General features: G+C 55.1%; 57 protein-coding genes and 1 pseudogene (1 of these 58 running past the window's edge). 33 read left to right on the top strand and 25 right to left on the bottom strand.

Annotation, left to right across the window (positions count from 1 at the left end; translation table 11 throughout):
* The 9 genes from C4520_16825 to C4520_16785 form a co-directional block, all read right to left on the bottom strand.
* Positions 1–529 carry the 5' portion of an orotate phosphoribosyltransferase gene (locus tag C4520_16825; protein ID RJP17426.1) on the bottom strand. It extends 77 nt beyond the left edge of the window, so only the first 529 of its 606 coding nucleotides appear in the window; it begins with the start codon at positions 527–529; its stop codon lies off the left edge, out of view.
* Complete coding sequence (locus C4520_16820) at positions 526–1257, bottom strand: orotidine-5'-phosphate decarboxylase (protein RJP17425.1); 732 nt, start codon at positions 1255–1257, stop codon at positions 526–528. Before C4520_16820 ends, C4520_16825 begins: the two co-directional genes overlap by 4 nt.
* On the bottom strand, positions 1217–2176 hold the full coding sequence (locus C4520_16815; GenBank protein RJP17424.1) for a dihydroorotate dehydrogenase: 960 nt from the start codon (positions 2174–2176) through the stop codon (positions 1217–1219). Before C4520_16815 ends, C4520_16820 begins: the two co-directional genes overlap by 41 nt.
* The gene (locus C4520_16810) at positions 2169–3560 is read right to left on the bottom strand and encodes a dihydroorotate dehydrogenase electron transfer subunit (GenBank protein ID RJP17423.1); all 1392 of its coding nucleotides are present in this window, start codon (positions 3558–3560) and stop codon (positions 2169–2171) included. Before C4520_16810 ends, C4520_16815 begins: the two co-directional genes overlap by 8 nt.
* A 20-nt stretch (positions 3561–3580) precedes the next feature.
* On the bottom strand, positions 3581–4666 hold the full coding sequence (gene disA / locus C4520_16805) for a DNA integrity scanning protein DisA (protein ID RJP17422.1): 1086 nt from the start codon (positions 4664–4666) through the stop codon (positions 3581–3583).
* A gap of 39 nt (positions 4667–4705) precedes the next feature.
* Positions 4706–5953, bottom strand: coding sequence for a diaminopimelate decarboxylase (gene lysA, locus C4520_16800; GenBank protein ID RJP17457.1), 1248 nt, complete (start codon positions 5951–5953; stop codon positions 4706–4708).
* A gap of 283 nt (positions 5954–6236) precedes the next feature.
* A complete protein-coding gene (locus C4520_16795) occupies positions 6237–7757 on the bottom strand; it encodes a tetratricopeptide repeat protein (GenBank protein ID RJP17421.1) in 1521 nt (506 codons plus the stop codon).
* Positions 7758–7952: 195 nt separating this feature from the next.
* On the bottom strand, positions 7953–8648 hold the full coding sequence (locus tag C4520_16790; protein RJP17420.1) for a cytochrome c: 696 nt from the start codon (positions 8646–8648) through the stop codon (positions 7953–7955).
* Positions 8649–8692: 44 nt separating this feature from the next.
* Positions 8693–10564, bottom strand: coding sequence for a hypothetical protein (locus C4520_16785; protein RJP17419.1), 1872 nt, complete (start codon positions 10562–10564; stop codon positions 8693–8695).
* 237 nt (positions 10565–10801) lie between these two features.
* Between C4520_16785 and C4520_16780 the strand changes: the two genes are divergently transcribed.
* The 3 genes from C4520_16780 (at position 10802) to C4520_16770 (ending at position 14273) form a co-directional block, all read left to right on the top strand.
* The gene (locus C4520_16780; protein ID RJP17418.1) at positions 10802–12457 is read left to right on the top strand and encodes a D-aminoacylase; all 1656 of its coding nucleotides are present in this window, start codon (positions 10802–10804) and stop codon (positions 12455–12457) included.
* 84 nt (positions 12458–12541) lie between these two features.
* Positions 12542–13015 carry a flavin reductase gene (locus C4520_16775; protein ID RJP17417.1) on the top strand — a complete coding sequence of 158 codons (474 nt, stop codon included), beginning with the start codon at positions 12542–12544 and terminating at the stop codon, positions 13013–13015.
* A 61-nt stretch (positions 13016–13076) separates the two neighbouring features.
* Complete coding sequence (locus C4520_16770) at positions 13077–14273, top strand: M20 family peptidase (GenBank protein ID RJP17416.1); 1197 nt, start codon at positions 13077–13079, stop codon at positions 14271–14273.
* Between the two features lie 5 nt (positions 14274–14278).
* Here the strand turns inward: C4520_16770 and C4520_16765 are convergent, their stop codons facing one another.
* Genes C4520_16765 through C4520_16700 form a run of 14 tightly spaced genes read right to left on the bottom strand, consistent with a single transcriptional unit; the run spans position 14279 to position 28964 of the window.
* The gene (locus tag C4520_16765) at positions 14279–15736 is read right to left on the bottom strand and encodes an NADH-quinone oxidoreductase subunit N (protein ID RJP17415.1); all 1458 of its coding nucleotides are present in this window, start codon (positions 15734–15736) and stop codon (positions 14279–14281) included.
* The gene (locus tag C4520_16760; GenBank protein RJP17414.1) at positions 15733–17301 is read right to left on the bottom strand and encodes an NADH-quinone oxidoreductase subunit M; all 1569 of its coding nucleotides are present in this window, start codon (positions 17299–17301) and stop codon (positions 15733–15735) included. The genes C4520_16765 and C4520_16760 overlap by 4 nt, the downstream gene beginning before the upstream one ends.
* Positions 17298–19187: an NADH-quinone oxidoreductase subunit L gene (locus C4520_16755; protein ID RJP17413.1), complete on the bottom strand. Its 1890-nt coding sequence runs from the start codon at positions 19185–19187 to the stop codon at positions 17298–17300. Before C4520_16755 ends, C4520_16760 begins: the two co-directional genes overlap by 4 nt.
* A gap of 1 nt (position 19188) precedes the next feature.
* The gene (gene nuoK, locus C4520_16750; GenBank protein ID RJP17412.1) at positions 19189–19497 is read right to left on the bottom strand and encodes an NADH-quinone oxidoreductase subunit NuoK; all 309 of its coding nucleotides are present in this window, start codon (positions 19495–19497) and stop codon (positions 19189–19191) included.
* Positions 19498–20010 carry an NADH-quinone oxidoreductase subunit J gene (locus C4520_16745; GenBank protein ID RJP17411.1) on the bottom strand — a complete coding sequence of 171 codons (513 nt, stop codon included), beginning with the start codon at positions 20008–20010 and terminating at the stop codon, positions 19498–19500.
* 14 nt (positions 20011–20024) lie between these two features.
* Positions 20025–20540 (bottom strand): NADH-quinone oxidoreductase subunit NuoI, encoded by a 516-nt coding sequence (nuoI, locus tag C4520_16740; protein RJP17410.1) that lies wholly within the window; start codon positions 20538–20540, stop codon positions 20025–20027.
* 8 nt (positions 20541–20548) lie between these two features.
* Complete coding sequence (gene nuoH, locus C4520_16735; protein RJP17409.1) at positions 20549–21502, bottom strand: NADH-quinone oxidoreductase subunit NuoH; 954 nt, start codon at positions 21500–21502, stop codon at positions 20549–20551.
* A complete protein-coding gene (gene nuoG / locus C4520_16730) occupies positions 21486–24221 on the bottom strand; it encodes an NADH-quinone oxidoreductase subunit NuoG (GenBank protein ID RJP17408.1) in 2736 nt (911 codons plus the stop codon). The genes nuoH and nuoG overlap by 17 nt, the downstream gene beginning before the upstream one ends.
* Positions 24222–25496, bottom strand: a complete 1275-nt coding sequence (gene nuoF, locus C4520_16725; GenBank protein RJP17407.1) for an NADH oxidoreductase (quinone) subunit F — start codon at positions 25494–25496, stop codon at positions 24222–24224.
* On the bottom strand, positions 25496–25960 hold the full coding sequence (gene nuoE, locus C4520_16720; GenBank protein RJP17406.1) for an NADH-quinone oxidoreductase subunit NuoE: 465 nt from the start codon (positions 25958–25960) through the stop codon (positions 25496–25498). The genes nuoF and nuoE overlap by 1 nt, the downstream gene beginning before the upstream one ends.
* A gap of 16 nt (positions 25961–25976) precedes the next feature.
* A complete protein-coding gene (locus tag C4520_16715) occupies positions 25977–27722 on the bottom strand; it encodes an NADH-quinone oxidoreductase subunit C/D (GenBank protein RJP17405.1) in 1746 nt (581 codons plus the stop codon).
* Between the two features lie 19 nt (positions 27723–27741).
* The gene (locus tag C4520_16710; GenBank protein RJP17404.1) at positions 27742–28356 is read right to left on the bottom strand and encodes an NADH-quinone oxidoreductase subunit B; all 615 of its coding nucleotides are present in this window, start codon (positions 28354–28356) and stop codon (positions 27742–27744) included.
* Positions 28316–28771 carry an NADH:ubiquinone oxidoreductase subunit A gene (locus tag C4520_16705; protein RJP17403.1) on the bottom strand — a complete coding sequence of 152 codons (456 nt, stop codon included), beginning with the start codon at positions 28769–28771 and terminating at the stop codon, positions 28316–28318. Before C4520_16705 ends, C4520_16710 begins: the two co-directional genes overlap by 41 nt.
* Position 28772: 1 nt before the next feature.
* Complete coding sequence (locus C4520_16700) at positions 28773–28964, bottom strand: hypothetical protein (protein RJP17402.1); 192 nt, start codon at positions 28962–28964, stop codon at positions 28773–28775.
* Positions 28965–29239: 275 nt separating this feature from the next.
* Between C4520_16700 and C4520_16695 the strand changes: the two genes are divergently transcribed.
* From C4520_16695 to C4520_16580, 24 genes and pseudogenes are all read left to right on the top strand, one after another.
* Positions 29240–30748, top strand: coding sequence for a hypothetical protein (locus tag C4520_16695; GenBank protein RJP17401.1), 1509 nt, complete (start codon positions 29240–29242; stop codon positions 30746–30748).
* Between the two features lies 1 nt (position 30749).
* Entirely contained in the window at positions 30750–31973 is a 1224-nt protein-coding gene (locus C4520_16690; GenBank protein RJP17400.1) for a hypothetical protein, read from the top strand.
* A gap of 58 nt (positions 31974–32031) precedes the next feature.
* Entirely contained in the window at positions 32032–33336 is a 1305-nt protein-coding gene (locus tag C4520_16685) for an MFS transporter (protein ID RJP17399.1), read from the top strand.
* The gene (locus C4520_16680; GenBank protein ID RJP17398.1) at positions 33333–34238 is read left to right on the top strand and encodes an amidohydrolase; all 906 of its coding nucleotides are present in this window, start codon (positions 33333–33335) and stop codon (positions 34236–34238) included. The genes C4520_16685 and C4520_16680 overlap by 4 nt, the downstream gene beginning before the upstream one ends.
* A 651-nt stretch (positions 34239–34889) precedes the next feature.
* Positions 34890–36986, top strand: a complete 2097-nt coding sequence (locus C4520_16675; protein ID RJP17397.1) for a hypothetical protein — start codon at positions 34890–34892, stop codon at positions 36984–36986.
* Positions 36987–37221: 235 nt separating this feature from the next.
* Positions 37222–38583 carry a hypothetical protein gene (locus tag C4520_16670; GenBank protein ID RJP17396.1) on the top strand — a complete coding sequence of 454 codons (1362 nt, stop codon included), beginning with the start codon at positions 37222–37224 and terminating at the stop codon, positions 38581–38583.
* On the top strand, positions 38567–38716 hold the full coding sequence (locus tag C4520_16665; GenBank protein RJP17395.1) for a DUF2283 domain-containing protein: 150 nt from the start codon (positions 38567–38569) through the stop codon (positions 38714–38716). Before C4520_16670 ends, C4520_16665 begins: the two co-directional genes overlap by 17 nt.
* Before the next feature lie 6 nt (positions 38717–38722).
* Positions 38723–38962, top strand: a complete 240-nt coding sequence (locus C4520_16660; protein RJP17394.1) for an FAD-dependent oxidoreductase — start codon at positions 38723–38725, stop codon at positions 38960–38962.
* Positions 38963–39270: 308 nt separating this feature from the next.
* A complete protein-coding gene (locus C4520_16655; GenBank protein RJP17393.1) occupies positions 39271–39909 on the top strand; it encodes a TetR/AcrR family transcriptional regulator in 639 nt (212 codons plus the stop codon).
* Positions 39910–39973: 64 nt separating this feature from the next.
* Complete coding sequence (locus tag C4520_16650) at positions 39974–41293, top strand: FAD-dependent oxidoreductase (GenBank protein RJP17392.1); 1320 nt, start codon at positions 39974–39976, stop codon at positions 41291–41293.
* 631 nt (positions 41294–41924) lie between these two features.
* Positions 41925–42131 carry a hypothetical protein gene (locus C4520_16645; protein ID RJP17391.1) on the top strand — a complete coding sequence of 69 codons (207 nt, stop codon included), beginning with the start codon at positions 41925–41927 and terminating at the stop codon, positions 42129–42131.
* 455 nt (positions 42132–42586) lie between these two features.
* Positions 42587–43438 (top strand): 4Fe-4S dicluster domain-containing protein, encoded by an 852-nt coding sequence (locus C4520_16640; GenBank protein ID RJP17390.1) that lies wholly within the window; start codon positions 42587–42589, stop codon positions 43436–43438.
* Entirely contained in the window at positions 43438–43665 is a 228-nt protein-coding gene (locus C4520_16635; protein ID RJP17389.1) for a hypothetical protein, read from the top strand. Before C4520_16640 ends, C4520_16635 begins: the two co-directional genes overlap by 1 nt.
* Before the next feature lie 18 nt (positions 43666–43683).
* Positions 43684–43779: pseudogene (locus tag C4520_16630) on the top strand (toxin).
* Positions 43776–44054 (top strand): antitoxin, encoded by a 279-nt coding sequence (locus C4520_16625; protein RJP17388.1) that lies wholly within the window; start codon positions 43776–43778, stop codon positions 44052–44054. Before C4520_16630 ends, C4520_16625 begins: the two are co-directional and overlap by 4 nt.
* 202 nt (positions 44055–44256) lie before the next feature.
* Positions 44257–44586 (top strand): transcriptional regulator, encoded by a 330-nt coding sequence (locus C4520_16620; protein ID RJP17456.1) that lies wholly within the window; start codon positions 44257–44259, stop codon positions 44584–44586.
* Between the two features lie 54 nt (positions 44587–44640).
* Entirely contained in the window at positions 44641–45810 is a 1170-nt protein-coding gene (locus C4520_16615) for a permease (GenBank protein RJP17387.1), read from the top strand.
* Positions 45811–45826: 16 nt separating this feature from the next.
* Entirely contained in the window at positions 45827–46060 is a 234-nt protein-coding gene (locus C4520_16610) for a thioredoxin family protein (GenBank protein RJP17386.1), read from the top strand.
* Positions 46061–46072: 12 nt separating this feature from the next.
* A complete protein-coding gene (locus C4520_16605) occupies positions 46073–46351 on the top strand; it encodes a ferredoxin family protein (protein RJP17385.1) in 279 nt (92 codons plus the stop codon).
* Between the two features lie 94 nt (positions 46352–46445).
* On the top strand, positions 46446–47156 hold the full coding sequence (locus C4520_16600) for a Fe-S cluster protein (GenBank protein ID RJP17384.1): 711 nt from the start codon (positions 46446–46448) through the stop codon (positions 47154–47156).
* 161 nt (positions 47157–47317) lie between these two features.
* The gene (locus C4520_16595) at positions 47318–47680 is read left to right on the top strand and encodes a thioredoxin family protein (protein ID RJP17455.1); all 363 of its coding nucleotides are present in this window, start codon (positions 47318–47320) and stop codon (positions 47678–47680) included.
* Positions 47680–48132 carry a hypothetical protein gene (locus C4520_16590; GenBank protein ID RJP17383.1) on the top strand — a complete coding sequence of 151 codons (453 nt, stop codon included), beginning with the start codon at positions 47680–47682 and terminating at the stop codon, positions 48130–48132. Before C4520_16595 ends, C4520_16590 begins: the two co-directional genes overlap by 1 nt.
* Before the next feature lie 83 nt (positions 48133–48215).
* Positions 48216–48740 (top strand): hypothetical protein, encoded by a 525-nt coding sequence (locus C4520_16585; protein RJP17382.1) that lies wholly within the window; start codon positions 48216–48218, stop codon positions 48738–48740.
* Positions 48737–49432, top strand: a complete 696-nt coding sequence (locus tag C4520_16580; GenBank protein RJP17381.1) for a sulfite exporter TauE/SafE family protein — start codon at positions 48737–48739, stop codon at positions 49430–49432. The genes C4520_16585 and C4520_16580 overlap by 4 nt, the downstream gene beginning before the upstream one ends.
* Positions 49433–49938: 506 nt before the next feature.
* On the opposite strand, the gene C4520_16575 is transcribed toward C4520_16580, so the two are convergent.
* Positions 49939–50355, bottom strand: a complete 417-nt coding sequence (locus tag C4520_16575; protein RJP17454.1) for an ArsR family transcriptional regulator — start codon at positions 50353–50355, stop codon at positions 49939–49941.
* A gap of 152 nt (positions 50356–50507) precedes the next feature.
* Here C4520_16575 and C4520_16570 point away from each other — a divergent pair, with 152 nt between their 5' ends.
* The 6 genes from C4520_16570 to C4520_16545 are packed head-to-tail and all read left to right on the top strand — an operon-like array spanning position 50508 to position 55815.
* Positions 50508–50960: an ArsR family transcriptional regulator gene (locus tag C4520_16570; GenBank protein ID RJP17380.1), complete on the top strand. Its 453-nt coding sequence runs from the start codon at positions 50508–50510 to the stop codon at positions 50958–50960.
* Entirely contained in the window at positions 50917–52158 is a 1242-nt protein-coding gene (locus C4520_16565; GenBank protein RJP17379.1) for an efflux RND transporter periplasmic adaptor subunit, read from the top strand. The genes C4520_16570 and C4520_16565 overlap by 44 nt, the downstream gene beginning before the upstream one ends.
* 3 nt (positions 52159–52161) lie before the next feature.
* Positions 52162–53358 (top strand): ABC transporter permease, encoded by a 1197-nt coding sequence (locus C4520_16560; GenBank protein ID RJP17378.1) that lies wholly within the window; start codon positions 52162–52164, stop codon positions 53356–53358.
* A gap of 2 nt (positions 53359–53360) precedes the next feature.
* Positions 53361–54089 carry an ABC transporter ATP-binding protein gene (locus C4520_16555; protein RJP17377.1) on the top strand — a complete coding sequence of 243 codons (729 nt, stop codon included), beginning with the start codon at positions 53361–53363 and terminating at the stop codon, positions 54087–54089.
* A gap of 8 nt (positions 54090–54097) precedes the next feature.
* On the top strand, positions 54098–55081 hold the full coding sequence (locus C4520_16550) for an ATP-binding cassette domain-containing protein (protein ID RJP17376.1): 984 nt from the start codon (positions 54098–54100) through the stop codon (positions 55079–55081).
* Positions 55078–55815, top strand: coding sequence for an ABC transporter permease (locus tag C4520_16545; GenBank protein RJP17375.1), 738 nt, complete (start codon positions 55078–55080; stop codon positions 55813–55815). The genes C4520_16550 and C4520_16545 overlap by 4 nt, the downstream gene beginning before the upstream one ends.
* Before the next feature lie 169 nt (positions 55816–55984).
* Here C4520_16545 and C4520_16540 read toward each other — a convergent pair whose 3' ends face one another.
* Entirely contained in the window at positions 55985–57142 is a 1158-nt protein-coding gene (locus C4520_16540) for a cytochrome-c peroxidase (protein ID RJP17374.1), read from the bottom strand.
* Between the last annotated feature and the right edge of the window lie 529 nt (positions 57143–57671).

The following is a 57671-nucleotide window of genomic DNA, read 5'->3' as shown; positions in this document are numbered from 1 at the left end:
AGACTTCAAGCTTCGCGAGCGGCTTGAACGGCACCCCGAATTTTATGCCGCCGCCGCTCCTGTCGATAATGGCGCCGACTCCGACGATGACCGCGCCGGCTTTTTCGAGGGCGGACATAACCTCGCGCACTGATCCACCGGTCGTCGTAACGTCCTCGACTACAAGCGCACGCTCATTACCAGCTATGGCAAATCCCCGCCTCAGTTTCATCGATCCGGCCTCGCGCTCGCAGAACATCACGCGCGCTCCCAACTCGCGGCCAACCTCGTGAGCAATGACGATTCCGCCAACAGCGGGCCCGACAACACAGTCGATTTCATCTCCCTGAAACTTTGCCGCGATAGCGGCCCCCAGTTCTCCGGCTGTTTCCGGATACTGCAACACGAGCGCGCACTGCAGGTATCGATCGCTGTGAAGGCCTGAAGTCAACTGAAAATGTCCGGAGAGCAATGCCCCTCTTTTCTCGAACATCTCGAGCACCTGGACCGAAGTGAGTTTCCTATCTGCGCCTGTGGATTTCCGATTCATGCTTTTTCCGCCAATTCGGCAACTATTTTTTCTATTGCTTCAAATGGATCGTCCGCTCTGGTTATGGGACGTCCGACTACTATCCTGGAAGCTCCCAGTGCGACTGCTTCAGAGGGCGTCGTTATTCGGCGCTGATCGTCAGTCGGAGCCCACGCAGGCCGAATGCCGGGTGTGACGACTTCGAGTTCGCTTCCGCAGGCGCTCCTGATGTCGGCCGCTTCCTGCGCCGAGGCCACAACTCCGCCGAGTCCGGCCTCCCGCGCCTGCCGCGCCTTCTCAACAACAAACTCGCGCAGATTATCCGTGGAAATGCCGATTTCCTCCTGCAGAGTGCGAATATCCAGGCTCGTCAGCACGGTCACCGCCAGCACGACGGGAGGTTCCGTCCCCAGCGCCTCCGACGCTTCAAGCGCCGAGGCCGCGGCCGCTCTCATCATGGCGACGCCGCCCAGCGAATGCACGTTGAACATATCTGCGCCAATCTCCACCGCCCGTGCGGAAGCGGCAGCAACCGTAGCCGGAATGTCATGGAATTTCAAATCCAGAAAGACCTTCTTTCCCAACGATTTGATATCCTTCACGATAGCGGGACCGCTCGCTGAAAAGAGCTCCAGCCCGATCTTGTAAAAGAGCACAGCATCTCCCATCTCCTCGACAAAGGTTAGAGCCTGCTCGGCGCGCGCGAAATCAAGCGCAACAATTAGTTTTTCTCTGGGGTCCAGGTTCATCAGATATGATGCTCCCGATGAGCTGATAGACATCGCTCATCTCGTTCTCGATCAGGTACCGCTCGATTCCTTCAATTATTTCAATGGTGATCTTCGGGTTGATAAAATTGGCCGTTCCTACAGCGATCGCGGTTGCGCCCGCTATGAGAAACTCAACCGCGTCCTGCCAGCAGGAAATTCCACCGATACCCACCACCGGAATTTTCACGGTATGGGCTACTTCCCAAACCATCCGCAGCGCAACGGGTTTTATGGCCGGCCCGGAAAGACCGCCCGTAATATTTGCAAGCACGGGCCTGCGGGTGGCGATATCGATGGCCATGCCGGTTATGGTATTGATAAGGGAAACCGCGTCGGCGCCCCCGCGCTCAACCGCCAATGCAATTGCGGTTATATCGGTAACATTGGGAGTCAGTTTGACGATAAGCGGCTTATCCGGCGCCGCGTTCTTTACCGCCTGCGTGATCTCCGCGCAGAGGTTCGGATTCTGGCCGAATGAGATGCCGCCCTGTTTGATGTTCGGGCAGGAAACGTTTAGCTCGATGCCGGCGATTCCCTCCTCGGAATTCAATCGCTTCGCGACCGCAACATAATCATCAATCTCGCGGCCCACGACGTTCGCGATGACTGCGGTTTTTAATTTCCGAATGCGCGGAAGCTTATCGGTAAGAAAGGCATCCAGCCCCACGTTCTGCAACCCGATTGCGTTCAACATGCCCGCGCGCGTTTCAACGATGCGGGGCGGCCGGTTTCCCGCCCAGGGACGACTCGAGACGCCCTTGGTGACAAAGGCGCCGAGGCGCGACAGGTCTATGAAGCGCGAGAACTCGAGCCCATACCCGAACGTGCCCGAGGCGGTCATTACCGGGTTCTTCATGTCGATGCCGCCGACATTTACTCGAAGACTTGGTTTATGCATGCCACATCACTTTTCTAACATCAAAAGCCGGCCCTTCAACGCAGATGCGCGTGAAATGGGCTTTCTGGCCCGGCTCCTTCACCGCGCACACACATGAGATGCAGGCGCCGATACCGCAGGCCATTCGTTCTTCCAGCAAGACTTCGCACGGCAGGTGAAAACGATTGGCGATCCCGTTCAGTGCCGATAAGAGCGGGCGCGGACCGCACGCGAACATTTTCATCGAGGCAAGCCGCCCCTGATTTTGTTCGAGATACTCCAACAACGGCTTCGTGACCAGCCCATGGATGCCGGCGCTGCCGTCGTCGGTGCAGACGGCCGGACAGAGCCCCATTCGCTCGAATCGCTCTATGGTATCACCATTCTCTCCTTCAAGACAAAAAGGAATTCTATCTTTCGAGACAGCGCCCAGAAAAAGCTTGACTTCGCAGCCTCTCCGGCTGAGCTCTTCCGCAAGAAATATGAGTGGCGGCGCTCCAATGCCGCCGCCGACCAGGAGAGCGATTTCAGGAATGGGACCAACGGCAAATCCTTTCCCGAGCGGCCCGACAATATCTATCTTGTCACCGGCGGCATACCGGCTCAATGCTCCGGTACCGGGTCCGCCGGGAATCCGTCTATAAATTATCTCGAATTCCGCCCCAAGCCACGTCACCAGATCAAGCCACGCCTCATTCGCGTCAGCCGGACCTGCTTTATAGGAGGCAATGCTGAAAGGGCGCCGCAGGAACGGACGCCGCTCGAGCAGTTCGATCCCGCGCAGGCGGGGCAGTGTCTTTTCAGAATACTCGAACGAGCGGTACTTCGGATCAGAGACATGCGGGACAGGATCGCACATCACTTGCAGGAACTGGCCGGGCAAAGGCCTCTGCGCATAAGGCGCTTTCACCTTCAGCGAGAAGTGATCGCGAATGAATTCAGCCGAGTCGACGACGGTGCCGTTGAATTGGGAAGGCGGCTGCAGCGGCGCCGCCGCAGGCAGGCATTCCATCAGCGCCAGTATTCTCGCATGATCTTCTCCCGCTGATTCCTCATCGAGGAAGCGAAGAAACGGGAGCGGTTCGATAAAACCGATGCTGCCCGCCTTATCGGAGTATACGATCGTGTCTTTCAGAAAAGGAACGCCTTCAGCCAAACGACGCACGGCAGACGGCTCCGGCAGAATATAAAATTTCCAGATTGCACTCCCCCGCTCCGCCCATGAGAGGTCAGGCTCCGGCAAAGGGCTTCTCTTGCGAGCGACTGCAGCACGTTTGGCCGGCGCCCCCTTGAGGCGCAGACCGGCCTCCGCATCCATATAATGTTTTCGGGCGTAATCGGCGAGAAAGTCGGCAAGCTCTGAGCGGATTCTTCCGCGGGCGGAATTCGGCTTTTTTTTTGTCACTTCGATGGAACCGCCTTCTCTTAGTGGAGGTCGAAGATGAGTTGGTTGCGGAGCAGCTTCAGGCCTTCCTTCAATTTCTCGGCCCGGACGTCGCCCATTCCCTCGACGACGGTCAGCTTCTCACGGGGCGCCTGCACAATTGCTCTGAGATTGCTGAACGTATTCACCAGGTTTTCGATAACCGGCCGCGGAAGCCGGTGGGTTTTCATCAATATGCGATAGCCGCGCGGGATCAGGTACTCATCAACCGCACTGATGTTGAGGCCGAACCCGAGCGCATTCGAGATGTTCCCCAGGTTGAGAAGTTCCATCGACGAGAACTTGCTCAACCGGTTAAGCACTTCCTTCTCGCTGCGAATCTCCTTGTCGCGGAAGTAATCGCGAATCACCATCAGCCCCTCATTCGCGCTCTCTTCGAGCTCCCGCAACTGCATTTCGAGGAGGCGTCCCTCGACACCGAGTTCGACGATATAGTACTTGACCTCTTTTACAATCCTCAGCACCATCTCGGTATGCTGGATCGTGCGTGCAACGTCGTAAATGGTCACCAGGTCTTCCAACTCGCGCACGCTCAGCTCGACCAGCAGGCGGTCGAGCGTCGCCTTGTATTTCTCGAGGGTCTGAAGCGCCTGGCTCGCCTTGTTCAGCAGAGTCGCAATGTTATCCATCACGTGCTTGATCTCGCCGACGTACAACGTGACTGTCGAACGCCGCTGCGAGATCGCTATCACTATCTCCCCCGTTTGACAGGCGAAGCGTTGGGCGGCCCGATGGCGCGTGCCGGTCTCTTCCGAATAGATGGTCTCATCGGGAACAAGAAAAGTGTTGGCGGAAATGATTTTGGTGACATCCTTGTCCACGAAGATTGCGCCGTCCATTTTCGCCAGTTCATAGAGGAGTGTCGGCTGGAAAGGACTGTTGATTTTCACTCCACCCTCGGCCAAGGCGCGAGCCTTCGGGCTGCTGCTGATGACGATTAATCCGCCGGTACTGCCCTGGATGATATAGGAAAGCCCCTCACGAAGCATTGTTCCCGGCGCCACCTTTCGAAGGGCTTCAAGAAATTTCCTGTCTTCGTATAAACTCGCCTTGTCTGTTGGGGTCATATGTTTTGGCTGATCTTTCACTTTCCTTCCGGCCTTGTGTTAGCAGCTTTCCAGGGCGATCATCTCCTCAAATGTCTGGCGGCGGCGAATCACCTTCATCTGCGCGCCGTCAACAAGCACTTCCGCAATGAGCGGACGCGAATTATAATTGGAAGACATCGCCGACCCGTACGCGCCTGCGCTCATGATCGCCAGTGCGTCACCCGGCTTGACCTCGGGCATGCTTCTGCCGCGGGCGAAGAAATCCGCCGATTCACAAATCCCGCCGACCACATCGGCTACTATCATCGCGCGCTCCTCTCCCGCTTCGTGGATCGGAAGAATGCGATGGTACGCACCGTACACGCTGGGTCTGATCAGGTCGTTCATGGCGGCATCAACAACAATGAATATCTTGTTCGGCGTTACTTTCACATGCAACACCTTCGTGACCAAAATTCCGGCATTGCCCACAAGCACGCGGCCCGGCTCAACTATCAAGGTGCAGCCCGACTCCGCAATCAACGGATGGATGGCCTCCGCATATTCCTCCAAGGAAGGCGGCTGCTCTCCATCATATGTGATCCCGATACCGCCGCCCATATCAATGTATCGCAGCTTGACCCCTTCATTTTTCAATTGGGCCACCAGCGCCACAACTCGCTCCAGGCTCTCGACAAACGGCGACAGTTGAATGATCTGAGACCCAATGTGCTTGTGGATGCCAACGACGTCCACGTTCCGCAATAAAAGAACCTTCCGGTAATATTCGAGCGCCTGTTCTATCGGGATGCCGAACTTGTTCTCGCGTAACCCGGTGGAAATATACGGATGCGTTCGAGGATCGATGTCGGGGTTGACCCGCAGGGCGATCTTTGCCCGACGGCCCATCTCTCCCGCGATGCCATCGAGCAAATACAGTTCACTTTCTGAATCGACGTTGAACATCAAAATGTCATGCTCAAGGGCAGACCTTATTTCCTCAGCCGTCTTCCCGTTCCCGTTGAAAACTATTTTCGACGCCGGAATTCCACCTCGAAGCGCACGGAAAAGCTCGCCGCCTGACACCACGTCGGCGCCGGCGCCTTCGCCGGCCAACAGGGAACAAATCGCCATCGATGAATTGGCTTTCATCGCGTAACAAATCACATGTTCGATGCGGGCGAGAGATTGGTCCAGATGCCGATAATGGCGCAACAGTGTGTTTTTGCTGTAAAGATAAAACGGGCTTCCAACGCGATCGAGGATTGAGGGGATCGGCAGGTCTTCGCAGTGCAGAATTCCATCTTTGTACGCGAACAGGTTCATCGGAGCCACCGCGTTGCAATTCAAAATCAGACAAGGAGATAGGTTTTCCAACCGCCACTCGGCTGCCGTGCCATCTTCATCCTAACTCCTTTGGCGATTTATACTAACACACATTTACGGACGGTGTCAATGATAAATTTGTTCTATGCAGGAAAAACCTTCCCTTTCCACTCGCCCAAAGGAGAATCGATCCCCGCATGGAAAGCGTAAGCCATTAGTTCTAAAAAGGTTAAATCTGCTGAATGGAAACAGAAAAGCCTGGCAGGTTACTGATCTGAAGCGCCTATTCGAGATCGCTCGAAGCTCGCGGCGGCGGCGGAATGGCCGAATGCTGCCGCCGAAGCGCCTGCAGTTCTTCCCTTATTTTCGGGTCGTCTCCCATGAGGTCAAGTGCAATCGAATAATGAACCGCCGCCTCCGTTACCCGCCCAAGTTGTGAATAGCAGCGTGCGAGATTCACGTGAGTCTGGGGCAAATCATCCCGCAATGCCAGAGCCTTCTGAAGGGCTTCCACCGATTCCTCGGCTTGCCCCAGCTTCATGTACTCAAGCGCCAGGTTATTCCAGGCGACGTAACTTGTAGGTGATAATTGTGCGGTTTTCGACCATAACAATACGGGGTGTCTCCAATCAATATTCCGCCTGATCGCCAAGGTCATCAGCAGGAACAGCAGCACGACGACAGCCGAAACCGAAAGGCGCCTGTAGCGCAAAGGAATTCCGGCGGCCGCCTGCACCGCCGTCGCCGCGACAATACAGAATCCAATAGACGGGCCATAGAGGAACCTGTCAGCCACAATCGCGTTAACGGGAATGATATTTGAAACGGGCGCCATCGCCGCAGCAAACCAGTAAATCCCGAAAGAAACCAGCGGGACTCGCCTATACAGGAAGTAAGCCATAAGGATAACCGCCGTCACCAGGAAGAGGCTGAAGAGGATGCCGGCGTCAAAGAAGGTCTGGGGCGGTTCGAAATGACGCGAAAGCGACAACTCCACCGGGACAAAGAGCAGCCTCATGTAAACCGCCGCCGCGCGCAGCATGGCGAGAAAAGTCGTGTAGCTGCTTCCTCCATGATACTCCACCTGCCCAACCCTTCCCAGCACCTCCGCCCGCAATATCAGGTACGCCGCCGCAACTGCGACAAACGGCAGATACAACTTCAGACGCCTTTTCAGTTCGCGCCTGCCGTGCACGTACAGATCGTGGCCCAGCAAGAGTGCCGGCAGCGGCAGCGCCATTTCCTTTCCCAAGAGAGCGAGCAAGTATGCGCCGACCGCGCCGGCCAGCAACAGCCATCTTCCTGGCCCCTTCGCCTCATCGATGCCTGCATACATCAGGTACGAGAGCAAAAAGAAAAACAAAAAAAGCACATTTCCGCGTCCCGAAATCCAGGTTACCGCCTCCGTATGCACCGGATGCACTGCAAACACCAAGGCGCCCAGAACTGAAGGCAGTTCCGCGAGACCGATCCGCCGCAGCACCAGGAACAACAGGAAGGCGTTCAAAATATGAAACAAAACGTTCACCGCACGGAAGCCCGCCGGCTCCAGCCCGTGGGCGGCATAATTCAAGGCAAAACTGAAGGATGCAAGCGGTCGAAAGACATGGTAACTGACCGGCTGAGAAAAAGCCTCGGGCGAGAACAAGAACTTCGATAACGGTGTGAGCGTGCGGATCGCGTGATTGTTGCAGATGAAAGCATAATCGTCGTAGACAAAATCAGCCGTCAAAGAATTCATGTAAACCAGAGAGACTGCTCCGGCGAGCAGGCAGAAGATAAGGGTCCAGTGAATTTTATGCATGAAAATGTTTACGGAAGGTGCGTGTGGGAAGCGGTTTCATTCTGTGGCTATTTTATCAAAGCCGTGAAACCACCGTCAAGAAAGGAGGGGACTCTCGATCAAGCTTCTTTTGTTGTGACGTTTCGCATCCCCTCTTGAGGCCCTGCTCACTTCCAAAAAGTGTTTGAGCAGAGAATTCAACTCCGGCAAAAAATCTCAATGCTCATGGTCATCCGTCTCCTGCTCGTGCGAATGGTCCCGCTCGGGAACGGGTTCCTGTTGCGACGGCGCCGCGGGCTGTTGCTCGGAAGGCTGCTGCTCAGAAGGCTGCCGCCCGGGCTCTTCTTCATGCTCGTGCTCTCCGACCGGCAGGCCTATTTTCCACAAGCCCCTCTCCTTCAGCATCTCTTCATAGTTCCCCTTCTGATCGGGATCGCCCAGAACCCGCATATAATAGACGATCTTCCACTGGACATCATCATCTATCAGCTTCGCCCATCCCGGCATTCCGGTGTAGCGTATGCCGTTGTCGGTGATCCATTTCAACTGTTCGTCGGAATACGCCTGCACCACGTCATCCGTCAGGTCAGTCACTTGAGGATGGAATGACTCGGCTAACAAGGAATCCGCATCACCGCTCAGATCGTGGCAGACAGCACAGTGATGGTTAAAATGTTCGCCGCCCTCAAGAAGCGCTTCCCGGGTCTTTTCGGGTGGAGGCAGGACTTCCCGGGCTTCGGGTATAAACCAGAGCTTCACTTGATTGATAACGGCGGACTGGTAGGCCGGTGGTTCCTCTATTGCGCCGCCTCGAATCGAATCGATGCCAAAAATAATCACCACAATGACAACAATCAGAATCGCCGCCAAAAATCCCCATAAGAACCTCATACGCGCTCCCTCCCGAACCATTCCAACCCGGTTGCATAGAGTATTAACATCTTTTTACAGAATCGCTAGGTTTTGCGGTTCCGAAGGACCACAAAAAGGAATATAGACATGATCAAAAAGCCGATGACGCCCTCCAGTCTCACCAGCAAATCGCCTGGCTTCGTCGCTGCCTCCAGATCAGTCAGACCGGCCGAAAAGAATATGTACATACTCTTCGCCACGCACCCCGCGAACCGACAAATTGCCCATTCACCGTTTCCGCCCATACCGGCAGCCGCGGCTGAAGTCATTTCGCCTACAAGAAAAAATATGGCAGCGAAAATAAGAATAATGAACACGGCTGACAGCGCAATATTTCCGATTTTCCGGCCATACCCGCTGAGCCATGCGCCAAACACGAGTTCCAAATAGCGGCGAAGCGAAAATAGCAGGCGTGCTTTTCGACGGCATTCGTGCGCCGAGAATGCAAAATCGTTTGCAAGACGCTTGTTTGATTCTGTTCGGGCAGCCTGTTCCAGAATTTCCAGGGCGGCCGCCGCGCTCCGTTGCGCCCCGGGATCGCGAGCCTCGATTTCGTCGGCGCAGGTGTAGCGCTTTCTTAGGTAAAGGAAATATCGGATGGAAGGCCATGCGGCTCGGTCGGCCCGAAACTGCGACTGCATCTGAAAATCGCCGAACAGCGTGTGCCGCAGATCGACGCGTTCGAATGAGCAAGCCCCTGAAAAACGCGCCCGCTGAAAGCTGATCGGTCTGCCGGATTTGCCGGCAAAGCGTGCGTGCGAGAAATCCGCCTCCGCGAGAAACTTCGCGCCATCAAAACTCGCTCCGTAATCCAACCGGACTTTACTGAATGAGGCGGAATCGCAAAACTGGACATCGTCAAAGAGTGGAGGATACTCCATTGAAAATGTGGCGCCGTCAAACTCCGCCTTCCCATTGAATTCAGCCCCTGCAAATGTGGTGGACGCGCCGGAGAAGACGGTTTCACGGAAATCGGCAGATGCGAGATGAAACTGCATTTTTGAGAAATCGCTCTGCTCGGCTGAGAATAGAGCGGGATGAAAACTGATCTTTGAGCACGTGCATTTCGCATCGGAGAATGAGGCTGTCTCGCCGGCAAACTGAGTCCCGTGAAAAACGACTTCCTCTCCGCCAAAGTGCGCTCTGCTGAAACTGCACCCGCCGCCCGAGAAGCGGCACTCGGCGAAGACAGTCTTGTTCCCGAGAAAACAAGCCTTCTCAAATCGAGCGACTCCTCGCGAGAATCTTGTCTCCTGAAAATTGACCTCTCTCCCGGTAAATCGGGACTCGCTGAAATCGATGTCGCACAAAAATTGCAACCATTTGAAATTTGTCATTTCACCGTCGAAATAGCACCGCGAAAAGTCGGCGCGGCGTCCGGAAAAAATGCCTTCGGTGAAGTATGTCCCCATGCCCTCAAAACAAGCTCCGCTGAAATCGGCGGCCGCTTCAAAGCTGACTCCATTAAAGTTCGTCGTCTCGCTCCGGAAAGAAGCGCGGCTGAATTCGGCGGTCGAGCCGGAGAAAATGGCGTGCGAAAAAAAAAGCGTCCCGCATTCGAAGGTCGAATCGCTAAAATCGGCTCTTCCTCGAAACTCGGCCCCGCTGAAATCAACCGACGTCCCGCCGAATCGAGTTGATCGGAATGAGGCGTCTCCCAAAAATACGGCTTTCGAAAAGTCCGCGTCGGCGCCAAAATTTTGTCCTCTGAAATCTGACGCCCCTTCAGGAAACACAAAGCCGGAGAAATTATAATTGCCGCTGTTCAGCCGTGCATGAACCAGCGCCAAAAACTGAGCGACATCCTTCCTCGCGTCGGGATCGTGCAGTATGCATACGTCTTTCGGTTCTTCCCCTTGGGGGAGGCACGAAAGCGGTACGGCATTCCGGCAGTATCTGCATTTTTTTGAACTCATTGCAGGATGTCCTTACCCCCAGCGTGTCCTTTTTAGAAGAAATGTGAAACACCCGGAGTTTCCGCGGCCCGCGAGCAACGCCGAAAGAGCCGGCCGCCGGCAAATCCTCTCGACGAATCAGGGGTGAGATGTTATACTGAAGGCGCTTTGCCGGGAAGGTTAATCGTGGGCCTTGGGTGACGCCGGCGACAACTCGCGAAGCGATAACAACATCGTCAAGAACAAGAAGGTGACGCCATGACTTTCGATGTACTGATCAAGCACGGAAACGTTATCGATGGCAGTGGGAAGGCGGCATTTCGGGCGGACGTCGGGATTTCCGGCGACAGAATAGCGGACGTCGGCGATCTCGCAGGCGCTCAGGCCGATCGCGTAATCGATGCCTCCGGCATGGTGGTAACCCCGGGATTTATCGATATCCATTCCCATTTCGATTGGCCGATCCTCGACCCCGACCACAGCGACCTCCTCAGTCCGTTGCTCAAGCAGGGCGTCACCACGATGGTCACCGGCAATTGCGGTTTCTCGCCGGCGCCGCTGTCGAGCCGGTTCAAAGAGATCGCGATGAGGCGCGCCATCTCGCTACTGCTCGGAGACATGCCGGCCGGAAAAAACCTGGATGAAGTTTTCCCGTGGCACTCGATGGGGCAGTTTCTCGATCATATCGACAGGCAGGGCGTCTCCTTCAATGTAGCTGAACTTGTAGGACACGCAGCGCTTCATTTCGCGGTTAAAGGGGAGGATACGGCGCCGCCGAACAAGGAAGAACTCGAAAAAATGAAGCAACTGGTGCGCCGGAGCCTCGAGGAGGGAGCTTTCGGCATCTCGACAGGCCTTGGGTACTCGCCCGGCATCTTCAGTCCGCAGGAGGAAGTTATCGAGTTCGCAAAAATCGTGAAAGAATACAACGCGATGTTCCCGTCGCACCTGCAGGCCTACAGTTGGGTTTCGCCGGCATACGAAGAAATCGGAGGCGAGCCGCATAACCTGCGCTCGGTGAAAGATTTCATCAAGGTGGGCGAATTGACGGGCCAGCCGCTGCAGATTTCACACCTGATCTTTGTCGGGCAGAATACATGGCAATCGACGACCGATGCCGTCATCAACGAGATCGAAGCGGCCGTTAAGCGGGGAATCGACGTCGGCTTCGATGCCTACGCCTACACCGTCGGCATCTCCACCATCGCCGTCATTTTCCCGGCATGGGCGCTGCCCGATTTGGTGAATAATCTGAAGAACCCCCAGACAAGGGAGCGGATTCGCGCGGAAATGGACACGGCAAAGGTGCTGCTTCAATTCGACTACGACGACCTGGTGCTCATGTGGGGCGGTGTTCCGAGCCTGGAAAAATATGAAGGGAAAAATGTTCGCGAAATCGCCGAGATGCGAAATGAAGACCCATTCGATGCTTATTGCTATCTGGTCGTGGAAAGCAAGGTGCTGGCGCGCATTTTCCTCGCGCAGTACAGCGGAAACAAGCGTGATGAGGCCGTCCTGCGGCGTGTGCTGGCGCATCCGCTGAATTCGTTTGAGACTGATTGCATGATCACGCGCAAGGGGTGGCAATATCCGAACTCATGGGGAAATTATCCGCGCATCCTCGGACATTACGTGCGCGAATTGAAGCTGATGTCGCTCGAAGAGGCTGTTCGCAAAATGACCTCGCTGCCGGCTGCTCGGACCGGGTTGAAGGACCGCGGCCTGCTGAAGAAGGCTTATGCGGCTGACGTGGTCGCGTTCGATCCGAAGACTGTCATCGATCATGCGACCCTGAAGAATCCGACGGCAGAGTCGGAGGGAATCAAATACGTGCTGCTGAACGGGCACGTCGTGGTGGATAACGGCACATACAAATCGCGGCAACTCCATGGCAAAGTTTTGCGCAGAAGCTAAACCCTGAAATTGCCGCTCGCGTGAACATCTTCTATCTCACAACGCGGCATAGCCAAGCTTTTCCGGAAAGAAAAGAGGCTTCCCATGAAAGAACAGATTCACGAGGCGTTAGGACTATTCACCTACGGCATCTATATCCTCACGAGCCAAAAGGGAGACGAAAAACACGGCATGATCGTGTCGTGGGTGTCCCAAATTTCGCACGATCCGCCGCTCGTAATGGCCGCCATTCGCAAGAATCGTCGAATGCATCCCATTGTGGAAGAAGCCGGCTCTTTCGTTCTGCACGTGCTTGACAAGGACGCGAAACAGATTGTCAGCCGCTTCAAATATCCTTCACCGGCAGAGAGATTTGCCGGCGTCGAGTGCGCCACAGGAGCGACCGGCGCGCCGATAATAAAGAACGTACCGGCTTACGCGGAATGCCGCCTGCGGCAAACGTTTGATACCGGCGATCACACCCTATTTATCGGCGAGGTTGTCTCCGCCGGCGTGTCCGGTAAAGGCGCCCCCATGACCGGCTGGGATTATGGAAAGATTTATCAGGGCGATTCCTGAAATATGAACGCCCAATTCTCCCTTTCCCGAATGCTCCGATCAGTTAATCTTAAGGTGCTCCATGCGCACAAGTGAATTGGTTGAACAGGTTGAGAAAACGACTGAGGCAATGGCGGATGAAGTCGTTGATTTCTTGATTCAACTGGTGAAAGCGCAATCATTCAATCCGCCCGGCGATACCACACCGGCCGCAAACGTCGTCCGCGAAGCCGCGTCACAGATGAAGGGAGACCTCGAAATCCATGCCTTCGACGATCTGAAACCCAACATCGTGTTGCGGGTCGGGAGGCGCGGCGGCAAGTCGCTTTGCTTCAATTCTCACATGGACACTGTTCCGGTGGGCGACAGCAGTCGCTGGAAATTCGACCCGTTCGGCGGCGAGATCGCAGGCGGCAATGTCTATGGCCGCGGCAGTGCCGACGCCAAAGGATGCGCCGCCGCCATGCTGATGGCTGCGCTCGTTCTCGAAAGGATGAAACTTGATTTGAACGGAGAACTCGATATCGCGATAGTCAGCGATGAAGAGACCGGCGGAGCGCTCGGGACGCAGTACCTCCTGGAAAAGGAAATACTAAAGCCGGATTTTGCCGTCATTGGAGAGATAACTTCAAATCGGGTCGCGATTGCCGAGAAGGGGCTGCTGGTGTTTACCCTGAACACCCACGGGCGCACAGCGCATGCGAGCACGCCGTGGGAAGGCGTCAGCGCGATCCGTCAAATGCTCAAGCTGGCGCGCGAGATCGAGGAAGCCCTCGAGTCATCGTTCAAAAACAAGCGACATCCATTGACGCCGCCGCCATCGTTCAATTTCGGGATCATCGAGGGCGGCATCGCGATTAATGTCGTGCCTGATAATTGCAGGCTCACCCTCGACCGCCGCTGTATCCCGGGTGAATCGCTCGAGGAGGCCGAGCGGGAAATCGGCGGCATACTGCAACGACTCAAAGCACAAGACCCTTCCTTCGAAGCCGACTATACGATTCTGCATCGCGCAAATGCCTTCGAAACGCCCGCGGACAGCCCTCTCGTTAAATCCGCCGGATACGTCTGCAGTCTTCTCGACCTTAACCCTGAGCCGATCGGCTATCAACAGGTAAGTGACGGACGCTTCTTCGCCGACCGCGGAATTCTCACGATGCTGCTCGGGCCGGGAGTAGCCGAGCTCGCGCATACACCTGATGAGCATGTGCCGGTCAATGCGATTATTGAGGCAACGAAACTGTACGCGCTTCTTGCGATCGAGTTGCTCGGCTCTTGAGGAGATCATTCCAACTGCATCGCCAGAATCTGAATCAACCGGATTAGCGGCGAAGGGAAAATTCCGACTAGCACCAGAAGGAATGCAAGCGCTGCGAGCGCAAAACCGGCACAAATTGAAAACGAAGGAAGAACTTCGCGCGTCTCTTCCGGCAACAACACGTATTCTTCTCCCGGTCTCGAGTACAGATAAACAACCACTCGAAGATAATAAAACACGTTGATTGCACTGCTTATGATAAGCGCGATAATCAACAGCCAGAGCCGGGCGCCGACAGCGGCCGAAACCAAAAGGAACTTCCCGATAAATCCCGCAGTTATCGGAATCCCCGCCAGAGATAGGAGCGCTCCGGTCATCAGCGCCGACAGCCAAAAATGCTGATACGCGAGCCCGCGATATTCCGAAAGCTCATCATAATCCCTCTCTTTCGCGGAAAGCACGCTTATCACTCCAAACGCGCTTAAAGTGGCGATAAAATATACGATCAGATAAAAGCTGATCGCAAAAATCGCTGCGTTTCCGCTCGCCAGCAAGGCCACCAGCATGTACCCCATATGAGAAATCGATGAGTATGCCAGCAGCCGCTTGACGTTCCGCTGCAAGAGCGCCAGTATATTGCCCGCGAGCATTGAGGCGACTGCGATGATCGACAGCATCATGAAAAGAGAGTCGAACCGCTCGCTCCCCACTATGGAGAAGTACCGCAACAGCAGCGCCACAATGGAACCTTTCGAGGCAGTGGCAATGAATCCCGCAACCGGCGAAGGAGCACCCTGATACACATCCGGCGTCCACAAATGGAACGGCACGACCGCGAGTTTGAATCCAATGCCGATAAGCAACAGGACCGAGCCCGCCAGCAGCAACGCATCCAACCTTTCCGACATCGTTATTGCATCCGCAATGCCGCGAAAGCTCATCGTGCCGACATCCGCGTAGATCAACGCCATGCCGAACAACAGAAAAGCAACCGATGTTGACGCCAGAATCAGATATTTAATCGCGGCTTCAAAGTGCAGATTAATCGACCGCAGGTAGGCGATCAGAACATACAGCGCCACGCTCAGCAATTCCAGTCCGAGAAAAAGAGATGCAAAATGCGCGCTCGAGACAATAATTGAGGCACCCAGCGTCCCAATCAGCAGCAAAACATAAAACTCTTCTTTCTTTGTCTCTCGTCCCTCGATATATTCGTATGAAAGACCCGCCACTACCGCAGTCGTAAGAAGAAAGAGGCCCATATAGAAGAGCGCGAACCCGTCAACTGTCAGGAGGGGACAAACACGGGCAGATCCCCAAAATAATGATACCGGCAGCAGAGCGAAACACACGAGCAACGCTCCCAGCGTCAAGCCGAACGTCAACCGGTGAGAACGCCGGAACGGAATCACCAGCATGATCGTCGCCGCTGATACGCTCAACGCGATCAGTGGCAGCAGCGTTACAATGTCATTTATCGTCATTGAAAGGCCTTTGCCGGAGGCAACCTGTCTTCAGCAACGGGATCAGGGACTGCTGCGGCTGAATCTCTGTGAGAATCCCGCTGACTCTTTTTCGCCGTACCCGCACGAAGCGCTTCCAGTGCGGGCCCAGCCGCACGAAATACAGGCTGGGGAAACAACCCGATCCAAATGAGCCCGGCCATAAAAAGCCCAAAGACGGTCATCTCGCGAATACTGGTTCTCGGCAAATCCCACTGCCGGATAACCGATCCGTGAAACGCGCGCTGCACCAGCCATAAGGAGTACACAGCCGAGAAAACAAGACCCAACGCGGAAAGAATGGCAAGAGTGGGATTCACCTGGTATGTTCCCAACAGTACGAGGAATTCGCCCACGAAGTTGGCAAGTCCGGGCAAACCAAGCGATGCCAGCGCGAAAAACGTGCCTGCCCCCCCCATTTTCGGAAGGACATCCCACAGGCCGCCCATTACGCCGAGATCGCGCGTGTGTATCCGCTCCTGAAGCGCGCCAACCAGAATAAACAGTGCGCTCGTGCTCAAACCATGAGCGAGTATGACAATAACCACGCCCTGCAGGGCCAGCTCGTTCCAGGCAGCAATACCGAGCAGGATAAAGCCCATGTGGCTCACACTCGAAAAAGCGACATACCGCTTTAGATCGGTTTGTGCGAACGCGAGCGCCGCTCCATATAGAATCCCAACAACGGCGAGAACAAATGCGGCGGTCATGAATTCGGCTGCGATTCCGGGAAAGAATGGGACCAAAAAACGCAAGAATCCGTAAGCTCCCGTCTTTAACATCAGTCCGGAAAGAATAACGCTTCCCGCCGTCGGCGCTTCCGTATGAGCGTCCGGCAACCACACATGCAACGGAACAACAGGAAGCTTGACCGCGAAGGCGGCGAAAAAGCCAAGCATAAGCCAAACGGCATGCGGCTTCCTCTCGACTGCAACCTGCAGCAATTCTCTGTAATCGAAGCTGTAGACTCCTCCGCCTTCCGCATAAAGAAAATACAGCGCGAGAATCGATACCAGCATCAGGAGGCCGCTGGCCTGTGTGAAAATGAAAAACTTCAGCCCGGCCCGAACTCGATTTTCATGTCCCCACAGAATGATGAGGAAATACATCGGGACAAGCATCAATTCCCAGAAAAAATAAAAGAGGAATAAGTCCAGCGCGGTAAACACGCCGATAATGCCGGCGAGCGTGAGAAGCAAATTGAAATGGAAGAAGCCGACTCGATGTCGTATTTCGGTCCAGGAGGCCGCCACCGCCGCGCCACCCAGAAACAGCGTGAGCGTCACGAGAATCAGGCTCAGCCCATCCGCGGCGAGATGGAACGATGCGCCTATCTGCGGAATCCATCGCCAATTTATTTCCGCGAGCACAGTTGGATCGAGAGAAGGCGAAATGGGATGCCGAGCCCAAAGGAAAACCACGAGCGCAAAGTCGACTGCAAGCGCCGCGAGCGCAATCCACCGGCTCGCCTGCGAGCTCCATCGACTCACCAACCACGAGAGCGCGGCGCCGGCGAGTAACACTATCAACAGCCATGCCAGAATCATGAGAAGATTATCACCGCCAGAAAAACGATTGCGCCGATCACTATGCTCATCGCATACCAGCGCAGGTTTCCGTTCTGCGTGAGGGAGAGCAACCCGTGCACATTCTCCATAACGGCGGCAACTCCGTCATAGAAACGATCAATAACATCATTCCTGTTCCTGCGCGTCGCCCGGACATACGGCCGGATGAATACCCGCTCGTAAAGCCAATCGAAACCCCATCCGGAAAACCAGAACCGATGCACAAGCGAGCCCGCCCTTGTTGAAATGATGGCATTCACGTACTCACGCTTGGCCAGGAAGAACAGCCATGCCGCAAAAATCCCCAAGATGCCCGCCGCAACCGAAACTGCTCCGGTTATTGATTCCACTGAAACCGAGGGCTGACTCGCGGGCATTGGAGGAAATGAGGAAGCCAAAAAATTGGAAAGGATCGGCGATCCGAAAAAGGCATGGGGCCAATCGAGAACCGCGGTCAGGAAACAAAATGTTGCAAGCACAGCAAGCGGCATCCCCATATAGAAGCCGGCTCGCCTCGCCGGTTCCGCTTTGGTCTCCCGGAAGAAGACCAGGAATAGCATCCGAAAACTGTACAACGAAGTGATGAAGACTCCGAGCAGTGCGGCTCCCCAGAGGATCGGGCCTCCGTTGGGAAGGTTCCACACGCTATACATGATCAGATCCTTGCTCGCAAAACCGGCTGTCGGCGGAATTCCCGATGTCGTCAATGCGCCAATCAGAAAGGTCCAGAAGACGAGCGGAATCTTGTTTCGCAGCCCCCCCATCTTGAAGATGCTGGTCTCGTGATGGACCGCCAGAATGACGACGCCCGCGCACAAGAACAGGAGCGCCTTGAAGAAAGCATGCGTCAGAAAATGAAAGATGGCCGCCGCCCACGCCCCCGCTCCGAGCGCAAGGAACATGTAGCCCATCTGACTGATCGTGGAATACGCGAGCACCCGCTTAAGGTCTTCCTGCACCAGAGCGCTGCACCCTGCCATCAATACCGTCGCGATTGCAAGAATCAAGATGAGCTGCTGAATCGAAGGCGCCAGCACAAAGAGCCCGTTCATTCGCGCCACCAGGTATACGCCTGCGGCAACCATGGTGGCGGCATGAATCAATGCGCTGACGGGAGTCGGGCCCGCCATCGCGTCCGGCAGCCACACCTGCAGCGGAAGCTGAGCGGATTTGCCGATCGCTCCAATCAATAGGAGGAGCGCCGCCCACAGCGCGACCGCCGAATTTGGCGTCCACTGCAGCCCCGCGCGCTCCATCGCCTCCCGAATGTCCAGCGTTGCCAGACTCGTAAAAATGACAAACAGAGCGATGAGAAAAGCGACATCGCCGATTCGCGTAACGACAAAAGCCTTTATGGCCGCTTTTCCGTTTTCGGAATTTCTGTACCAGAACCCGATAAGCAGGTAACTGCACAGGCCGACGCCCTCCCAGCCGAGCAGCAGAAAGAGCAGGTTGTCCGCAAGTACCAGGATGAGCATCGAGGCAACGAACAGATTCATGTAAGCGAAAAAACGGCTGAACCCGTCATCATCATGCATGAAATCAGTCGAATAGAAATGGATGAAATAGCCGACAAACGTAACAACGAATATCATGACCAGAGAAAGCGCATCGAGATGCAGGCCGAAATCAGCCCGGAAATCGCCCACCAGCATCCACGTCCAGAGCGTTTGCGTGAACCGGAAATCCGGCGGGGGCGTGTTTATGAACTCCAATCCTATAAGTATTGTCAGTATCGCAGAAAGCCCCACCGAGCCTACGCCGATTATCGCCGTCATGCGCCGCGGCATCCGCGCGCCCGCTACCGCCAGCAGGAAAAAGGTCGCCAGCGGCAATGCCGGCACCAGCCACAGAACCTTTAGCATGTTATCCCTGCATCCTGGTCAGTTGATCGATATTAAGTGTCTTGAATTCATGAAACATAAGAAGCGCCAGCGCGAGCCCGACTGCAACTTCCGCCGCCGCCATGGTTAGTATGAAGAAAAACATTACCTGCCCGTCCGGCTGGTTCCAATGGTATCCCGCCACGATAAAGGCCAGGCCGGACGCGTTCAGCAATATCTCGATCGAGAGGAGAATGAACAGGATATTGCGCCGTATCAGGATGCCGACGAGACCGATGACGAATAAGACAGCGGCAAGAAGAAGGCCGGCTTCAAGCGGTATGGACACCATTTATTTCTTCGCCTCCCTTGGATTAATCGCATATGGCCCCAGGTGATATGCGCCAAGCAGTCCGGCCAGCAGGAGCAGCGACGCCATTTCGACTCCAAGCACGTACGGCCCGAACAGCGCGATGCCCACTCGTTTTGCGTCCACAATCTCGCGCACTCCAACGCCGGGACTATGTTGAAAGAAGGTGAAAACGAATTCTCCAATGAGGATGAGCGCCAGGAACACGGGAAACACCCATTGTCGCGGCTGAAACGACGGCTTTTCGTATTCCGTCATATGCGGCCCCAGGTTCAGAATCATGATGGCGAACACGAACAAAACCATGATTGCGCCCGCGTTGATGATGATCACCAGCATCGCCGCGAATGGGGCACCGAGGATATAAAAAATGAGAGAAGTCGCCAAAAGCGAAACGATGAAGAACAAGAGCGCATGCACCGCATTCAGACTGGTGATGACGAATAACGTCGATAAGATGCCCACCGCAGCCGTAACATAAAACGTCGTGTTCATTTCTCATCCTTCCTTCAGGGCATCAATTCGCGCACATCGACCGGCGGTTCTTCGCCTTCGGCTTCGCCTTTGTCTTTTCCGCCAATCGCCAGTCCCGCGACCCTGTAGAAATTGTAGCCGGGATATTTGCCTGTCCCGCTGATCAGCAGGTCTTCCTTCTCATAAACCAGGCTCTCCCTGCGATACTCGCTCATCTCAAAGTCAGGAGTCAATTGAATCGCATACGTGGGACATGCCTCCTCACAGAAACCGCAGAAGATACACCGCGAGAAATTGATTCGGAAAAACGAGGGGTAGCGCCTGCCGTGCTCGTCCTCGGCTGATTGAAGCGCGATACAATCCACCGGACACGCAACGGCGCATAAATAGCAGGCGACGCATCGTTCCTCTCCGTCCGGATCGCGCGACAAAATGATGCGCCCCCGCCACCGCGGCGGGATCGACGGCTTCTCCTCGGGATACAGGACCGTCTCGCGCTTGCGAAACATGTGCGAGAAAACGATCGCCATCGCCTTCAGCAAGCTGAACATTAATCCTCCTATCCGCGCGCCAGCAGGACCGCCCCCGTTATCACCAGGTTCAACAGCGCCAGCGGAAGCATCACCTTCCAGCCGATCGCCATGAGCTGGTCGTACCGGGGACGCGGCAGAGTACCTCTCAGCAGAATGAAAATACAGATGAAAAAGAACGTCTTGAGCGCGAACCAGACGATGCCCGGAAAGAGCGGCCCGAGCCATCCCCCGAAAAACAGGGTCGTCAGCAACGCCGATATCAAGGTAATCCCGATGTATTCCCCAACGAAGAACATCCCGAATTTCATTCCCGAATATTCGGCGTGATATCCCGCAATCAACTCGTTCTCCGCTTCCGGCAGATCAAAAGGCAGCCGCCGCGTCTCGGCAACTCCTGCTACAAAAAATACGATGAACCCCAACACTTGCGGAATGCAAAACCACACCTCCTCTTGAGCTTCGACTATGTCGGTTATATTGAATGAGCCCGCCAGCATCACCACGCCCATGAGCGAAAGCCCCATGAAGACTTCGTAACTCAGCATTTGCGCCGCCGCGCGAAGACCCCCAAGAAGAGCGTACTTATTATTCGAAGACCAGCCACCCAGCGACGGGCTGTATACCCCCATCGAAGACATCGCCAGAAAGAATAACAATCCGACTCCCATATCGACAACGGTTATTCCCGGCGAAACAACAATAATGGCAAAAGCCATCAGCGTGGTAATCACAATGATTGCCGGGGCAATAACGAAAACCGGTCTATCGGCGAATGGAGGAATCCAATCCTCCTTCATGAATATCTTGATTATGTCGGCTACCACCTGAAGCGAGCCGAACGCGCCGACACGGTTCGGGCCGTATCGGTCCTGCCATAAGGCCAGCAGCCGCCGCTCAAGCCAGATCAGACCTGAGGCGATCGTGAACGCCCCGAACAGGATGCCGAAGACAATGATGATCGATCTAGCCGTCTCCAACATTGGCCGAAACCTTTTTCATTTTTTTCAATTCATACCAAAACGGTGAACGATCCCATGGCACACCCGACAGACCTGCAGGCAATGCGGCAACCCCCGGCGGCAAAGAGGGATCGACTTTGAGGAACAGCCTGTGGCTCTTGCCCGATATCTCCAGCTCGAGCGCGTCGCCGTCAGTCAGCCGTTGGGCTTCCGCATCCGCTTGATTCAGCGCGACATAAGGCGCCGGCGAAAGCTGCGCTATTCCGGCGGCGCGGCTGCTCAGCTCTTCCGATCCGAAAACATGATACGCCGGCACAACCAACACTTCGCCAGAACGAACTTTGAGTGCGGCGGGAACTCGACCTGGAAGAGTGATTGACTTGTCTCTCGCCGGTTCAATAAGCCGTTTCCCCGGGTCTCCTCCCGCCAACTCCCCATTAACCTCGCTTTGAAATTTGGTGACCGACTGGATCGAATTCCAGTACGGCGCCCAGAAATGGGCGATCAAAGAGGAAGGCGGCTGACTCTGATATCCTTCCATCGTAAAAGCGAGAGGCGAATCGATATCTTCGGGCGGCTCCGCTTCATGCACGGCGATATGCGCATGCATTGCGGTGCGGCCGCTGTATCGATGCGGCTGGCGTGGAACCTTTTGGCCGGAAATACGGAAGTCCGCGGGCGGCGCAACTTCAGGAAGAAGACGGAATATCCGCACATGTGCTGCGATATCAGCGATCAGTTCGTCAAGCGTTTTCCACCCGGCGTGGTGATTGTTACCCGAGAAAGAAAGGAGATCGCTCAGCCATCTCCAGCTTTCTTGGACATCGGCCTCCGGCGCGAGCACTTTGAAAAAACGCTGCGCCCGCGCCTCATTGTTCATCAAAGTCCCATCGGATTCGGCAAATGTCGCAGCGGGCAAAACGATATCGGCTCTTTCCGTCGTAAAGGTGGCCAGCGAATCGAGAACGATAACTTTTCCGACTGCCGATAAGAACTTCTCCGCGCGCGCAAATCCCAGCTTGCTGTAAAGATCGTTCTCGAGAATAATGGCGGTATCCACCGCTCCCTTTTCCGCCGCCTCCATTACCTCATCCAACGGCTTTCCGCCCAGCATGGCCGCGCCCATGCTGTTGCACGACGAGGGCACAAGGAAAATGTTCGAGGATTTTCCCACAGAGTCGAGGGCGAACGCCACGCGTGCCGCCGCCTCGATCAATGAAGCATTCATGCAGCCGCTGCCGGAAACGACCAAAGGACGCTCCGCATTTCTCAACGCGACCGCCGCTCGTTTGGCAAGTCCGAGCGCATCGTCTGATAAATCGGGAACAGCGGGCGCCTGTGCATCCAGTTCATGGGCAACGGCAAATCCGAATCTGGCGATATCGTCCGGCGCCGCCCGGTATACAGCCGTTGCAATATCATCAAGCCTGGTTGCACGTGGCGCAGCCACAAAACACGGGCCATAGTCATCCTGAATCGCCTCGCGCATGGCCATATCATGCCAGTCATCAATCTTCATCTGCCGGGAGATCGCGAGCGGCTTCTTCATCACAGACTGGCGCAGCGCCAGCGCGGCAATGGGCGCGGTATTCGGCACATCCTCCCCCAGCACCAGCACGGCGTCGGCGCGCTCGACATCATGCAAAGAAGCGGAAGGCGCCGGACCTCTTCGCAGAACATCAACCATAAGTGAAACCGCGTCGAATTCGATTTGCGTCGTTCCCTGATAGAAATTCTCCGGACCCACCAGCGCGCGTAGCGCATAGTTGGCCTCCACCGACGCCCGCGGTGAACCGATTCCGATAATATGCGCCTCGCTCTTGATTATCGGCTCGAGCTCGCTCAGGATGTTTTCGCGCGCGATCGGTTCAAGATTCCCGTTCCTGCGAATGAGCGGCTGCTTTATGCGGGCCGAATGGTTCACGAATTCATAGCCGAAGCGGCCGCGATCGCACAGGAAATAACCATTCACTTCGCGGTTGTACCGGTTGCGGATGCGGCGAAGCATGCCATACCGCTCGCCGGGAATCGTGTTGCAGCCCAGACTGCAGTGAACGCAGACCGATGGCGCCGTCTGTAAATCCCATTTCCGCGCATAATGCTGCTTCAGCGTCTTGTCGGTAAATACGCCCGTCGGACATACCTCGACAAGGTTCCCGGCAAATTCGCTCTGCAGAAATCCGTCTTCATGCCGCCCGAAGTACACGTTGTCGTGCCAGCCGAAAACGTTCAAGTCGCGCCCGCCGGCATAGTCGCAATAGAACCGCACGCAGCGGTAGCACTGGATGCACCGGTTCATCTCGTGGTTGATGAACGGCCCAAGATACTGGTTCCGGTAAGTCCGTTTCTTGAAGCGGAATCTGCGGTAAACGTGGCCCGTCAGCAGCGTCATATCCTGCAGATGACATTCGCCGCCCTCATCGCAGACCGGACAATCGTGCGGGTGATTAACCATGAGCCACTCGATCACGCTCTTGCGAAATTTCACGGCGTCGGGATCGGAGATCGAGATGCGCGTGCCCTCGGTCGCAGGTGTCATGCAGGACATCACGATTTTCCCTTTGTGATCGTTCTCGTCCCGAAACTGCTTTACCGCGCACAGACGGCATGCGCCAATCGAATGCATCGCCGGATGCCAGCAGAAGTACGGCACATTAAATCCGAGCGACAGCGATGCCGCTAAAAGGTTCTGGCCGTCTTTCACCTCATAGGGCGCATTTTCAATGTAAATGACCGGCACTTATTTTCTCCACGGGCAACGACGCTCGCTGATATGTCTCTCGAAATCATCACGAAAATGTTTGATCGCGCTCTGAAGCGGCTCCATCGCTCCCGGCGCAAGCGCACAAAACGTGTTTCCGGGCGCCATGAGACGAGTCTGCTCCTCCAGCATTTCTATATCGCCCGGCTTGCCATTCCCATTCTCAATCGCAGCCATCGTCTTCTCGATCCACGGAAGCCCTTCCCGGCACGGCGTGCACCAGCCGCAGGATTCCCGGGCAAAGAATTCCATCAGGTTATGCACCATTCCAACCGGGCATGTCTTATCATCAAGAACCACGACTGTGCCGGTTCCAAGCCGGCTGCCAATCTGCTGGACGGAATCAAAATCCAGTTTCACCTGAAGATGCTCATGGGTGAGAAAGTCCGTCGATGCCCCGCCGGGAAGCAGGCCTTTCAGCCGATATCCCTCCTGCATTCCGCCCGCGTGCTCGACAAGAAGCTCTTCAAGAGAAATGCCCATCGGCAGCTCCCACAGGCCCGGCCGCCGCACCTTTCCGCTGACGCCGAACAGCTTCGTTCCCCCATCGCCGCTCAGGCTCAGACCCCTGTACCACTCGGGGCCGTTCATGATGATGTGGCGGATGTTCGCAACTGTTTCCACGTTGTTGACCACGGTCGGCCTGCCCCATAACCCGCACACTTGCGGGAACGGCGGTTTCGCGCGAGGGTGTGCGCGTCTGCCCTCCAGCGCATCAAGCAGCCCGAATTCCTCACCGCACATATAGCGGCCCGCGCTGACGTGCAGGTGCATCTCAAGATTCATTCCCGATTTGAGAATATTCTTTCCCAAATATCCTCGCTGATACGCCTCAGCAATCGCCTTCTCGATCCGCCGCGCCGCTCTTCTGTATTCCCATCGAAGAAAAATGTATGAGAATTCCGCTTCGATGGCATAGGCGCCGATTATCGCGCCTTCGATAATCTGATGGGGATCGTTCTCCAGCAGGTACCGGTCTTTGAAGGTGCCCGGTTCCATTTCGTCGGCATTCACCACATAATATTTCGGGCGGGGAGCATCGGGCCCCATCGGGACAAAGCTCCATTTCATCCCTGTTTGAAAACCGGCGCCTCCCCTTCCCCTCAAATTGGACTCTTTGACCAGACGCTGCACGTCCTGCGGCGGAATTTCCAGCGCTTTACGCAAAGCCATGTAACCACCGCTCTTCTCGTACTCCTGTATGCTCGGTGGTTCTTCTTCAATGCGAAAATTCTGAGTCAGCGGCTTATCCATTACTGATATCGCTCCAGAATCGCATCTATTTGGGCGGCGTCAAGCATTGTGTAAAGCTGCTCGTCAACTATCATAGCGGGCGCCTCATCGCATGCGCCTAAGCAGGCAATCGGCAAAAGCGTAAACCGGCCGTCGGAAGTCGTTTGCCCGAATGAGACCCCGAGCCGCTGGAACAAGTAGTCGCGAACGTCTTCATAACCCATGATCCAGCAGCTAACACTGTCGCAAATAAAGATGACGTGCCTGCCGACCGGTCGGCGAAAAATCAGGTTGTAGCACGTGGCCACGCTGTCCAGTTCGTCAGCGGTCATCCCGAGAAAAGCAGCAACTTCCTTCAGCGTCTCATCGGATATCCACCGCCGATTTTTCTGAACGATCTTTAACGCTTCGGGACCGACAGCCTTCCTGTATTTATACTTGGTTGCCTCTTCTTCTATCTCCGCCCGTTCTTCCTCTGACAACACGTTTCTTGCTCCGCTCCTATCGGTCGACATCCGACATGACAAAATCAATGCTTCCCAAGATCGTGATCAGGTCCGAAACCATCAACCCCCGCGCCAGCAACGGCACCGTCTGAATATGCGGGAACGAAGGCGTGCGAATTCGTAATCGATACGCCATCGTTCCCCCGTCGCTGATCAGGTAATAACCATTATTGCCTTTGGTTGCCTCGATCCCGAAAAAAGCCTCGCCCGGCGGGATCACCGGCCCCCAACTCACGTTCAGAAAATGGACGATCAGCGTTTCAATATCGCGCATCGTGCGCGGCTTCATGGGAGGCGTCGCGGCAGGGTGATCAGCCATCCACGGCCCCGACGGCATATTTTCGACGCATTGCCGAATGATGCGCAGGCTCTGCCGAATCTCCTCGACTCGGACCACAGCCCGGTCATAGCTGTCTCCGTTCCGCGCAGTCGGTATCTCGAAATCAAACTGCTCATAGCCTGAATACGGCGTCTTCTTGCGGAAATCCCAATTCAGACCGCAGGCGCGCAGATTCGGCCCCGTCACTCCCCAGTCAATCGCTTGCTCCAGCGTGTAAGTCCCGATCCCTTTCGTGCGCGCCTTGAAGATGCTGTTCTGCATCACCAGCCTGTCGTACTCCTTCATCCGCTTCGGCAGATAATCCAGGAAATCGCGCATGAGGTCATCCCAGCCGACCGGCAAATCCTGGGCCACGCCGCCGATGCGAAACCAGTTCGGATGCATGCGTCCGCCGCAGATCGCCTCGACAATCGTGAAGATTCGCTCGCGGTCCGTGAACATGTAGAACACCGGCGAGAGCGCGCCGACGTCCTGCGCGAACGTGCCGTACCATACCAGGTGGCTCGCGATCCGGAACAGTTCCGACATCATGACTCGGACAACTTTCGCGCGGTCGGGCGCCTCAATGCCCGCCAGAAGCTCGAGCGCCATCAGGTAAGCAAGATTGTTCATGACGCCGCCGAGATAATCGACGCGGTCGGTGTACGGGATATATGTATGCCACGACTGCCGCTCCCCCATCTTCTCGGCGGCGCGATGATGAAATCCGATGTCGGGCACCACGTCAACAATCTCCTCATCGTCAAGCTGGAGGACCAGTCGAAGCACTCCATGCGTTCCCGGATGCTGCGGACCCATGTTCAGAAAGATGAAGTCGGTATCCTCGCTCTGACGTTTCAATCCCCACTGTTCGGGCTGAAACCGGAGCAGGTTCTCGTCCTCCTCGTGTTTTTCCTCCGGCAGACGAAACGGTTCGGCTTCGGTCGCCCGCGCATAATGATCTTTCCTCAGCGGATGACCTTCCCACCACGGCGGCATCAGGATGCGCGCAAGATAGGGGTGTCCCTCCACCTTGATGCCGAACATGTCCCAGATTTCGCGCTCGTACCAGTTGGCCGACGGCCACAAATCGGTAATCGTGTGAATCGCGGTATGCTCGTCCTCAAGAGCGACCTTCAGGCGCACGTATTCGTTCCGGTCAAACGAATACAGGTGATAGACAACGGTAAAATCGCCGGCAGGTTCGCCATTCCTGTTTATACGGGTTCTTTCGTCGATTGCGGTCAGATCGTACAACATTTTGTACGGCTTGCTCGCATCCCACTTCAGGTACCGGAGAACATCGTGAACCAGATCGCGCGCAACCCAGGCGGTTGACACGCCGTCACGCGTTTGCTGAGGCCGGATCGATTCCGCTCCAAATCGCTCGCCGAGTTCCGCTACAATCGCATTGGAATGCATTCGATCTTCTTCCGCTGGTCTAGACGTGATCAGGTGTGCGCAGCTCCGTCGCCTTCTGTCTGTCGGATCGCTTGATGTCTCTCAGAGAGGGCATGGTTGCTCGATGTACCCCTTGCGGCCCAACCACCCAACTCAACGGGCGCTTTTCCGCGCCCACCGCATTCTGCAAGAGAAGAAGGCTTTCCATAAAGGCATCGGGACGCGGCGGGCATCCGACCACATAGACGTCGACGGGCAGAAACTTGTCTACTCCCTGAACGACGCTGTAGATGTCGTACATGCCGCCGGAATTGGCGCACGAACCCATCGAGATGACCCAGCGGGGCTGCATCATTTGCTCATATAAACGCTTGATCACCGGCGCCATCTTGATAAATACGGTCCCGGCTATCACCATCGTGTCGGCCTCGCGAGGTGTCCCCCTGATCACCTCCGACCCGAACCTCGCGATGTCGTACTTGCTTGTGATGCTGGTGGCCATCTCGACGTAGCAGCAGGAAAGTCCAAAGTTAAACGGCCAAATCGAGTTCTTCCGCCCCCATGAGATCAACTGCTGCAATCGGGCGAAAAGAAAATTCCCCTGTGCTGCCTGCTCAAAGGTCTGCCCGCTCTGTCGCTGATGGTCCACTTCCAAGTCCGCCTTTCTCCTCTCCGCGCGCCCGCCTCTGGCGCTCCAGCTTCTGATGCCACGTGGTCCCCCAATCAAGCGCCCCCTGCCGCCAGAGATATACCCATGCCGCTACCAGAACCGCTATAAAGAAAAGGACTTCAATATACGCCGTCCAACCGACTTCCCGAAACGCTATTGCCCAGGCGAAAATGAAAACCGATTCGACATCGAAAATAACAAAGAACAGAGCAACGAGATAGAACTTGATAGATAAGCGAGAGCGTGCGGTGCCCGTTCCGACAATTCCGGATTCAAATGGATCGGGTGTCGTCCGCTCGATATGCCGCTCGCCCAGAAAATGCGATATCCCGAGTATGGAAGCCACCAGCACAAAGACAAGCCCCAGATATGCCATAAACGGCCAGTAAACAGTGTCCATTCTACAATTCCCTGAATTCAGAAGGCTTGTTCTTCAAATAGCAAGAGCAGCGAGCCCCGGGACCGGCCACATGCTGTTCAGACATTCTGCCAGCGCCGTCTCTGGCATGAATCGCACAAGCCCCGGCCGCCGATTTCTTCTTTGTCAGTGTCGGAAAGATCAGACCTGTCGGATCGATCGACTGCTTTCTCATCTTTTCCAGGGCTCTTCTGACGAGTCGGGGAATTTTCACCCGGCCGGCATCTCTGATTCACCCGGAGGAGATAAAGAAGTGTTACAAAAATATATACTCTTGCATGCAAATTCGCAAGGCGCTGCACTAATCCGATCACTTACATGCACACCGATTCCCCTTGACCAACACGGGCCGGATTGATAGAATAGCGTCCGGCTCCCGGCGCGTGAACCCCTGTCCAGCAAAAGGATTCCTCTTTATCATGCACCCAAAAGCGGGAGCAGCTATTATATATGGATTCGAATAACACGATCGACCACCTCTTCAAACCGAAATCCATCGCCTTTATCGGCGCCTCCAGAAACCCCGGCAAATGGGGATGCCTCATCTTGATGAACCTTCTCCTCGGGGGATACAAGGGGCGCATCTATCCGATAAACCCGAGCGAAAGCGAAATACTCGGCCTGAAAGTCTATCCTTCGATAGCAGCCGTCCCCGAGCCGGTGGACCTGGTGTTCGTCGTTCTGCCGCCCCCCAAAGTACCGCCCGCTATCCACGAATGCAAGGGAAGGGCGAAAGTAGCTCTCGTGATTACAGCCGGGTTTGGTGAACTCGGAGCCGAAGAGAAAAAACTCGAGGATGCGCTCGTGCAGGCGGCGCGCGAAGCCGGCATCCGCGTCGTCGGCCCGAACTGCAACGGAGTTATGTGCTCGTCTCCCTCGAGCCTGTACGCGCTCATGCCGCCGTACTTTCCGAGCCCCAACAAGATCAGCCTCGCCTCGCAAAGCGGAAACATCGGCGGGATCACGCTCAGAATGTCGATGCTCCGCAATTGCGGCTTCGGCAAGTACGTCAGCAGCGGGAACGAGGCCGACCTGCATATGGAAGATTACTTCGAGTATTTCCTCCATGATCCCGACACCGAAGTAATCTTGTCGTATGTCGAGGGAGCGCGCGACGGCAAACGCCTCATGGAGGTCGCGAGAAAAGTCTCTACGGTAAAACCGATTGCCATGATCAAGGGCGGGCGCACCCCTGCGGGCAGCATCGCCGCCAGTTCGCACACCGGCTCGCTCGCCGGCTCCGATGCCGTCTTCTCCGCCATGTGCAAACAGGCGGGAATCCTGCTCGTAAGCGATATCGACGAATTGTTCGACATCGCGCTTGCACTCAGGCGCCAGCCCCTGCCGAAGGGAGATCGGGTTGCCATATTGACGACAGGCGGCGGGCTCGGAGTCCTCTGTTCCGACGTCTGCTACAATATGGGCTTGAACGTCTCCCGGCTTAGCCCGCAGACGATTGCCAAACTCGATGCGGTCCTGCCGCCATGGTGGAACCGGGGGAATCCGGTCGACCTCGTGGCCGGCCTCTCGCGCAGCAGCGTGCGCGGGTGCCTCGAAGCCCTCGCGAGCGCCGATGAGGTCGATTGCATCCTCATGCTCGGGATGGGATTCGGCACAACCCGTGCAAAACTTTTGGAGAAGACGGCTTTTTATAGTGATACCGCTCTCCGCGAAATGTGTAACAGGACCATTGAGGAGGACATCAATTCGGCCAAGGTCGTTGTCGAATGCATTGATAAATTCCAAAAACCGATCCTCGTTGTTTCGGAAGGAGCTATGTTCTCGGCGGAGGACCGCAAAGGTTCTCTCGAATATTTGGAGTCACAGGGAGTATTCCCCTATCCCAGTTTCAGGAGAGGTGTTGAAGCGACCAAACGGCTGATCGAGAGGAGACAGTTTCTTCTCAGAGTGTCTCAGGAACGGCGGCAGGACATCGGCCGCCAGAAAGCAGAGGGATAATATGGATTACTTTCCGCTGATCGTATCGGACCAGGACCGTATGATCGTGCAGATGATCCGCCAGTTCGTCGATCGCGAAATCATGCCGGTGCGCCATTTGCTCGACGATGACAACGAACACATCATCATCAATGACATTCTGCGCAAGCTGTCCGATCTCGGCGTCTTCCGCGTTCGCGCGCGCGACGAGCAGGCCGAGCCGGACGCCGCAGGCCCCTCCCTCGTGACATCGTGCATCGTCCTCGAGGAAATGTCGCGCGGCGATGCCGGCATCGGAATCGTCGCCGGCGTCAACGGATGGGCGCTCGCTCCCGCTTCTCAGACCGGAAACAAGGAAGTGCTCGACCTCTTCGAATCGCTCGGCCAGAAGGAATCGCCCTGCCTCGCATGCTTCGCGATGACCGAGCCCGCCGGCGGATGCGATATCGAAAACATCCCGGCGCTTCACGGGAAGACTATTCACACGCGCGCCGTGCTCGACGGAGACGAGTGGGTGATCAATGGCGCCAAGCGATTCCCGAGCAGCGCCAACGTCGCCTGCCTGTATTGCGTCGTCTGCCAGACCGACCCGAGCAAAAAAGAGGAAGGCATCGCACTGATCTACGTGCCGCGCGAGACTGCCGGCCTCAGTTTCGGCAAATTCGAGAAAAAGGCGGGCATGCAATCGGACCGCAACGCCGACATCTACTTCGATAACGTGCGCGTTCCGAGAACGTACCGCGCCAGCGAACCGGGCATGGACACCCAACTCTTCAAGAGCAACCTCACCATTGGAAGAGTCTGCAGCGCGGCGGCGGCCGTCGGCTGCGCACAAGGAGCTTTCGAAGAAGTCCTTCGATATACCGGCGAACGAGTCGCCGAAGGCAAACCCCTCCGCGAACATTCGATCGCAGCCGGTATGCTCGCCGAGATGGCTACCGGTATCGAGACCGCGCGCGCTCATTACCTGCAGGTGGCATACATGCTCAGCCACCGCGATCAGTACCCGCCGGCATACTCGGAACAGATGCTCTGCCAGGCCAGCATCAGCAAGAATTACGCAACCGAAATGGCCATAATGGTAACAAACAAGGCGATGGAGCTGATGGGCTCCTACGGCTACATCCGCGACTATCACGTCGAGAAGTACTGGCGCGATGTGAAGGAAATCCAGCTCTGGCTGGGCGGCGCACAACTCGGCCGCTTCGACATCGCCAGAGGATATTACCCGTACCATGTGACATGATCTCGTGCCGGCGCACGTGAGCCTGGATCGTTTGACCAGCGGCCGCAAAAAATTGTAGATGCTATTTCCTGCATCTGGAGAGAACCCACCCCGGAAAGGGATTCGTCTCATGCAGACGGCTAAACACCAAATCTTCTACGGCTGGTATATCGTGGCGGCATGTTTCGTCGTTGCGTTTATCGTCTTCGGCATTTCGGTCAATACCTTCACCGTCTACATCAAGCCCATCCAGGAGGACCTCGGCTGGTCGCGCGGTAAAATTGCGTTCGGAGTCACTATCTCAGCTATCGCGATGGGAATGTCCGCTCCATTCATTGGAAGATTAATCGATCGGGTCGGCGCACGGTGGGTCATGGCTGCCGGAGCGTCAGCCATCGGCGTCCTGTCGATCCTGCTCTCGCAATCACGGTCGCTGCCGTACTTCCTCGGACTCTACGCTCTGGCGGGCGTCGCCCAGGCGGGCGCAACGCTGATCCCGATCTCCCTCGTCATTTCCAACTGGTTCAGCGCCAAACGCGGAATGGCGCTCGGCATCGTGATGACCGGCACCGGCCTCGGCGCAATGGTCATGGTACCGGTCACCAGCCTGATCGTCGTCAACTGGGGATGGCGCACCAGCTACATGATCATGGGCTGCATCATCCTCCTCGTGGCGCCGCTAAACCTGCTCGTGATCCGAACAAAGCCGTCTGAAAAAGGCCTCCTTCCCGATGGCGGACTCATAGGCGATTCCAAGCCAATCCCTGCCAGCGGGCTGAGCATATCCGAGGCTTTTCACACCAGGAGATTCTGGCTCATCGGAGCAATGATGTTGTTGTTCGGACTGGTCGCGATGGGCGTCGGCGTGCATTTGATGCCGTACCTGACCGACATCGGGCACCGCGAGACTACGGCCGGACTGCTTATCGCTACCGTTTCAGGCATGACCGTTCTCGGCAAGATCGGGACCGGATTTGTCGCTGATCGATGGGGATTGCGCTCGGCGGTCATGATTACGTGCGCAATGATACTCGTGGGGATTGTCCTGCTGATGAGGGCCGACATTTTCGGAGTTGCGGTTGTCTTCGCCATTGTGTACGGGTTTGCGATAGGCGCTCCTCTTCTGATCAATCCGGGACTGACTGCGGAATGCATGGGACTCGCTCACTTCGGCGCGATCTTCGGGATCCTGACCCTGCTCAACACCGCGGGAGCGGCCATCGGAGCGACGCTCACCGGCGTAATCTATGATTTGGCCGGCGGCTACTGGCCCGCTTTCACGCTGTTCATCGTCCTCATTTCCGCCGCCGCTTATTGCGGAGTGAGCGCGAAGCGAGCGGCGATATCGGTACCAATGGTGGAGAGAGAGGAAATCGGAATATGATCATCGACGCCCATTGCCATATCTGGGAAGAGAAACTCATGTCCGCCGAGATGAGGCGGATCATCGACGCCGTTGCGGAGAGATTCAAGCCGCAATATCCCGACCAGTTATCCAATGGAACCATCGAGCGCCTGCTCGGCGAGATGGATGAGGCGGGAATTGATAAGACAGTGCTGCTTGCGCTCGATGCCGGACTCGCGTTCCCGTCGCATCTGACCGTGCGGGATTACAATGATTATGTCGCCGACATCGTAAAACGGCACCCCGACAGAATCATCGGGTTTGCAGGCATCGATCCGAGGCGAGGGAAAGAGGCGCTCGTCGAACTCGACAGATGCGCAGACATCGGACTCCGCGGGCTCAAACTCTGGACGCTGACCGGTTTCTATCCCGACGATGAGCGCTATTATCCGCTCTACGAACGGGCCGCGGAGCTGAAAATGCCGATCGTGGTTCACACAGGGACCGGACCGCCCGGAACGTATTTGAAATTCAACAGGCCGGTCTACGTCGACAAAATGGCGGTCGATTTCCCGGAAATCCCCATCATCATGGCCCACCTTGGAATGCCGTGGATCGATGAGGCCGTGGCCATTGTAATAAAAAACCCAAACGTATACGTCGACATCTCCCAGTGGCAGGTCTTCTCGAAAACACCTTTTGTGCTGTGCCAGGCGCTCACTCAGCTCAAAATCGGCTGCGGCGGAATGCACAAGGTGCTGTTCGGAAGCGACTGGCCGCTCCTTACTCCTCTGCTCTCCCACAAGGAGTGGGTGAACTACATTAAAGAACTGTCTATGGCGCCCCCTCTGCAGATGATGGGCCTGAAAGACTTCACCGAAAAAGATAAGACCCAGCTTCTCGGCGCAAACGCCGAGCGCATCCTCAACCTGAAAAATTAAGGGAAAAGCCTAATTATCTTAAAAGTAGATTCCGCTGCAGATCCCCCATTGGGTAGGGCCGAATTCATTCGGCCAGTCTTGAATATGCGAATGAATTCGCACCTACCATAGCGCGGTTGAACCCGAGGGCGGGGGTTTTGTAGCAGAATCAAAAGTAGGCATCTATCCTTAGGCTCAAATTTCGGGAACGGAATCTGGTTATTTCTAAGATAGACTTCTATAATTATGCTCAACCCATTTCCATGGCCTTTTTTGCGGGATTTTCCGTGCTACCGTTTAATGTGCCTATGCAGGCTGAAAAATTGGGAAATTTTCGGGGACATACTCATAATTATCTTAAAGTAGACGTTTATAATTAGATTTAACCCCCATTGGGTGACCGTTGTGCCGGATTTTCTCGTGCTGCTGTGAAATGTAACTATAAGCTTTGGCTATAGTTACGAAGATACTCTCCAGGATTACGAGACATTGGTTGCTCTTAACGGCTGCGCCCGGTGGAGAAGAGAGAAATAGCCCAGGTTCTAAATTATTCAGAAAAATGAAGATGATTCATAAATTTCACTTGACTCAGTCAGAAGTCCGCGCTAACATATTCTTAAAATTCGGCAGTGTCCGATTCCTGAGCCGCAGCGGCTACTGGGGGGGTTTAACATGAAGAAAGTTCTGCTCGCAACACCGGTAACTCCGTACCCGATCCAGCCCTGGCATGATACGCCGACCGATATCATGCGCCAGCGATTCATGAAGGGGCAGGGCATTTTCACGCATGAAGGCCACATGCACCTGGCTGGCCCGTTCATCATCGCTCAGAACATCTCCGCTCCCTGCACCGTTCTTGACCACCCGACGATGGAGAACTGGGTAGATGAAATTAAGAAAGGGTACGACTATGTCGGCATTTCGGCCCTGACGCCGAACCTCGAGAGCGTAATGGAAATGTGCCGCCAGGTTCGTAAACACTCGCCCAAGAGCGAAATCATTCTCGGCGGCTTCGTCGCCCAGAGCGTGGGCGCGTATTACCCCGAGGAGGAATGGAAGAAGCTGGTCGACCACATTGTACTTGGCGACGGAGTCATGTGGTTCCGGAAACTTCTGGGTGACGAAACGCACACGCCGGTCCGCCAGCATTTTCTTCCGCGGTGCGCATTCGGAGCGCCTCCCTGGCTCGATCGCTGGCCCGAAGGCGAAACAACGGCGCTTATCGCCGCCGTCGGCTGTACGAACGGATGCGATTTCTGCACCACGACCACTCATTTCGGCGGGAAACGCATTCTCCTGGTGACGCCGGAGCAGGTGAAAGAAGAAATCAAGATGTGGCAGAAACGCGAGCCGGGAACCCACTACATCATTTATGAGGAAGACCAGGATCGGGATTTCATAAATGAAGTCGGCCGCCTGATGCGCGAGGACCCCGAACTTGATTTTTCACAGTTCTCGATCACCATCCTCACCAGCATCAGGACTCTGTCAACGTATCCTGACCTGGACGAACTGGCGCACGACAATATCGCCCACATCTTCATCGGCCTCGAATCGAAGTTCGCGCCCGGCGAAGGCTACGGCAAGCGCGCAGGCGACGCGAGAGAGATTTTCCATGCTCTCTATGCGCGCGGCATCGGAACCACGGTCGGGTGGATGGTCGGATTCGATTTCCACAACCGGGAAACAGTCGAAGAAGACTTCCAGTATTTCCTCTCATGCGAACCGCCGACGGCGCAACTCACGCGAGTAACCCCCTATCCCGGCACTCCGCTCTATAACCGGCTCAAGGAGGAAGGACGCGTCAAACCCTTCAAATGGGAAGATGTGAGTTTTTACGGCGGCGGCATGGTGCACAAGAACCTGTACGAGCACGAAATCATGGAGATCATTCGCAAGGGCGACGAGCGGCTGCTGCACACGTGGGGCCCGAGTATCCTGCGCATGCTCAAGGTGCACATGAACGGCTTCGAGCGGTTCCGAAATTATGATGACAAACATTTCCAGCAGATCGCCGAGGGGCACCGCCAGCAACTGTATCAGGCCTATGCAATGCTCCCGGCGATGGAGCGGTTCGCCGTCAACGGGCGCGTCCGAAAAATGGTGAAGGAACTCGAGCAGCGCTGGAAGAAACATTTCGGCGAGCCCTCGACTTTCCTGAAAGTGCAGGCAGGCTATACGGAAATGAAGGCGATTTGGGCCACATTGAAGGAGATCATCGACCCGGCCAATCGCCACATCAAAATTCCGCCCGCGAAACGCTACCATTTCTTCGGAAAGGACATCAAGGACGACGGCAGTCTCCCCTATCGCAAGGAATACCTGAACGAAGACCCCAATTACGTCCGCGACATGAAAATACAGGATGCGGAATGGGGACTGCTTGGCGTGGCTCATGCCGTCGGGCAAGTGCTCGACTTCCCCGAAGCGAAACTGCACGACACCGTCAAGGAGCTTCGCACCGACGCGTCATCGCTCCTGCATTCGATGGCCAACCATCTGCGTGCGCCGAAAGTCGATGTCCGGGAGATGTTGGGCGAATTGAAAAATGGGCTCACCGATCTGCTTGTCAAGGCGATCGAGGCCGGCGAGAATCCCGAAAACGAAATAGACTTTTCCGTCAGCAACGCAAAAGACAAAATGGCTCTCCTGCTGGATTATTATGCGACTCAGCTGCAGGATGGGAACGGCCTGAAAAAATTGCTGACGCATCCCGCAGTCACCACCTTCGCGAAGGCGACTCTCGAGGCGGTGAAAGCGGCTCCATAAGTAGTCGACAGGAATAACGCCTGTTAATTGAACAACCGATACATCGAGAAAATAATCCTGGGAGGAGCTTGTACTTGAATGCAAGCTCCTCTTTTGTTGGAACGCGGGTGAACCTGCGCGGGGGATGCTGTTCGATCCCGAGAATCATCAGAGTCAATTGCATCAAATCCCCGCCGCGCGGTAGGTGCGAATTCATTCGCACAACTGCCCGTATCAATTGCGAACCATTTAAGGCATGCAGGCCAGAGGTGTACCCATGGAGCAACCAAAGACTGCGATCATCGGCGCGGGCATCGGCGGGCTGGCATCGGCGCATTTCTTGAAGAAGTCAGGTGGTGCAATCGAAATCTATGAAAAAGCCGCCGTTCCCGGGGGCAGAATTCAACTGCTCGAAAAAGACGGAGCGCGCGTTGATGTCGGAACCCAGTATTTTCATACGAACTATACCGAGACATACCAACTGCTCGAGGAGGTCGGCCTTAAAGAGCATCTGATCCCGATCCGCCCGCCGGTGAAGATCATGCGCGGCGGGCGCGGCTACCTCGTGAAACACAATACGAAACGATACAAGATGATCCCGCTCAGCTCGAACCTGAAGTTCGGCAAGATTATTCTCACCGCCCTCCTCAATTTCGGCCGGCTCGACCCGTACTTTAACACTCCCCTGCCCGAGTTCGAGGACGTCGAGCTTTCCGATTATATCCTGAAGAGATGCGACCGCGACGCGCTCGAGTTCCTCGTGTACCCGATCATCACCGCCTTCAATCTGTCCGAGCCCGAAGGCGAAAGCCTCGCCCATTTCCTGCGCATCACAAAACAGTTCCTCACGTCCTCCGACACGTGTCTGCCGATGGGCATGTACTCGTTCCCCGAGAAACTGGCCGCGCGCCTGCCCGTCACATATCAAGCCGAGGTCGAGCGAATCCTGCTCGATGCGAATCGCGTGACAGGGCTGCAGGTGAAGATCGGAGGAAAATCGCAGACCGTGAAGACCGATGCAGTCGTCTGCGCCACTCCGCTCAAGGAACTTCCTCGCATGCTGCCGGAGCTTTCGGACGAAGAGAAAAGCGTCGCCCGCGATTACGTCTATTCCCAATTCCCGCTGGTGGTGTTCTTCCTGAAGAAGCGCCTTCCTGAGAACCATTGGGCATTCGTGTTCTCGCGAACGGAAAATTTCAAGGCATCATTCGCGTCCGACGCGGCATTCAAATGCGCGCAGATGGTGCCGTCCGGCAAATCGGTGCTGCAGGTGTGGTTCGTCGGCGGACCCGGCGAAGAGCTCGTCGACCAGCCCAACAATGTTATCATCGAACAGGCCAAAAAGGAAATGGAGCGCATCATCCACCGTTTCGACCATGAGATCGAATCGGTACAGGTCGTGCGCCATCACACCGGCATGTCTCGCTACAAGGTCGGCGTCTATTCGCGACTGCGAAAGTTTCTCGAAACCACCGCACGATTCAAGGGCCTCTATCTCGTGGGCGACTACTACGGACATTCTACACTCGAGACCGTCATCCGGTCCGCCAATCGCGCAGTCGAGAAGCTCCGAAAAGAGGATCTATCAGAAGCGACACTTAATGATGGATATGGGTAAGTATATGTTGGTTAGAGTGGTAATTATCGATTACGATGAAAATGGAATGGCATATGCCATTGAGATTCTTGACGCCTCCGATAAAGTGAGCAATCCTGGCGGTATCGCCTATGAAATGAAGACAAAGCGATGACAGGCGATCAAGAACCACCCCGTCCTTAAACTCAACCATCCGCATGAATCCTCCGCCCCTTTTCGCTGCGTCGCGGGCGACAAGATATCGCACGCAGCCATTCGCCAGATGCTATGCTGCGCGGTCACCGGGCAGGGAACGGGCGTCGCCGCGGCTGTTTCACTGAAAGACAAGGCGACTTGCCGCGACGTCGACATCTCAACGGTGCAGAATGCTCTCAAGAAGCAGGGCGTAAGAATCGACTAGCGCTGGAACATTGCCCGAATGGCGCGGCGAAGATGATTTTCTGCCATGTAACCCGAGGAGTCGAGATTCGATAACGGAAGGTTGATATTTCGAGATTGGAAAAGATCACTGCAGATTTTGGAGGAAAACCACAGTTTTTCATTCAAAGACCTTGTCAAGTGCGAAGACCTGCGCAGCCCCCAATTATTCCCCCCAAGTCCAGGAAAGAGAACATAAACATTTTTTCTCTTGACAGCAATCGAATTGCGAGCTATAATTAATTTTAGGTGGGTTGTTCCATCTATTATTCTTAGGGGAGGAGTCGCTCCATGGCAAAGAGAGGCAGAAAGAGCATCGCCGACGAGAGACGCGCCCAGATTCTGGATGCTTTTCATGTCTGTGCGGTGAGAAGAGGACTGGAAAACGCCTCGCTTCGAGAGGTTGCCGAAGAGGCCGGCTTGCCGGTAAGCAACCTGCACCACTTCTTCAAGAACCGAGACGAGATGGTAAGTGAACTCGTCACACAGATCATCGGCGGGATTATTGCTGATCTCGGCTCAGAACTCCGGGAGGAATCCGATCCCGACCGGCGCTTCACAAAGAGCATCGACTTCCTTTTCAGTCCCAAGTCGCAGAAGTTGGAGGACGGCAGTTTATATTACGATTTTTGGTCTCTTGCCCACAGGAGCACGACCGTTCGCAGCACATTTCGGGAGCAGGTGCGACGTCAGCGTCTCGTCATTGTGGACACGCTGACAAAAACACCGGAACTTGCCGGATTATCGAGAGCGGACATGCACGAAATCGCAAATATCCTGATCGCGCTTGTAGAAGGCACGTTCTATATTCTTGACATGGACGGTGAAAATGTCTTCCCGGCGAGGATGGCCCGGTTGATACGGCGCTTTCTGGAACTCTACGCGGAAGAAAAGATGCGAGGAAAAAAGAAGAAAGATATCGCTCCCTGATGTTCATTTGTCCACCACTGTTACTCAGGAGCCCATCCGGCAGGAGCGGCAAAGGAGGTCGAACATGGAGAACAGAAAAATAATTATCATTGGAGCTGGCATCGGCGGCCTCTCGGCGGGCTACTGGCTGCAGCGGCGCGGGTACGATGTAGAAATTCTGGAGACCCTGGATCGAGCAGGCGGGCGGATGGCGACGATAGAGCGCAAAGGCGACAAGGTCGATGTGGGCGCCCAGTTCTTCCATTCGAACTATCGTTATGCTTTCGACCTGATCGACGCTATGAATCTGCGCAGCCGCCTCATCGAGATCAAGGGGAAAGTGAGATTCAATTTCAGCGACGGCGGCGCCGGGACTTTCATTCCGCACTCCTTTTTTATCAAAGGCCTGGGGTTCGCAAAGAATCTGAAGCTGTATCGGTTCATGCTCGAGAACATTATTCTTGCGCATCGGCCGCCGATGTATCGAATTGAAGAGGCTAACCCTGAGCTGGATGACACGGAAGCTTTGGAAGCGTTTAATGCGCCGCAGGACCTGAAATTGAGGGACGTCTTGTCGTCGATAACACTGGCAAGCAACTTGAGCGAACCAGAATGGATGAGCCTGCTTCATTTCATTAAATTGCTTCGCATCGATATGTTCACGCATTACTATTCGATGGTGGGGGGCACCTCCATGCTGGCCGAAGAACTCGCCAAGCAGCTCAAAGTACATTATGAGACGCCAGCGCGACGACTGGTGATGGAGAAGGGCCGTGTTGTGGGAGTTCAGTTGGAGAAGGACGGGGCGATCCAGAGGGCGGGGCACGTGATAGTGGCGGCGGCGGCTCGCTCAGTTGGCCGCCTGCTTCCGGACGAGCTTGCACAGCAGCGCGAATTCTTCAACTCGATCACACAGGCTCCTCTTCCCATGCCGGTTTTCTTCCTCGATCGTCCCGTCTCGCACGACCTCTGGTCGTACTTCAACAAGCCGGCTCTCAAGAGAACCTTCAGCTTTTTTGAGGATCATCTTGTCAAGTGCCCGGCGATGATTCCCAGCGGGAAAGGCGTAGTGAGCGCCTGGTCTTGCTACCCGCACACATTGGACCTCGTAGACAGGCCTGATGACGAAATCATCAAGCAGGCCCTCGAAGATATTGAACCGGCGATACCGGGCATGTCGAACTGGGTGGAAGAAGCGAGGGTTTTCTGGCATCAGGAGGCCGGAATGGGTCATTATCCGCCGGGCTCATACCAAAAAATTCTGGACTTCAAGAAGACGGCTAAGGACCTTAGAGGAGTCTCCTTTGTGAGCGATATCCTCGGCGGCTGCTTCATGGAGGCGGCGATGGCGAGCGCAGCCGATGCCGTCAGCCGCGTCTCCGGGTGGGGCGGCACAACATTCTAAAGGCTGATAATTCCTCCCGGGAAATATCAAAGCTGCCGGAGAATTGGGCAGCGCGAAGCAATGATGGCGTTTGCGCCGACGACGGACCAGAACTTTCCAGGATTTGGGGCGAAATTAGGGACAGAGCCCGATTTTTCTCCATAAGTCCTTATCTTGTCAAAGGTTATTTCTCCGCCCATCTTCTCCAAATAGAAAATATATGAAACATTTAGTTAGAAGTCGCATTTATTCAATCAACCTCCGAAGTCAAGCATTCATCATGTTATCTTCAGATATGCCAGACCGAATGCTGAGCATGAGAGAAGGCTTGGCTAGCGCCTCTTCGACTACCAAAGGACCGCAACCGATCCCGGATCAAAGCCGTTCCTCGACTCAATTGAGGATCCGAAACATGTTTTCGATTGCAGCCAGAAAGATGTCTAATTTGCGATTCGTGGTTTTCGTGCGCTTTCGTGGCGAGAAATTAGTTCAAGGTCCAAAGTTCAAGGTCTGAAGAGATAAAGGCAGGTAATGCCGCGAGGCGCGGGAATGTATGACGAGAAGCGGGCGGCCACGTTGGACCGCCCCTACGGTTCGGGGGTGAGAAAAGAGATTCCCCCTTAGTCCCCCTTTGTCAAAGGGGGAATGGTGTATGGCGGAATTCAAAGATTCGCGGACGACCCACCGGGTCGCCCCTACGGTGAACACATATTCCACTCCCGATCAGAATCCGGAACATGTTTTCGATTGTAACCAGAAAAGATGTGAAATTCGAAAATCGTGGGTTTCGTGCCTTTTCGCCTTTGTTTTCTTTGTGCCTTCGTGCCTTGGTGGTTGGATTTTGTCTCTTTCCCCGTAACGAAAACATTTCGGGCACGGCATGCCGTGCCCCTACATCGGCGCACTCGGCGTTCATCGGCGGTTGAAAAGAGAGATTCTTCCCCCGCGAACCACGCGAAACGCGTGGCAGGTCAGCGGGGTCAGAATGATCACGCCAAACGCGTGACTTCACTTCGTTCAGCACTCCGTGTCAATCCGTGAAATCGGTGGTTAAATGCATTTGTGCAGTTTTCATTCTGTTTTTGCACTTATTTCGCGCTCATTCGCAATCAAGAGTTTTATCAGAATGTTTCTCCCCGACTACCCCCGGACCGCAATGTTCATCCAGAAATCATGTCTATCTTTCTCTTTCATCAGCAAATCTGGTATCATGGGTACCGCTCATACCGGCGCGCTTCAGCCGGAGCAGGAGAAGATACGAAATGATTCGGACAGCCGATTAACGTCCTGCCATATGGAGGGGGAAGCCCGGACATGTGTGAATTCTGTCGCCAGCATGGTTCAGACAACACGAAATGGTATCTGACGCCCAAAAACTTCGACCTGTGGAAGGCGTGGCGGGAAGACCCCCTCTTTCAGCGAGTGATGGAGGCAACATTCTCTCTCGCGTTCGGCGAGGGAATGATGGGCCGTTTCAAGATTCTCGATGCGTGCTTCGACAGCCTCAACCCGCCGCCGGACCTGATAAACTCCATGAACGAGTTTAATCGCGAATCCTCGATCATCGGGCAGATACTTCCCCTCGAGGACGCGCTCAAGGTGCTCGAACTCCCGCAGAATTTCGATGTCAAGATCGGGCTGACCATCTGCGAATGCAGAAAGTTGTGGGGCGGCATTGACGAGATGGTATGCATGCACTTCCAGCCGGTGTGTGATCTGATCACGCAAAAGTCGCTTCCCGTGAAGGAATATAACCGGTACGTGGACGCCGAGGAGGCTAAGGAGATCACTCGGAAGGCCGGCGAGCGAGGATGCGTGCAGTGGGTCAGCGGCGTTCCAATCCCTTATGTGATGAACATCTGCAACTGCGAGTTGCCCTACTGTGTGCCATTAAGAAACCATCTGTTCCCCCGGCTGTACGGGCCTGCTTTGAAAAGCCATTATATCGCCAGGGTTGACTACTCCGCCTGCAACGGCTGCCGCGAAAAGCCCCAGTGCATGTCCGCCTGCTCTTTCGGCGCAATGCGGTTCTCGCGGCGGGAACAGCGGGCGATCATCGTTCCTTCTCTCTGTTTCGGGTGCGGGGTGTGCAGATCGAGATGCCCCCGCGGCGCGATCAGCCTGGTCGACAGGGAAACCGTGGAAACCGTAAGGGATGAATGGTAATGGGAAAGTATCTGATCGCGATAGATATGGAAAAGTGCCGGGCCCCGGCGCAGTGCGCCCTCGAATGCCTTAACGCGTGCCCCACAAAGGTGCTGGCGCACCGCCCGCTCGATCCCGCAAATCCTTCAAGCGATGTAATCATCCAGGCCACCCATCCACTGCTCTGCGACGGCTGCATGCGATGTGTAAACATGTGCAAGCCCGGCGCCATCTCGCTCAAATGCTGAGTATCCATTAATGATGACGCCTATCTCTTCCCCTATGTCGAGACCGAGGATGAACTGTTCCTGAAAATTCCAAGCAGGAAGGCCACAGAGAAATACTTTGGAGAGAAACAATGAAGACAAAATTAACCAAAAAAGAGAATGAAATCGTCAAAAGCCTTGAAAAAGGCGAGTTCGTACCGGTGAAAGACCTTCCTCGAAGAAAAAAAGAGCTGATGCGGTACGCGCGAAACACTTTGCGAAAGGACAAGAGACTCAATATACGAATTTCCGAAAGAGATCTGCTTGAATTACAGAAACGCGCAATCAAGGAAGGGCTGCCCTATCAGACGTTTGTTTCCAGCATTCTTCACAAGTATGTCAATGGGACATTGGTCGAAGAAAAGAAATAATTCCGGCGAGAGGTCCGTCATCAATGGACGGACTTCCGCGACTGAACATGAGCTAATTCCGATCTTCCCGCCGCACGAGACTGAAGAAGAAAAACTTATTGGCTGTCGCGCGAACCGCCGGAGCGGCTCCAGCCTATCGATGTGAACCGAACGAATCTTCTTCTTGCCTTTTTCATGGTTATATGGTAAAATGACCATTGATATGAAAAACAGGAACAAGAAAATCTATGAGATGCGCGCCAATATCCTCAAGGCGATGGCGCATCCGAGCCGTCTCCTGATGATCGACGCTCTGAACGAGCACGGCGAAATGTGCGTCTGCGATCTCGTCGATCTGGTCGGCGCCGACCAGTCAACCGTCTCGAAACATCTGGCGCTCCTCAAGCAGGCCGGGCTGGTGGACGACCGGAAAGAAGGCACGAAATCCTTCTATCGGCTCGCGCGCCCGTGCGTGCTGAATTTCTTCGAGTGCGTCGAACAGGTGATGGAAGAGAATCTGAAAGCACAGCAAGAGGCTCTTTCGGCGCGCTGATTTTTTTGCGGCGATTCATGGCGCTTTCGCCATAGATGGCAGTAGAGGTGAGATATGAAGGAACGAACAAAATTCGCATTGCTTGTGGGAGCTTTTGTTCTCGCATATTTTCTTCCGGTAGGACATCCTCGTTTTCAAAGCTCTCTCGCCGAGGCGTTCTTCATGGTGAAGGACTACGCCCGCGAGCACGTGCTCTTTTGCCTCGTGCCGGCGTTCTTCATTGCGGGCGCAATCGCCTGTTTCGTTTCGCAGGCGTCGGTGATGAAGTACTTCGGTGCGGGCGCCAACAAGATACTGAGCTATGGAGTGGCGTCGGTATCGGGGACCATTCTGGCCGTGTGCTCGTGCACGATACTGCCGCTGTTCGCCGGCATTCACCGGCGCGGCGCGGGGCTCGGTCCGGCGATAGCGTTCCTCTACTCCGGCCCGGCAATCAACGTGCTCGCCGTCATTCTCACGGCTCGCGTGCTCGGCTGGCAGTTGGGACTCGCGCGAGCGGTGGGCGCCGTCATCTTCTCGGTTGTGATCGGCCTGATCATGGCCTTCATTTATCGGAAGGAAGAGAGTGAGAAAAAAGCTGCGGCCGCCGCGGCAGCTCCTGTAGGAGAAGCTCGCCCGCTGGCCCAGACGGCCATGTATTTTGGCGCAATGGTTCCGATCCTGGTTTTTGCGGCATGGGGCAAACCCGCGCAGCCGGTGGGTTTGTGGGATGCCGTGTATCGCATTCACTGGCCGCTGACAGGTGCTTTCGCTGTCGCGCTATCCATCATCCTCTGGAAGTGGTTCAATAAAGAAGAGCTTTCCGAGTGGGTCGAGACCACGTGGGGATTCGCCAAACAGATCATGCCGCTGTTGTTCTTCGGAGTGCTCGCGGCGGGCCTCCTCCTGGGGCGGCCCGGCGTCGATAGTGGCCTGATTCCCGCACGATACGTCGCGGGCGTGGTCGGCGGAAACAGCCTGTGGGCGAATTTCTTCGCCTCGTTAGCCGGCGCATTCATGTATTTCGCCACGCTGACAGAAGTGCCGATCGTGCAGGGACTGATGGGCAATGGAATGGGGCCGGGCCCGTCTCTGGCTTTGCTGCTGGCGGGGCCTGCATTGAGCCTGCCGAGCATGCTCGTGATTCGGAGCGTAATCGGGACGCAAAAAACAATCGTGTACTGCGTGCTGGTGGTAATCATGGCGACGATTAGCGGCATGATTTACGGCGCCGTCATCGCGTGAAAATGGGAGGTAATCCATGAAAATCGAAATTTTCGGACCTGGCTGCGCGAAATGCCAGAAAACCGAGCAAGAAGTCGCGAAGGTCGTGAAGCAATTGGGTATCGATGTCGCTATCGAGCACATCACCGACCTCGATACGATCGTGGACCGAGGCGTGATGTTCACTCCGGCTGTCTTCATTGACGGCGAGAAAAAAATCGAAGGAAAAGTGCCGAAGGCGTCCGACATCGAAAAGTGGCTGAAAAAGTAGGAGAAGACGGAAATGGACCAGCTTGAATGGGAAGGCATCCCGCGGGAAAAGATCCCATGGTACCCGACGGTCGACTATGAGAAATGCGACGGCTGCAAGACCTGCTTCGAGTTTTGTCCGCATAACACATACGACTGGGACGAACAGAACACGCGGCCTGTCGCAGCCCGGCCTTATAACTGCATCGTGCAATGCAGCAATTGCGCCGGCCTCTGCCCTTCACAAGCGATCGCGTTCCCACCGCTCAGCATGCTGAAGGAGATGAAGGACCGCTGGCACGGCGCCGATTGACTTCATTTACGGAGGCGGCAGGGACTGGCCAAGAGCGAAGGGGGCTGACTCCATTTGCGGAAAACACCGGGGATTGTCTTTCGAGCCAGCATTAATGCTCGCATGCAGTCATTCCCCCTTTGGGAAAGGGGGACTAAGGGGGATTTCTCCGTGGCAGAGACTGACCCAAGAGCATCAATGTCAGCGAAGAGGCTTACTCCATTTACGGAATCCCGCTTGTGGATTCTCCGTTTGTGGATTCATAGAATGGAGTCTGTCCCCACCGATTCAGAGTGCATACGAGGAGAATGTCATGCTGTTTCAAAAATATAAGCTGACGGTCAGCACGCCGGAATGTTTGCCGTCATCTGTGGCCGTCGTCGCACAGGTCGATTTCGACGATGACCTGACGCAACTGCTGCCATACCTGAACGCCGAGTTCGCGCCGTGCATTTACGAGCCTAATATCCCGTTTCTCCGGTTCCGGAAATCCGGGAAAACGTTCGCGATCTATCCGGATAAAATCCTCATCAATCCTCTGAGGGACGAGGACGAGGCGCAAGAGGTTTTTGAGTGGATTCGGCAGTTTGTGAATGATGTGGCCGAGAGGAAGCAGGAAATTCGGCCATCGACCTGGAGCCTTTCGAGTCTCAAGCCGCTCGATATCTTCCGGCTGCTTCCCCGAACCAATTGCGGTCTCTGCAAAAAGCAGACCTGCATGGCGTTCGCGGCCGCGGTCGCCACAGGAGAAGCGGGCCCCGACGACTGCCCTCCCCTGCGTGATGACCCGCAGAAACGTGCTGAGCTTCTGAAGCGGTTTGGATGAGAATGAGCCAAGAAGAGGTACAACCGAAAATCACTCGCATCCTGGTCGACGGGCAACCGATCGGATTGCGCAGCCTGGAAACGGCCTTTGAGAACGTACGGCGGCGTCACCTTGATTCGGAGAGAGCGCTCAAACGCGCCCTCGTCGAGGAGATGCGGAACATGAAAAATTACATCCCGCAGGCGGCCGAGACGAAATACGAGAGGGCTTTGCTGCGGGAATACCGCAGGTACCTGGGCGAACCGGTCGACGATGACGAGCCTGCCGGACTCACGATCAAGGTGCTCGGACAGGGCTGCCCGAGATGCGAGCAGTTGACGCAGGAGGTCATGGCGGCGCTCGGCGAGCTCGGGCTTGCAGCCGATGTCGAGCACGTCACCGACATCAATCAGATCGCCGAGTATAGCGCTGTTGGAACGCCTGCTCTTGTTTTCAATAAAGATGTCAAATCGGTTGGGCGCGTTCCGAAAAGGGAGCAGATAAAAAAATGGCTTCAGGAAGAAGCACAGAAAAGGAAGGAATAATGCGGCTGATTCGGCGCGCTCTGCTGTTGGAAATGGTTTTTGCTCTCGTTCTTTTCGGCACCGCGTGCAAGCAAGGCACAGTGCTGGGAAGCGCCGCGGGAAGCAGCCCGCAAACAGGAGAAAATGAGTCAGACCTGGCCCTTTCTGCCATACTGTTCGTGAATGAAATGAGTTGTCCGTGCACCCGCGAACAATGCAGGGTAGCCGAGGGAATCGTGCAGGCATTAAAAGCAGACTTCTCAAGCCGGATGCGCTTCAAGACGATCGATTATGAACTTGAGAACGAAACGGCAAAGCCGCTGATGGAAAAGTACGATGCTATCATGCTCCCGGTTCTCGTGGTGCTCGAGGGCGACCGGCTGGTCTGGCTATGCGAGGATTTCTCGGACGAGAACGCGGTGCGCGCCAAAATCGAAGAACTGGTTTTGAGAGTCGACAACCAAAGGAAATAGATTAGGAGACCGTCGTCCACAGGCGGCGTCTTGTGACGCGAGAGAAGCCTTGGACGCGGCCGCATCTGTAAAGGAGCCGTAACGTGACGAAAATAAAATCAATTACCACACTCTTTCTATTGGCCATCTGCGCAATCTCCATCTATCTGATCTTTTCCGGCGGGGACAACGAAGGCATATCTGCGGAACAATCGGTTCAATCGAGGCCTTCGAACGACGCGCTGCCGGGGAAAGACCAAACGACATCGCAGGATAATAGCGCATCAAACCAGATTGTCGCGTCTTATTTCCATGGAAACAGGCGGTGCAGAACATGCCTCACGATTGAGGCGTACACGGAAGAGGCGTTGAAGGAGAAATTTGCGGAAGAACTGGAGAAGGGCAAGCTCGTTTGGCGCTCCATCGATATCACAGTCGCCGAGAACAAACATTTCGTGAACGATTACCAGTTGTACGCGCAATCAGTTGTTCTCTCCGCTGTGCAGGATGGTAAGCAAACAAAATGGAAGAACCTCGACAAAGTGTGGCAGTTGGTCCGAAATAAACAGGAATTCTTCTCTTATATCCAGACGGAAGCCGCGGACTTTTTGAAAGAGAGTAATTCATGACTGAAGTTGTCTTGGGCGCCTTTTCTGCACTGTGGCTCGGCATATTGACGTCGATAAGCCCCTGCCCGCTCGCCACTAACATCGCCGCAATGTCCTATATCGGCAGGCGCGTCGGCAGCCCCCGCCACGTGTTCGCAAGCGGCATCCTCTATACATTGGGAAGGGCATTCACATACCTGTTCCTGGGCGCCCTTCTGGTAAAGAGCCTGCTTTCCGCGCCTCAGATATCGTTCTTTTTGCAGTCGAACATGAACAAGATTCTCGGACCTGTCCTGATTCTGGTCGGATTATTCCTTTTGGGCGTCTTCCGCTTCTCGCTTCCCGGCATCGGCCTGAGCGATTCATTCAAACGCCGAATAGAGAGAATGGGCGTCGGCGGCGCGGCTTTATTGGGGATCATTTTCGCGCTCTCGTTCTGTCCGGTATCCGCGGCGCTGTTCTTCGGAAGCCTGATCCCGCTCGCCGTCAGCGCCGGATCGACCGCTTTGTTGCCGTCGGTCTATGGCATCGGCACGGCTCTGCCCGTCGCTCTGTTCGCCATCCTCATAGCGTCCGGTGTGCATTCGGTCGGAAAAGTGTTCAACCGAATCACCGCCTTCGAGCTGTGGGCACGCCGCATAACCGCTTTACTCTTCATTGCGATTGGGCTGTATTTCTGCACAGTCTATATCTTCCATCTTTCTTTTTCATAAATCTCCGTGAATTCTCATCTCCTCGCACATTTCAATACCTTGGGAAAATCGGACGCGGAACAATTGAAGAAATCTATTAACAAAGTGGAGCAAATTGATGTACAATCTGCGTATAGGCTTGAATGGACGAATATGGCGTCTCCAACGGAGAAGGTGACGAGGTTTTTTTAAGGCGCTTTCCTTTGAGACTCGAGTTTGTATGATCCAGCCGCTTAAGCGCTGGTCCCTGATGCAAAGCCGAGCCTCGGCGGGAGCGCATCCTTCTCCCGCCGAGCTCACAGCTTAAGTCTGAGAGACTAACTTACTTCCTTTTTGACTTAGACTTTGGGTTCTTGGCGCCCTCTTTCGTCGAAGACTGGCAACCACATCCACAACCCTTGCTCTTCTTCGAAGACATTTGTATCACCTCCTTTTCGTCAGATATCAGAGTCGCTGAAGCCCCCATCCCGTTCAAGTCTCTGTCATTAAGTATTAAAGCAATAATTTAAATAAATTTGAAAAAAAAATTACGCCTTCCGCTCGATCTCGTGAATTCGGGAAAGGACGGCTTCGAGTTCCCTCCGGAGTTCTTGTTCATACTTCCTGAGAAGCGTTAAGCTATCATGAGCCGCCTTCCGCGGCCCCTTGCGAGCACGCGCCTTTCCCCGGCATCCACAGGCGCACACCTTTGAAAGGACTTCCTGGCAATGTTCGAGAGCATCGTGGTCAATATCATACGGAATTGAATATCCTTTTCGCTCGCTCCGCACCAGTCCTGTCAGCTTGAGCACCTTCAAGTGTTGAGAAACAGCGGCGGGAGTAATACCCAGCTCTTTTGCCAGTTGGTTCACGCCCAGGGGCCCCCTTTCTCTCAGGGCATTTATGATCTTGATGCGCGATTCAACCCCAAGCGCTTTGAACAGTTCAGCTTCTCTACTTTCCATATGATGGCCCTCAATTAAGTATTTGCTTAAATAATACGCCACGATTCATGTTTTTTCAAGCAATTTTTCCGGCGTTACAATCCCCGTTTGACAAACGCCAATACACCCTATATCATATTAGCATGTACTAAAACAGTTCGGCGGCCTCATTTATGGACGACATCAAAGAATTATCCCGCTTTTTCAAAGCCCTTTCTTCTGAGACGCGTGTTCGCATGGTGTACTTGTTGAAGCGGCATACGCTGTGCGTTGGAGCGCTTTCCGAGCGACTGGGTGTCAGCCAGGGAGCTGTATCGCAGCACCTTCGCGCCCTTCGAGAAATGGGTCTGGTGACGCCGGAGCGTCATAGCTATTTTCTACACTATCGTTTGAACGAAGAAGCTTTCGGCCAATGGAAAGAGGCGATTGAATGGATTTCCCAAGCCGGCGCGGCGCTCGCGCACAAGCGGCCAGCCGGCAAGAAGAAGCCGCCGTGCCTGTGCCAGGGCAACAAGAATTGTCACGGACCCGAAGAACTGCAAAATGACGGCAATCATTCGCTGAAACAGGACAGGAAATGCCATGGGGAAGCAAAGAATACCGTCCGCCCAAAGCGGAAAGACTGAAATCAAATCATCTCATTTTTCAATCAAGCAACATCAAGGATTCACGGAAATGAAACCATTAAATGGGAAGAAAATCGCTACGCTTCTGATTTTCGTCCTCGTTATCATGCTTTTGGCCTATCGATTATTCTGGTATCGTCATTCGATCGCTGTTACCTTAGTCAGGAAAGCGGAGATTCAGCGCTTGGTGCAGGGGCCGGGAACGGTACAGTCGCGGGTGCCGGTCGCGGTGGGCGCCAAAATAACGGGTATTTTAGTGAAACTCTATGCGGACCAGGGGGAACGAGTAAAGAAAGGGCAACTTCTGGCCGAATTGGACTCTGATCAATTAAGAGCGCAAATGGCCGGCGCTCGCGCTGCGAAAAATCGAGCCGAACAGACTCTATCGGGGGCCCGGGCCGACCTGCTAAAAAGCCAGGCGAATCTGGAATTGACCCAAAGCAATTATCGGCGATATTCGGAGTTGCTGAAAAACGGCATCATTTCGCAAGCGGTCTTTGACACTACTGAGGCCGCGCTCAAAGTCGCCGAGAGCAATGTCACTGTTTCCGAGCATGCTATAGCCGCTGCGGAAGCGGAGTTTCAGGAGGCCGACTTCAGGGAACGTGCGGCGGAGGCGGAATTCGCGTATACCCGCATTTTTGCTCCTATGGACGGACTCGTTACTTCGCGAACGACGGAAGTCGGAGACACCATCTCTCCCGGACTGCCCATTTTCCAAATGGTGGATTATCAGGTCTGGTCAGCCACGTGGATAGACGAAACGAAGTTGGCCGAATTGCGTGAGGGACAGAAAGCTTCCATCAGACTCAGGTCGGGACGGGTCTTTCAGGGAGAGGTCGTCCGCATAAATAAGGAGGCGGATATCGTGACTCGCGAACTGGAAGTGGATGTGAAGTTTGACTCCTTGCCGGAACCTCTGGTGATCGGAGAAGAAACGGAAGTTGAAATTCAAACTGGAACTCAGACAGCCCCTGTGGCTCCGCTGTCCGCCATAACCCAGCAGAAAGGCTCGAAAGGGGTCTTCTTGGTCTCCGATGCGCTCGTAAGCTTCCGTCCTGTTTCGACAGGGTTTGAAAACGGGGGGAAAGTAGCGATAATAGACGGACTCAAAGAGGGTGACATGGTGATAATCAACCCGGCGGGAATCAAGCCTGGCAATTATGTGAAACCGGAACTTGAGGCGAGCGCGAGCTGATTCATGGATTTAGCGGTATACGACCTGAAGATTCATAAGGGCCGCTTTGTTGCCACGGTTCTAGGCGTTGGCTTGCTCTTTACCATTGTCCTCGCCATGAACGGCATCTATCGCGGAGTTATTTTTGAGGGACTCGCTTTCATTCGAGTGACGAATCCCGATCTTTGGGTCGTGGAGAGATATCGAGGAGGACCATTCAACGAGCAGTCCACTCTGCCCCAATATTATCACTACAGGGTCGGGGCGACACCGGGAGTCGAAAAAGCCAGTCCTCTCATCTTTTACGTTGTGGAGCGAGTAATAAACGGCAGGAGCCGGCGCTTCAGCATTGTCGGTTATGACGTTTTTGGCGGACTAGGCGGACCGAAAAAGATATACGCCGGCAGAAGCATCCAACAAGCTCATTATGAAATGGTAGCCCATCCAAAATTGGGAGTGAGCCTTGGAGACAAAATACGCCTGGGCCTGCACACCTATATAGTGGTCGGTTTGGCCAAAGAAGCAATCTCTCCCGATGGAGAACCCCTCGTTTACCTTTCGCTGCCTGACGCCCAGGAAGTGCTCTACCAAAAAGACAATGAGGAGGTGCGCGCCCAGCGCGAGCGGCTTCTTCAAACTCTATCGAAGCAGACGTATTTATCACCCGCCCAATCACAAAAACTGGTTCCTCTGCTTCAAGCGGATACCCACATTATCAATGCAATTCTTGTCCGCCTGCAGCCTGGCGCAGACCGTGACCAGGTAGCGCAGTATATCAAGAAATGGCTCTATTTATCGGCCTTCAGCACACAAGAAGAGAGTCAATTAATGATGAAGGGACGACTGGGAACCATGAAGAAACAGCTTTTCCTCTTCAGAACGCTTCTCATGATCGTATCCGTGGTCATCATTTCTCTGGTGGTCTACACCTTCACCACGGAGAAAATTCAAAGCATAGCCGTCATGAAGCTCATTGGCGCCCCTAACTTCGTGATAGCTCGCCTCGTGATGGAACAATCGCTTCTCCTGACAGCAAGCTCCTTTCTGTTTGGCCTGATTGTTATTCAGAACACGTACACGCTGTTCCCCAGAACAATATTGAGGGTTCCTTCCGATGATGTCATTACATTCGCCATTGCTTTGATCGGCGGCATTTTCGCGAGCATTTTGGGCCTGTGGCGGGCGATAAGGACGGAACCCGCTAGGGCTTTGGGAGGATAGGAATGGAAGTTCTCAGGGCCGAAGCGCTCTCAAAATTATTCGGATCCGGCCATCTTGAGGTCCAAGCTCTCGAGGATGTAAATCTGGCCGTCTCCGAGGGCAATCTTGTGGCATTACTCGGACCGAGCGGCTCCGGGAAGACAACATTGCTCCTGTGCATTAGTCTGATTCTTAAACCCACAGCAGGCACGATCGTCTTCGATGGACAGACAATTTTTCAGAAGAACGGCTGGACAGGCGTCGATGTCCGCCGCCTGCGCCGCGAGAAAATCGGATTCGTTTTTCAATCTCATAATCTGATCCCATTTCTTACGGCGCGGCAAAATGTGCTTTTCTCCTTGAACCTGGTTGGCGTAACGGGAAATCAGGCTCAAACTCGGGTTACGGAGCTTCTCGAATACATGGAAATCGCTGATAGGGCCGATTACCTGCCAGCCTTCCTTTCCGGAGGCGAACAACAGCGCGTGGCGATTGCGCGGGCCTTGGCCAACAGCCCGCGCTTGATCCTTGCCGATGAACCGACTGCCTCCCTTGACACAACCAGAGGGAAACGGGTCATGGAATTATTGAAGCGGATCGCCGGACAAAATAAGTCAGCGGTAATCGTGGTCACTCATGATGTGAGGATGATCGAGGGTTTCGACCACGTATATCACTTGAAAGACGGACGTATTGACCATTGGCAAAACCGAGTCGGCGCCCTTGAAAACTCGAAATCCTCAGGTTCGTAAGGAAATAGATGACGAAGGACACTCAGATAATTGAGGCTTCTCATCTGGCCAAGCGCTTCGGCGATGTCGTTGCCGTCGATTCCGTCAGCTTCGACGTGCGGCGTGGCGAGCTGTTCGGGTTTCTCGGCCCCAATGGCGCGGGCAAAACCACAACGATCAACATGCTCACCGGCCTGGCCCGACCCGACTTGGGAACTATCCGGATCGGCGGCATCGACTGCGTGAAGAATCCCCGGGCGGCCCAGCATCTCATCGGCGTGGTGCCGGACGAAAGCAACCTCTACCCGGAGCTCACCGGCTTCGAAAATCTCTGCTTCTGCGCGTCTCTTTACGGAATCGGCAAGAGCGAACGGCAGACCAGAGCAAAGGCTCTTCTCGGCGATTTCGGGTTGAGCGAGGCGGCGGACCGCAAGTTCGGCGGTTATTCCAAGGGCATGAAGCGCAAGCTCACCATCGCCGCCGGGATCATCCACACCCCCGAAATCCTGTTCCTGGACGAACCGACCACCGGCATCGACGTGGCCAGCGCGCGGCAGTTGCGTCAGCTCATCGCCGATCTGCATCAAGGCGGAACCACCATATTTCTGACTACGCATTATATCGAAGAGGCGGAGCGGCTGTGCGATCGCATCGCGTTTATCGTGTCCGGCCGCATCGTCCGGATCGATTCAGTCGAGCATCTGGTTCAGCCCATCCAGGAGAAGCACGTGGTCCAGATTGCCTGCGCAGATCAACTGTCGAACATACTGGACAAGCTCGCTGATTCCTTCGCCGATCTGGACTTCTCCATCCTCGCGCCCGGCGTGATTCGTGTAGAGGCAGACGAGCCTGTCCGCGTCGGGCCGATAATCCGCCTTTTGGAAGAGCAGGGGGTCGAGGTCAGAGAGGCCCGGAGAATGCGGCCCTCGCTCGAGGACGTATTCGTGCGGATAACCGGCATCGAGGCCGATGCCATGCGCAAAGAGAAGGAAAAAGCGGGAGGCGGCCAATGAAGCTGTGGATCGCTTTCTGGAATATCGTCCTCAAGGACATGCGAACCTATTATTTGAAACCGCCCAACGTCAGTTGGGGAATTGTGTTCCCTCTGGCTTGGACGGCCATGTTTTTCATCAGGTCTGGAACCGGTGTGGGAAGCATCCTGAGCCTGCTTCCGGGAGTGGTGGCCGTCTCGATCCTGTTCGGAACAACCTCCATGCTTGCGGTGACGGTGACCTTCGAGAAGAAGCAGCGCTCATTCGAGCGCCTGCTGCTCGCACCCATTCCATTGGAACTCCTGATGCTGGCCAAGACGGGTGGAGCAATTGCATTCGGCATCGCCAACGCCTCCGTGCCTGTCGTGTTAGCGGCGTTTCTGGTCGATCTGTCGCGGGTGGCATGGAGCGCGTTTATTCCGGCTGTTTTCCTGATCGCTGTTGCCTCGACCTTTCTGGGCCTCTTCATCGCCGTGGCGGTCAGCGAGGTGTTCGAGGCCCAAACGTTCTCCAACTTCTTCCGATTTCCCATGATCTTCCTCTGCGGGCTGTTCTTCCCCATCGAAAAGCTGCCGCTGTTTCTCAAACCTTTGTCGTACGCGCTGCCGCTCACCTACGGCGCCGACGTGCTGCACGCGTCGGTCAGCCAGGTCGGGCAAATGCCGTTGCCGCTGGACTTCGGGTTGCTGGCGGCGTTCTGCGCGGCTCTCTTCGCAGTCAGCCTGCGAAACATCCGCCGGAAGTGGATCGTGTAGGAGGAGAAGGCACGGATGAAAATCGGCAGTTTTGAATTCAACCTCCGAGAACTGGCTGGCTCGATGGGCGATTTCGGCACCTTGTTCCCTCTTGCGATCGGTTACATCGCGCTGTGCGGAATGGATTGAATCCGGCCGGGCTTCCGCCGAGCCTGATTTCCTTTCACTTTCATGGTTGATAGCCGTCGGTCAGCGTCTCGAGGAAAGCGACAATATCATCCACTTCCTCATCAGTCAGGCCCAGCCTGCCGAACGTGCCCGGCATCGGAGGGTCGTGCCGATGGACGTTCTCGGGGACCTCCGGCGGCGGCCAGTCGGCCACGTCGCGCGTGTTGTTGAATTGGACCACTTCATGAAGCGTCTCAAACACGCCATTGTGTTCGTACGGCGGAGTCATCGCGACATTGCGCAACGAGGGGATTTTGAACTTGCCGTTTTCCATCGGGTCGTTTAAGACAGCGCCCAGACCCAAATCCACATAGTCGTCGCCCTCGGGATTGAACGGCGGCGGCAGGAGATAGAATGGATTATCCGGGTTCTTTGGGGTGCCGAGATTCTGGTGGCCGAAATTTGTGAAAAGCGGCCTGCCGTCGGGACCGCCGTCGAGCGAGTGGCAGTTCTTGCATTTGGCCTTGCCCGTGAACAGGTCATACCCGCGCAACTCGGCTTCGGTGAGTTCAGTCTCTCCGTCCTGCCAATAATCGAATTTCGAGGTGAACGGGCTTACCTCCTCAGAGCGCTCATACGCTGCGATTGCCTCGGCCACTGACTCAAACGCCTCGTCCATGCTCCGTAGCGATTTCCAGCCGAACACCTCGATGAAGAGCGGCGCATAGTCGGAACGCAACACCGCCATCACAACCTGACGCTTGTTCCGGTTATGCATCTCGAGCGGGTCGAGCAACGGCATTTGAGCCTGTTCCTCAAGCGTGTCCGCCCGCCCATCCCAGAATAGTCCGCCTACATACATGCCTTCCATGATCCCGGGACGCGGCGTCGGGTCGTAATACAGCGCCGGGCTGAAAGCGGCATACCCCACGCTTTGGGCGTTTCGGCTCTTGACGGCAAATGGGAGAGCCCCTTGTGATACCGGCAGGTCGCTGTCGGGGTCTGCGAATCCCGCCGCCGGATCGTGACATGAAGCGCAGGCTTGGCCGGGCGGCTTCGACAGGTTTGTGTCGAAAAAGATAGATTTTCCAAGAAAAACAAGGTCATCGTCCTCGGAAGCCCAGACCTGGAACGCGCTGATGAGCACCATCGCGATTGCCAGGACCGGCACTACAGCGAAAAGGGTGATTCGGCGACCTGATGGACTTCTGCCTGACATCGTCTTTCTCCTTCCTCTCTGCAAGAACTGACTTATGGGACACAGACGGGGTATGACCCACAGCACGTCCGCGCAACGCGGACTCCTCCGGATAAGGATGCTCTTTCAGGACTTGCGTCCCGCGGGCTGGTCACCTGAAACCGTTGTCCTGAACACACAATCATGCCGGAAGTTTGATTTCTGCGCTAGTGACAGCGGCAAAATCCTGTCGCACCGGCGACTCCATACTGCCAAAATGGAGAGCGTTCGCCGTGTCAGCAGAGGTACTACCCGGAAGCCGTAGAAACGCTTTTTATCTTTGGAAACCGGCGGCGCAGACTGGTTGACAAAGCGACGCTTTTTTGATATATTGCCATTGGGTAATATATATGGAAGAGCTAAAAGAGTATACCACCGTCTTCAAGGCGCTTGCCGACAAGAGCCGCGCGCGCATAGGGCTTACGCATCTAAATCGGCCCTTGGGGGCGGATTTTTGCTGACTGCTCCTTCTTATTGGCTCTGTTGGGTTTCCTTTGTGGTTTTGGAGATG

This window comes from Candidatus Abyssobacteria bacterium SURF_5, from assembly GCA_003598085.1.
In the GTDB taxonomy this organism is placed as follows: Bacteria; Abyssobacteria; SURF-5; order SURF-5; family SURF-5; genus SURF-5.
The sequence above is the reverse complement of the archived record's forward strand: the minus strand, read 5'-3'. Positions and strand labels throughout refer to the sequence as shown.

Coding starts and splice junctions, on each gene's coding strand:
- C4520_16570 (RJP17380.1), top strand. CDS start 50,508: ATGGACGACATCAAAGAATTATCCCGCTTTTTCAAAGCCCTTTCTTCT.
- C4520_16665 (RJP17395.1), top strand. CDS start 38,567: ATGATGGATATGGGTAAGTATATGTTGGTTAGAGTGGTAATTATCGAT.
- C4520_16770 (RJP17416.1), top strand. CDS start 13,077: ATGCGCACAAGTGAATTGGTTGAACAGGTTGAGAAAACGACTGAGGCA.
- C4520_16680 (RJP17398.1), top strand. CDS start 33,333: ATGATCATCGACGCCCATTGCCATATCTGGGAAGAGAAACTCATGTCC.
- C4520_16655 (RJP17393.1), top strand. CDS start 39,271: ATGGCAAAGAGAGGCAGAAAGAGCATCGCCGACGAGAGACGCGCCCAG.
- C4520_16670 (RJP17396.1), top strand. CDS start 37,222: ATGCAGGCCAGAGGTGTACCCATGGAGCAACCAAAGACTGCGATCATC.
- C4520_16635 (RJP17389.1), top strand. CDS start 43,438: ATGGGAAAGTATCTGATCGCGATAGATATGGAAAAGTGCCGGGCCCCG.
- nuoI (RJP17410.1), bottom strand. CDS start 20,540: ATGTTCAGCTTGCTGAAGGCGATGGCGATCGTTTTCTCGCACATGTTT.
- C4520_16600 (RJP17384.1), top strand. CDS start 46,446: ATGCTCGCATGCAGTCATTCCCCCTTTGGGAAAGGGGGACTAAGGGGG.
- C4520_16615 (RJP17387.1), top strand. CDS start 44,641: ATGAAGGAACGAACAAAATTCGCATTGCTTGTGGGAGCTTTTGTTCTC.
- nuoK (RJP17412.1), bottom strand. CDS start 19,497: ATGGTGTCCATACCGCTTGAAGCCGGCCTTCTTCTTGCCGCTGTCTTA.
- C4520_16645 (RJP17391.1), top strand. CDS start 41,925: ATGGCGGAATTCAAAGATTCGCGGACGACCCACCGGGTCGCCCCTACG.
- C4520_16705 (RJP17403.1), bottom strand. CDS start 28,771: ATGGACACTGTTTACTGGCCGTTTATGGCATATCTGGGGCTTGTCTTT.
- C4520_16775 (RJP17417.1), top strand. CDS start 12,542: ATGAAAGAACAGATTCACGAGGCGTTAGGACTATTCACCTACGGCATC.
- C4520_16820 (RJP17425.1), bottom strand. CDS start 1,257: ATGAACCTGGACCCCAGAGAAAAACTAATTGTTGCGCTTGATTTCGCG.
- C4520_16625 (RJP17388.1), top strand. CDS start 43,776: ATGAAGACAAAATTAACCAAAAAAGAGAATGAAATCGTCAAAAGCCTT.
- C4520_16610 (RJP17386.1), top strand. CDS start 45,827: ATGAAAATCGAAATTTTCGGACCTGGCTGCGCGAAATGCCAGAAAACC.
- C4520_16675 (RJP17397.1), top strand. CDS start 34,890: ATGAAGAAAGTTCTGCTCGCAACACCGGTAACTCCGTACCCGATCCAG.
- C4520_16555 (RJP17377.1), top strand. CDS start 53,361: ATGGAAGTTCTCAGGGCCGAAGCGCTCTCAAAATTATTCGGATCCGGC.
- C4520_16745 (RJP17411.1), bottom strand. CDS start 20,010: ATGAACACGACGTTTTATGTTACGGCTGCGGTGGGCATCTTATCGACG.
- C4520_16545 (RJP17375.1), top strand. CDS start 55,078: ATGAAGCTGTGGATCGCTTTCTGGAATATCGTCCTCAAGGACATGCGA.
- C4520_16685 (RJP17399.1), top strand. CDS start 32,032: ATGCTATTTCCTGCATCTGGAGAGAACCCACCCCGGAAAGGGATTCGT.
- C4520_16755 (RJP17413.1), bottom strand. CDS start 19,187: ATGCTAAAGGTTCTGTGGCTGGTGCCGGCATTGCCGCTGGCGACCTTT.
- C4520_16650 (RJP17392.1), top strand. CDS start 39,974: ATGGAGAACAGAAAAATAATTATCATTGGAGCTGGCATCGGCGGCCTC.
- C4520_16700 (RJP17402.1), bottom strand. CDS start 28,964: ATGAGAAAGCAGTCGATCGATCCGACAGGTCTGATCTTTCCGACACTG.
- C4520_16715 (RJP17405.1), bottom strand. CDS start 27,722: ATGCATTCCAATGCGATTGTAGCGGAACTCGGCGAGCGATTTGGAGCG.
- C4520_16560 (RJP17378.1), top strand. CDS start 52,162: ATGGATTTAGCGGTATACGACCTGAAGATTCATAAGGGCCGCTTTGTT.
- C4520_16695 (RJP17401.1), top strand. CDS start 29,240: ATGGATTCGAATAACACGATCGACCACCTCTTCAAACCGAAATCCATC.
- C4520_16575 (RJP17454.1), bottom strand. CDS start 50,355: ATGGAAAGTAGAGAAGCTGAACTGTTCAAAGCGCTTGGGGTTGAATCG.
- C4520_16690 (RJP17400.1), top strand. CDS start 30,750: ATGGATTACTTTCCGCTGATCGTATCGGACCAGGACCGTATGATCGTG.
- C4520_16815 (RJP17424.1), bottom strand. CDS start 2,176: ATGCATAAACCAAGTCTTCGAGTAAATGTCGGCGGCATCGACATGAAG.
- C4520_16785 (RJP17419.1), bottom strand. CDS start 10,564: ATGAGTTCAAAAAAATGCAGATACTGCCGGAATGCCGTACCGCTTTCG.
- C4520_16605 (RJP17385.1), top strand. CDS start 46,073: ATGGACCAGCTTGAATGGGAAGGCATCCCGCGGGAAAAGATCCCATGG.
- C4520_16595 (RJP17455.1), top strand. CDS start 47,318: ATGAAAAATTACATCCCGCAGGCGGCCGAGACGAAATACGAGAGGGCT.
- C4520_16550 (RJP17376.1), top strand. CDS start 54,098: ATGACGAAGGACACTCAGATAATTGAGGCTTCTCATCTGGCCAAGCGC.
- C4520_16565 (RJP17379.1), top strand. CDS start 50,917: ATGGGGAAGCAAAGAATACCGTCCGCCCAAAGCGGAAAGACTGAAATC.
- C4520_16540 (RJP17374.1), bottom strand. CDS start 57,142: ATGTCAGGCAGAAGTCCATCAGGTCGCCGAATCACCCTTTTCGCTGTA.
- C4520_16765 (RJP17415.1), bottom strand. CDS start 15,736: ATGACGATAAATGACATTGTAACGCTGCTGCCACTGATCGCGTTGAGC.
- C4520_16590 (RJP17383.1), top strand. CDS start 47,680: ATGCGGCTGATTCGGCGCGCTCTGCTGTTGGAAATGGTTTTTGCTCTC.
- C4520_16790 (RJP17420.1), bottom strand. CDS start 8,648: ATGGTTCGGGAGGGAGCGCGTATGAGGTTCTTATGGGGATTTTTGGCG.
- C4520_16780 (RJP17418.1), top strand. CDS start 10,802: ATGACTTTCGATGTACTGATCAAGCACGGAAACGTTATCGATGGCAGT.
- C4520_16640 (RJP17390.1), top strand. CDS start 42,587: ATGTGTGAATTCTGTCGCCAGCATGGTTCAGACAACACGAAATGGTAT.
- C4520_16580 (RJP17381.1), top strand. CDS start 48,737: ATGACTGAAGTTGTCTTGGGCGCCTTTTCTGCACTGTGGCTCGGCATA.
- nuoH (RJP17409.1), bottom strand. CDS start 21,502: ATGTTGGAGACGGCTAGATCGATCATCATTGTCTTCGGCATCCTGTTC.
- C4520_16760 (RJP17414.1), bottom strand. CDS start 17,301: ATGATTCTGGCATGGCTGTTGATAGTGTTACTCGCCGGCGCCGCGCTC.
- lysA (RJP17457.1), bottom strand. CDS start 5,953: ATGAACCTGTTCGCGTACAAAGATGGAATTCTGCACTGCGAAGACCTG.
- C4520_16620 (RJP17456.1), top strand. CDS start 44,257: ATGAAAAACAGGAACAAGAAAATCTATGAGATGCGCGCCAATATCCTC.
- disA (RJP17422.1), bottom strand. CDS start 4,666: ATGACCCCAACAGACAAGGCGAGTTTATACGAAGACAGGAAATTTCTT.
- nuoF (RJP17407.1), bottom strand. CDS start 25,496: ATGGATAAGCCGCTGACTCAGAATTTTCGCATTGAAGAAGAACCACCG.
- C4520_16795 (RJP17421.1), bottom strand. CDS start 7,757: ATGCATAAAATTCACTGGACCCTTATCTTCTGCCTGCTCGCCGGAGCA.